Origin of the sequence: Bacillus sp. NSP9.1, from assembly GCF_000465465.2 — a bacterium.
In the GTDB taxonomy this organism is placed as follows: Bacteria; Bacillota; Bacilli; order Bacillales; family Bacillaceae; genus Bacillus; species Bacillus sonorensis_A.
On record NZ_CP048273.1, the window covers coordinates 3,215,794 to 3,272,867 of the forward strand.

Consider the following 57,074-nt stretch of genomic DNA (forward strand, 5'->3'; position numbering starts at 1 on the left):
CTCCTTGTGATCACGACGTTCGTCACGCTTGCCGAAAAGAGAATACTTCGTTTCGGAGTGCGGATCATTTCTAAAAAGATGAATTTCCGCTGAAGCTATATCGCGGCCGATTTTTTGAACCTTGACCGAATATGTTTGATATTTTCCTTGTTCAGCTTTTGCCAGGTTCTTTCCTTCTTTCGCTTTGCCGATTTCAACCGTCCATTGGTCTGTCTTCTGCTTGACCGGCAATTGCTGAATATTGAGCGCGTTTGCTGCCGAAATTGGCGAAAGCGCGCTTGCAATACAAAATGCACCAATGGTAAACAACAGTTTTTTCATCATAAACCTCCTCATGACGTTTTTAATATGTTGGCCCTCTCCCGTATGGATGATGCATTTGTTCATGAAAAAAGGAAGCGGATTGATCCGCTCCCTTTACGATTTAGACAATAACATTCTCAGTTTTGAAATCGTGTTTTCTTTTTCCAACGGTCTATACACCGTGAGCTTTAAATCAGGCGCATCGTATAATTGCAGAGTGACATGCTCCATAAACATCGTGCCGGCCGAAGGGTGATTAATTTCTTTTTCACCGGCGGGCGTGCCGAGGATGTCATGATGATTCCACCAGCTGCGAAATTCAGCGCTTTTTTGCGACAACTCATCGATCAACTCGTTGATCCATTCTTCTCCAATGAAGCGGGAAGCTGTGAATCGAAATTGCGCCAGCAGTCTTTTCGCATGGCTTTCCCAATCAGCCAGAAGTTTTTGATAGTCCTTGGAACAAAAACAGCGCCAAATCGCATTTTTTTCTTTATGACTCATCCGTTTAAAATCGCCGAACACCAAACACGCCGCTTCATTCCAGGCAATCACGTCCCACTTTTCATCTGTGACGTAGACGGGACAATCTTTTAAATGCTCAATCAGATGCTGAACGGCCGGGTTCAAGTGTTGTTTGGTGCTTTGCAGTTCATAGAGCGGGATTTGCTGTCCAGCCAACAGAAAGACATGCTTTTTTTCCTCATAGTTTAATTTGAGAACTCTCGAAATGCTTTCCAGCACCTGTGTCGATACTTGGATATCCCTCCCCTGCTCAAGCCACGTATACCAGGTCACCCCAATGCCGGCAAGCTGGGCCAGTTCTTCTCTTCTCAGACCTTTCGTTCTTCTTCTCTGTCCGAGCGGCATCCCGTATTCTTCGGGGGATACTGTTGACCTTTTTAATTTCAAAAAATCGCCCAACTCTTTTCTTTTCTCTTTCATTCCATCCAAAATACTCACTCCTCCTGCGTGGCGAACATCTTCTATTTAAGATTCTACATGAAAAAGGAGCGGAATGAAGATAAAACCTGCTATTTATTGTGATGAGTGGGATTCTTCTGGATCCCCGTTTCGCTCGGCAAACACTTCTGAGGCGACCGTTAATATTGTGTTAAGGCCGTTTGGAAAACCTGAATAAATGATCATCTGCATCATCACTTCGATGATCTCTTCCTTTGTCCATCCGGCATTTAGCGCACCATTGATATAAAACGGCAGCTGCTCTGTGTTTCCAAGCGCGGTTAGACCCGCTACTGACGCCAGCAGCCTGGACTTCAATTCAAGGCCCGGTCTTGAAAAGATCTGGCCGTAGTTAAACTCCACGGCCAACTTTCCAAGATCAGGGGCAATCGATTCTTTGAAACTGTTTACAATTTCTTCGTAATGGTCTTGATCAATTTGTTCTAATACTTTAAGTCCTTTTTTATAATTGTCGCACATTTGCATGATCTATTCTCTCCTCGCATTGAATTTTTTGGGCAGGCTTGTCGGAAATCAACAGTGATGTGAAGGCGATACCGGTCATCAGTATTCCGAGCGCACAAACACCTGGCCAATTGAAGCTGCTCCAGGTCAAAACGCCCAGGAATGAACCCAAGGCGCCGCCGAGGAAAACCATAACCATCAACATACCGTTGAGACGGCTTCTCATCTCACCGGACAATTGAAAGATCATAGCCTGGCTTACAACCTGATTGGCTTGCGTGCCCATGGTGACAAAGAGCGCTCCTATAATGACGGCTATTAAAGATATTTTCCCTAAAAAAAGGAGGATAAAAGCAAATAATGATAATGACATGCACAGCACATTTGCAAAAACGTGCCCCCTCTTGTCAATAATTCGCCCGATCACAGGAGCAGCAAAGGCGCCTCCGATTCCGACAAGCCCAATCATTCCTGCGCCCTGGCTTCCATAGGTATAAGGTGGATCATTCAGCAGAAAAACAAGCGTCGTCCAAAACAAACTAAAAGCGCCAAACATAAGACCTTGGCTCAAACAGGCTTTTCTCAGAGTTTTTTCCTGCAGGAGCAAAGGCCCCAGAGATGCCAAAAGTTTTCTATAGTGAACGGTGTTTGCAACCTTGCTTTTCGGCAAAAACAAACGAATCAGCACCATGATCATGACTGATGCCGCACACGTGATCCAATACACCGACCTCCAGCCGTACTGCGAATCAATGATGCCGCTAAAAAGCCTTGCTCCCAAAATTCCGCACACCAGGCCGATTGCAACATTGCCGATCACTTTTCCTCTCTCCGTCTCACGGGCAAGGTCTGCTGCAAAAGGAACGATCAATTGCGGGATGATCGTAAAAAACCCCAGCAGAAGCTGTGCTGTCACAAGCCAGAAAAAATTCACGGCAATCGCTGAACTGGCAGAACAGAGACAGACAAGTAACAACAGATTTAAAATCAGCCGGCGCCTTTCAAACATATCGCCAAGAGGAACCAGCATTAAATTTCCCAATGCGTAGCCTGCCTGGGTGATTGTCGCGATCATGCCCGTCTCGGCGGCTGTTGTGTGAAACGTATGCGCCATGCTGACCAGAAGCGTTTGATTTAAATAGATATTTGCCACAGTAAATCCTGAAATCACCGCCATTAGGAGAATCAACCCTTTCGAGACCCCAGAATTCAGCTTTTCCATTTTGTCACCCCCTTACGCTATGCATTATAAGTGACTTCGAACATATGAAAATAGCAGTGTATTGATCATAGTATCAGGAGTACCATGACTAAGAGCACCTGCTCTTCACGTTTTACTTTTACTTCCTCAAGGGTAAGAAAAAAGAGATGGGGGGAATGGAACAATGTCAAAAGAAGCAAACGAGATGCAGCAGCATATGGACCGATATGAATTGTTTTTCAAAAAAAGATATAAGGTGCTCCATACAGTAAACGACTTTCTCATCGGTCTTTTATTTTTTGTCGGGAGCTTCTTCTTTTTTTCGGCCACGTTGAAGCCCGCGGGAATCTGGCTGTTTGTCATCGGAAGTTTTCAGCTGATGACAAGACCTGCGATTCGCTTCATACACGATGTTCATTACAGAAGATATCTTGAACGCCGGTTGATGCGGACGAATTCAGATTAGGCGAACCTTTATATGAATCTTTTATTTGTGCTAAAATAAAGTCATCTTTTGACAGAAAGGAGTGCTACGATGAAAAAATATCTACTTATGACAACCAGAACCGAGAACTTTAACGATCAATATGTGCCGGCCCATTATGAATTTTTGGACAGGCTGAAAGCCGAGAACCGCCTGGACATGTTCGGCCCTTTCAGCGATGCATCCGGAGGTGCGTATCTCATCAGGGCAAAGTCTCTCAAAGAAGCAACAGAAATCGGACATTCCGATCCGATTGTTGAAAGCGGCTCTTCCACACTGGTGATCAAAGAATGGCAGATCAAATAAAAGCTTCATATGCAATATAAACCTTCCCTGCGCGGGAGGTTTTTTTATGAACATACTCCGTCCGAAAAAATATAAAGAAACGGCCTTTTCGACCGATACTTATTTTGACTCCAAAAAAACCTATTGAAAAATTGGGTATTTTAACCTATGATAATAGGAGTGTTCGTACTGAGAACAGGAGGTGGATATTCGAACAGATCAAAAGCCCGCTTATTTCAGCTGTATGGAGCGATTGAAAGAGGATCATTCCAAAAAGAACGTTGCCGGCAGGATGTAGGCCTAAAAAACAAGGTTCATTTTGGGGTGCAGAAAATCTTCATGGGCAACAATCTTAAACTTTTATTCTTTCACAGCAATTGGAATATGCAATGATTAAAACATTTATTTTTATTGCCGCTGTTCATAGAAGAAGTTTACGGTTGCTTGAAGCTTCGTTGCTGGAAGGGCAGATCATAAACAATGATGCAAGCATTTGACGGGTGACGGCAGCGATTTTGGACAAAGAAGCCTGTGCCAGTAACGGTACCGGCAAAAAAAAGGAGTTTTTACATATGAAAAGAACGACAGAATTTGTACTAGGTCTAATTGGCGGTATTTTCGGTTTTATCGGCGCTTTTATTGCATTGATGATCGGCGGCATCGACGCTGCATTCAGCTCATCCGGCACAAGTCAAATCGTTGGACTTGGATGGGGAGCGGTCTTCTTTTCCATTCTCGGTATTGTTGGATCAGTCATAGTGAGGAATAAAGCAAAACTTGGCGGAATCATGCTTTTAATTTCTGCAATCGGCGGATTTATTTGTATTTTCATGTTCTACATTTTATCGGGCGTTCTGCTTTTCATCGCCGGTATCATGGGATTGGTCAGAAAAGAGAAAACAATAGCTGCATAACGTATCAAAAAGAGGCCGGGTGTGTATCCGGCCTCTTTTCATTCCATTCACTTTTTCAGCCATTCCTCGCCGGAGTCAGCCAACCTCTGTAATTCATTCATAAAAACACCCGCATGCCAGCCGTCACACACCGCATGGTGAACCTGCAGGGAAACCGGCAGCAGCGTCTCTGTTCCATTCGAAAAGAATTTCCCGTTTGTGATGATCGGCAGCAAATGTCCGCTGTTTGCAAGGTTCAAATTGAAGCTTGTAAAGCTTACCCATGGAATAGAGGAGATCGAAAACGCGTTGGCCGGGATATTTTCCTTAGCCCACAGTCCTTTGTTGTTTCCAAAGCGAAGCATGTCTTTCAGATGGTTATGATAAAACCGCGAAAAATCAATATCATACTCCGTCCATACGGCGGAAAAGGTTTGTTCTTTATGATGAAAAACCGTATAGCAGGGATTCATCTGCTCCCATACCCCGAGCTCACCCTTCTCATTGTAGCCCGTTCTGAATTCTGGATAGGCTTGAACAACCCTTGAAACCATGTAAATAAACGCGGGATAAAGCTTGATGTTCTGTTCTTTCAGCACCTCCAGCATTGCACTGATATTCAGGTTTGCCGTCAGGCTGAAAGAGCATTTCCCTTCTGACATGAAGTGTTCAAAATAAGGTTTTCGATGCCAATGCTCCAGGTCTATTCTTTTAAAATTCATGCTTGATCCTCCTAAAATAATAGAATATTTATTTTAGGAGGCGAACTTCTCTGATTTCTTCATCAGTCTCACCCCATGGGTCTTTTATCCAAGTGTAGTCCTTTAAAGATTCAGAATCAAGTGCGGTCAGCCGCTTTCTGAGCACATGATTTTTTTCTTTGTCATCTTGCGATCCCATTCTTTACACGAACACATACACCCTTTTTCAGGTTATACTGACATACAGCGGGGTGATCATATGAACAGTAAATCGGAATTGACGCCTGAACGGTGGCGGGCGATTGTCGAAAACGACCGGTCTTATGACGGCGCTTTTCTTTATGCGGTAAAAACAACGGGAATCTTTTGCCGTCCCTCCTGTAAATCAAGGGCTCCCCAAATTGAAAATGTCCGTATATTCCAAAATGCAGAGCAAGCTCTAGCAGCGGGCTTTCGTCCGTGCAAGCGCTGCCGGCCGGACGGTGCGCTGCTTCCCGATGAAGAGCTTGCAGAACAAGTCGCACACATCATCGCCACACATTACCGTGAACCCTTGACGCTCAAAGCACTAGCCGACATAAGCCATGTCAGCCCTTTTCACCTGCAGCGGATATTCAAACGGATCAAGGGTGTTTCTCCGGTAGACTATATCCGGCAAAAAAGAATCTCTGAAGCGGGCAAGCTGCTCGCCTCTTCAAATCAACCGATGGCGGAAATTGCCGCGGCGATCGGCATCGCAAATGCGGATTATTTTGCCGTCCTCTTTAAAAAAATCAAAGGACAAACGCCGACAGAGTACCGGCAGATGAAGCGGAGGAAGTAGCCAATGATTGAAAAAATCTTGCAGTGGAGTCAGTTTGAATGGGGCAGCTGGACTCTCACAATCGCGGCATCAGCAAAAGGGCTTTGCTATACAGACTTCGATCAGAAGGGCTCACGGAAGCTGGCCGACTGGGCCAGTAAAAGGTTTCCGGACCTTGCTGTCGTCCGCGATGATGAAAAGCTTCAGCCATACACGGATGAATTGACGGCTTATTTTAGCGGGCGGTGCAGGCATTTCAGCCTGCCCGTTGCTCTCACCGGCACGCCTTTTCAGCTCTCGGTCTGGCACGCTTTGCGCATGATTCCTTATGGAGAAACACGCACATATTCGGAAATCGGCGTTGTGATCCAAAGGCCGGACGCTGTTCGGGCCGTTGGCGCCGCGATCGGCGCCAATCCGCTTTTAATCGTCATCCCCTGCCATCGTGTCATCGGAAAAAACGGCAAGTTGACAGGCTACCGGGGCGGTCTGGAGATGAAACAGCACTTGCTCAGGCTTGAAGGCCGACAGAGCGGAGATTTGGGAGACTAAGGCGCTGTTTGCTGTCAAATCTAAACTTTTTCATCTGAGACGATATGAATGTCGATACCGTCCGTATGCCGCATGATGCTGTTGACAATGGAACCTTTCGTGATTTCCTCCCATCTTGAGCGAGCGGACTGCCCCAGCACAATCTGGGTGATGCTTTTTTTCTTCGCGATCTCGGTAATCGTTTCTGACACATAGCGTTTGCCGGAAGGTTTAAATATAAAAATAAACTCGGCGCCAAATTGGGCACAGAGGCATTCCCATTGACTGATTTTGTCGCGTTCGTGTTTTCCCAGCCGCTCTTTTGACTGGGGGGAAACCGTCAGCACAAACAGATTGGCTTTCAGCCTGCTCGCAATTCTCCAGCCGCGGCGAATCAGTTTTTCGGCATTTTTTCCGTGCTGCACGCAGACGAGTATTTTTTCATTTGTTCCCCTTGGCCGCCGGCTCCCATTGAAACCGGTCCGCTCCATCCGGTCATCCACATCATCTGCCACTTCGCGCAAAGCGAGTTCTCTGAGCGCCGCTAAATTATTTTTGGTGAAAAAGTGGGATAAAGCCTGTTTTATTTTATGTTTTTCATAAATTTTTCCTTCCCGCAGCCGTTTTTGCAATGTTTCAGGGGTGACATCGATCAGGATAATTTCATGAGCCCTATCCAAGACGCGGTCAGGAATCCGTTCCCTTACTTTTACACCCGTCACATGCTGAACAATATCATGAACGCTCTCTACATGCTGAATATTGACCGCAGAGAGAACGTTGATCCCTTCTTTCAAAATATCTTCTGCGTCCATATAGCGTTTTTCATTCTTCGATCCGGGAATGTTTGTATGCGCTAGTTCATCTATGATCACAAGATCGGGCTTACGCTCAATGATCGCGTCGACATCCATTTCTTCGAGCATTTTTCCTTTGTATTCGATTTTCCTCTTTGGAATGATCTCCAAATCATTCATTAAAGCGGCCGTCTCTTTCCTGCCGTGCGTTTCGATTAGACCGATGACCACATCTATGCCCTCACGTTTTAAACCATCGGCCTCCTGCAGCATTCGGTACGTTTTCCCGACGCCGGGAGCCGAACCGATAAAAATCGTCCAATGCCCACTTTTCAGCATTTCAATTTCAGCCAATAGTTCCTCCGGTGTTTTTCTTCTAAAGTCCCGGGGGTTTTTTTGCAATAGTCAGCCCTCCTCGGAATGTCTTCCCCAATGTCTGCAGTATCTAGACATTGAGGAGACATCACTAATTCAGCCTTTCCTTCAAATCAATGTTTAGGAGCAGTACATTCACACGCGGTTCACTGAAGATGGAAGCATTTTTTGTATGTCTATGAACCAATTGTTCAAGATCTCTCTGTGAAACTCCTGTCAGTCTGCTGATTCTTGGAATTTGAACTCGTGCGCCGTCCGGGCTGATATCGGGGTCTAACCCCGATGCAGAATTCGTGATGACATCAACCGGAATCCCTTTGACAGGAACATCGGGATTTTCCTTTTTCCATGATTCAATTGAAGTTTTGATCCGCTTCAACAAAGCTGGATTTGACGATGCCTCATTCGGTGATCCCGACCCTGCCGCATCATAGCCGATGCTTGATTCCCTGCCGTGAAAAAAACGCGGATCTGTAAATGACTGCCCGATTAGCGCCGAGCCGATGATTTCTCCTTTTGGATTATAAACAAGACTTCCGTTTGATTTTTCAGGCATAACCGTCTGGGAAATTCCTGTCATCGCCAAGGGATACGCCAGCCCGCACATGATCATAAGTAGCAAGCTGACCCTGACAACCGCTCCTAATTCTTTCATTATCATCATCTGTCCTCCTTACATGATCTGAATCAACATATCAATCAGCTTAATCCCGATAAACGGAACAATCACACCTCCAAGTCCATAGATCAATAAGTTGCGGGCCAATAAAGCATTTGAGCTCATCGGTTTGTATGCTACTCCCTTTATCGCCAACGGGATGAGAAGCGGAATGATCACCGCGTTAAAAATCAGTGCCGATAAAATGGCCGACAACGGTGAAGCAAGCCCCATAATGTTCAGTGCTTTGATGTCGGGAATGGCCAGCATAAACATCGCCGGAATAATGGCAAAGTATTTGGCAATATCATTTGCAATGCTAAACGTCGTTAAAGCGCCGCGGGTCATGAGCAGCTGCTTTCCAATCGACACCACTTCAATAATCTTCGTCGGATTCGAGTCAAGATCCACCATGTTCGCCGCTTCTTTTGCCGCAGTCGTCCCGCTGTTCATGGCAATCCCTACGTCAGCTTGGGCCAGCGCCGGCGCATCATTTGTCCCATCTCCCGTCATGGCGACTAATTTTCCCTTCAATTGTTCCTCTTTGATGACGTTGATTTTATCTTCCGGTTTGCATTCCGCGATAAAATCATCGACCCCGGCCTCTTTGGCGATGGTTGCAGCGGTAAGCAGATTATCACCCGTACACATCACCGTTTTTATTCCCATTTTGCGAAGCTCTTCAAAACGTTCTCTCATCCCCGGTTTGACGGTGTCCTTCAAATAAATCAAACCGAACATTCGATCATCGGCCGCCACGGCCAGCGGAGTACCGCCTTCTTTTGAAATCTGTTCGCTTTTTTGATCAAGATCCTGCGGAATCGTTCCGCCGTTTTCTTCGACCCACTGTTTCACGGCATCGACGGCACCTTTGCGTATTTTTCTTCCATCCGGAAGATCAGCTCCGCTCATTCTTGTTTCCGCTTTGAAGTCGACGAAATCTCCGCCTTCAACAACAGATGAGTCGTATTGGATTGTCCGTTTTTTGGCGAGTTCGATGACAGAGCGCCCTTCCGGTGTTTCATCATGAACCGAACTGAGAGCTGCATATTCGCCGACAGACTGCAGTGTTTCTTCTCCGACCGGCACAAACTCACTAGCCATCCGGTTCCCAAACGTGATCGTTCCCGTTTTATCGAGAATGATCGTGTTAATATCACCGGCGGCCTCGACAGCTTTCCCCGACATCGCCAGCACGTTAAACCGGGTGACACGATCCATCCCCGCAATCCCGATCGCCGACAAAAGCCCTCCAATCGTCGTCGGGATCAGACAGACAAGCAGTGCAATCAGGATCGCGGGATCAAGTTGAAAACCGAGGTAAGCCGTAAACAACGGAAGTGTCACAACAACAATCAGAAAAATGATGGTCAAGCTCATTAACACGGTGTTCAAGGCAATTTCATTCGGGGTTTTCTGCCTTTCCGCTCCTTCGACCAAGGCAATCATCTGATCCAAAAAGGTTTCACCGGGATCGCTTGTGATTTCGATTGTAATCGAATCGCTGATGACGCGGGTCCCACCCGTGACAGAACTAAAATCGCCACCCGCTTCTTTGATAACCGGGGCGGACTCACCTGTAATGGCCGATTCATCAACGGAGGCGAGACCATCGATCACTTCGCCGTCTCCGGGAATCATTTCACCTTGGGATACAATGACAATATCCCCTTTTCGCAGATCGTCTGATGACACTTTTTCGCTTCTGCCATCCATTACTTTATTGGCCCAGATCCTTTTTTTCGTCTGTTTTAAAGAATCCGCCTGCGCTTTTCCCCTTCCTTCAGCCAATGCTTCAGCGAAGTTGGCGAACAAAACCGTAAAAAGCAAGATCACGGAAACTGCCGGGTTGAACCAAGGAGCCGCCGCGCTTCCGAAATACTGCGGAAAAATGGAAAGCAGAACGGCAATCAAAAAACCAACTTCCACCATAAATATAATCGGATTTTTAACCATACGTCTCGGATCTAATTTTAAAAAAGCATCTTTGATCGCAGCTTTTATGATTGTTTTGTCCATCATACGCTTTGGCTTGCGAACCGAATCTGAAACGATCGGCAAATCGTTCATTGATAAAGCCCCCCTATCATCATGTTAAAAACTCTGCAACCGGCCCCAACACCAACACAGGAAAGAAGGTGAGTGCTCCGACAATCAAAATCGAGGCAACAAAAATGCCGCCAAACAGACTTGTATCCGTCCGGAATGTGCCGGTCGTTTCCGGGACGGCTTGTTTTTTCAACAAAGATCCCGTGACAGCCAGCAATGTGACGATTGAGAAATAACGGCCGATGAACATCACAATCCCGGTTGTTATATTCCAGAATGGTGTGGCATCTCCCAGTCCTTCAAAGCCGGAACCGTTATTCGCGGCTGAGGATGTATACTCATATAAAACCTGGCTGATCCCGTGAAAACCGGGATTTGAGATCGCATCTTGCCCGGCCTGTGTATACATTGCAAGCGCTGACGCCCCTAGAATCAACAGGGGATGAATCAGCAGCGTGACAGCAATGAGCTTCATTTCTTTTCCTTCAATTTTTTTGCCTAAAAACTCAGGTGTTCTCCCCACCATTAAACCGGAGAGAAAAACGGAGACCATCGCATACAAAAGCATGTTCATAAATCCGGCACCAATTCCGCCAAAAACCGTGTTCAGCATCATGTTGAGCAATGCCATAAGCCCTGTGAGAGGCGCCAGCGTATCGTGCATCGTATTGACCGCACCCGTTTCAGTTGCGGTGGTGACCATCGCATAAAAGGCTGAATTCAATGTTCCAAAACGGACTTCTTTTCCCTCCATACTGCCTTCATCATGGCTGATCCCCAGCTCGCTGACAGCGGTGTTTCCTCCCGATTCCGTCATAAAGGCTGCACCGGCGGCGATTAAAAACAAAAGACCGGCCGATACAAAAAGGATCCGTCCCTGTTTTTTGTTCCCTACCATTTTCCCGTAGGTAAACGGCAGTGAAATGGTGATGAGAAGCATCAACAAGATTTGAACCGCATTGCTCCATCCATTTGGATTTTCATATGGATGGGAAGAGTTGACCCCGAAATACCCTCCTCCGTTGTTTCCCAGTTCTTTGATGGATAAAAAAGAAGCGACCGGCCCGCGCAAAATCGTCTGCTCCCCTCCGGTTAGCGTATGGGCTGTGGCGGTCGGGCTGAGCGTCTGAGGTACCCCTAAACCGACAAAAACAAGGGCCGCAACAACGGAGATCGGCAGTAAAATCCGGGTGATAGAGCGAATCAGATCGACAAAGAAATTGCCGAGCGGCTTTCCGGCAAGCCCCCGAATCATCGCCATCGCTGCAGAGAGGGCGGTGGCAGGCGCCGCAAACATTAAAAAGGTAATGGCGATCATTTGCGACAACAGAGAAAGACCGCTTTCACCGCTGTAATGCTGTAAATTCGTATTGGTCATAAAACTGACGGCTGTATTAAAGGCAAGCGTCGGCTCCATACCCGCAACGTTTGTCGGATTGAAAGGCAATACCCCTTGCAGGCGGAAAACGAGATAGACCGTGCAAATCACCACCGTGTTGGTCAAAACAAGGGAGACAGCGTATTTCCTCCATGATTGATTTTCCGTTTTCACACCGCCAATTCGATAAAACAGACGTTCAGCCGGCAGAAAAATACGGTCGATTTGAGACGGAGCGTAATCAAACACTTTAGCTATGTAAAGCCCCATCGGTTTAGCCGCCGACAATGCGATCAGCAGAATGAAACAGATCGACAAAAGCGATGTCATTTTCTTTTACCCCCAGTTAAAATTTTTCCGGATTCAACAAAGCATAGGTTAAATAAACAAACATGGCGATCACTATGGCAAAGAGACATATCATTTGGATTCACCCTCTCTATGAATGATCAGTCGTTTTTCCCGCCCACTTCACCAATAAAAGCAGCATCGCCGTTAAAGATGCGGTCACAGCCAGCATCACGATATCACGCACGTTTACTCACCTCCTCTCATTTCTGTTTTGAAGGCATGAAAAAAAGCCGCAAGAGAACAAACCTCTTACGGCTTTTTTTAGGCACAGTTAAGAAACCGTGCTTTCCGCACGTATTTGGGTTCTCTTTAAACGCTTACGAGGTTAGCTGTCGGATTCAGGTGCAAAGAGTCACCTTACCTTGAAAAAGGATTCACCCCAAGTGGCATGCCACAAAAAATTGGTTCCCCCGCTTCCGGTTGGAATTCAGCGGTTACGTAAATTGGAAATTTTATTCAGTTTTTTGATGAGATTTATATTACGCCCGTAAAACAGAAGTGTAAAGTTTCATAAGTGGTCAAATATGACGATATTCACCTTTTATCCCTCTATTATCATACTTTATTTCATACTTTCGTCTCTTTTCTTTAAAAATCTCACTTTTTCTAAAACGCAATTGTGAAAAAGCTGGACAACAAACACCGTTCGACCATCGAACGGTGTCATGACTTAAAAGTCAAAATTGTCAGGATCAGGGCCGACGCGGGTGTTCTCATTCAACCCGTCAATTTGCCTCATCTCCTCTTGTGTCAGCTCAAAATCGAATATATCCGCGTTTTCCGCAATCCGCTGCGGTTTGGTTGATTTCGGAATCGTGATGACGCCGTTTTGCAAATCCCAGCGCAATATAACTTGGGCAGCGGTTTTGCCGTGTTTTTTGGCGATGTCTTGTAAAAGCGGATGGTCGAGCAGCTGCCCCTGCATTAACGGAGACCAAGCTTCAAGCTGAATCCCGTGAACGCTGCAAAATGAATGAAGTTCTTTCTGTGTCAGGCGCGGATGGTACTCGACTTGATTGATCATCGGTTTGATTTTGGCATCCTTCAACAAATCTTCGAGATGGTGGATTTGAAAATTGCTGACTCCGATCGCTTTCACGCGCCCTGCTTCATAAAGGGTTTCCAGCGCCCTCCAGGCCTCTTTATACCGCCCTTCGACAGGCCAATGGATCAGATATAAATCCAGCGCATCAAGCCCCAATTTTTCAAGGCTCGCTTCATAGGCGGAGATGGTAGACTCATAGCCTAAATCATCATTCCATACTTTTGACGTGACAAATATATCATCTCTTGAAATACCGGCCGCCTTGATCCCTTCACGGATTCCCTGTCCGACTCCTGCTTCATTTCCGTAGATTGCCGCCGTATCAATGCTGCGATAGCCGTGGGCAATCGCCGTTTTGACCGCCTGAACCAGCTCAGGCCCTTCTTCCACCTTAAATACACCGAGCCCAAACCAGGGCATGTCCTTGCCGTTATGCAAAGTGATTCGATCTTGTAAATGTTTTGCAGTCATGATTGACCTCCTGATTAGTGTTGTTTTGATCAAGCGCAGTCTCCATCATCGGCAAAGAAGACTTTGTCAGCTTGATCATGTTTTTCATCTTTTCGTTCAAAGCTCCTGCATAAGCCTGTCAAAAGGACAGCGCCGAGCACCATAAACCCGCCGGCCCATGGCGTGTGGATCAGCCCGATCGAGTCTGTGATGATTCCTCCCACGTAAGAGCCGATGGCAATGCCTGCGTTAAACGCGGCGATATTAACGGCTGATGCGACATCCACCGCTCCCGGAACAAACCGCTCAGCCAGCATGACGACATAGACCTGAAGTCCGGGAACATTCATAAAAGCTAAAAACCCCATCAAAATGATCGTGATCAGCCCGGCTGTTTTAAACGGGGCTGTCGCTGTGAGAATGAAAAGCACTGCCGCCTGGGCTATAAACATATAAAATAATGCATCAAGCGGCTTTTGGTTTGCCGCCTTTCCGCCAATGATGTTGCCGAGGGCAATCGCAGCCCCGTATACGAGCAAAATAACCGCAACGGCTTCTGCCTTAAAGCCTGTTACATGCTGAAGCAGCGGAGATAAATACGTGAAGACGACAAATGTTCCTCCGTATCCAAGGGCCGTAATGATAAATAACAGGAGCAAGCGGCCGTTCGCCACAAGTTTAAACTGGCTCCGGAACGTCGTTCGCGCACCTTTCGGCAAATCAGCCGGGACAAGGATGCTGTTGGCGATCAACGCGAGCGCTCCAACGGCAACGATGGCCATAAAGGCCAATCTCCAGCCGAATTGCTGGCCGATGAAGGTGCCGATTGGAACACCTGTGATCGTCGCTACGGTCAGTCCGGTAAACATAATCGAAATCGCGCCGGCCCGTTTGTTTTCCGGCACCAGGCTCGCAGCAATCGTTGAACCGATTGACATAAACACACCGTGCGAAAACGCGGAAAGCACACGGGCGGCGAGCAAAACACCGATCGTTCCGGCACAAGCGGCGATCCCGTTTCCGATCATAAAAACGACCATAATCAAAAGCAGCAGCGTTTTCCGCGGGATCCGCGATGTCAATGATGTTAAAACAGGCGCTCCAAACGTCACGCCCAGCGCATATAAAGAAACCGTCAGCCCGGCCGTCGTCACGGGGATGTGCATGTCCCCGGCGATCAAAGGCAAGAGCCCGACGCTGATAAATTCCGTCGTTCCGATGGCAAATGCGCTGACAGCCAAAGCTAACAGCGCCAATATACTGCGCTTTTTATGCTGAATAGAAGACATTTTTCTCCTCCCTTTTGTTATCGTGTATAGCAAACAACAGCCGGCACATGATATTATCATCCATATAGAGATCAAAGAAAAGTACGCACTTTTAAGTATGATAGGAACCTAAAAGTGATATAGGCACTTTTTTGTACCCAAAAGGAGGATAAACATGAAGCAGAAAAAGTACAATATATCAGTTGAAGCGACCCTTGAAGTGATCGGGGGAAAATGGAAATGCGTCATCCTGTGCCACTTGACGCACGGAAAAAAACGGACAAGTGAATTGAAACGCCTCATGCCGAACATCACCCAAAAAATGCTGACCCAGCAGCTGCGCGAGCTGGAAGAAGACGGCGTCATCAATCGAATTGTCTACCAGCAGGTTCCCCCAAAAGTCGAATATGAATTGAGCGAATACGGACGGACGCTTGAGGGCATCTTAGACTCCCTGTGCGCCTGGGGCGAAAAACATATTACGAAAGTATACGGTGATAAATTCGCTGTTTTGGAGGACAGTGTGTTGAATGATAAATTGAAACAGGATCATGAATAAAAATGAAAAAGGAATGGGGATTGATGGGGAAATTGTTTCTTTCCGGCGGCGGAGACAAAGAGCAGACGCAAGCGCTGGATCGGCGGTTTGCAGAGGAAGCGGGGCCAAGAAAGCCGCTATTGTATATTCCGATTGCAATGGATGCCTCCATGTTTGATGATGGCTTTCAGTGGATCCAAAGGGTTTTTAAGCCGCTCGGCATAAAAGACATCACCATGTGGACAAATCTGAAAAACAAAACGATTCAAGATTTAGATCATTTTTCCGCCGTTTATATCGGCGGCGGAAATACCTTTCAATTATTAAAGCATATTCGCGATGCCCAGTTCAGCGATGTATTCAAAAACTATTTCGCAAACGGCGGCATCATCTATGGGGGAAGTGCGGGAGCCGTCATTTTAGGGCAAAATATCATGACTTGTTCCCATCTTGATAAAAACACTTTCGGGGTGCGCCGTTTTCAAGGTTTACAGCTTGCAGGAGAGTACTCGATTTGGTGCCACTACAGTCATGAAAATGACCCATTAATCAAACAGTATATCAAGAAATTCCATAACCCTGTCATCGCACTTACTGAGGAAACAGGAGCCCTCGTCAGCAGCAAGGGCATTCTGGCGGTCGGATCGAAGCCCGCCTGTGTTTTCAGGGGGGAACGCAAATTTGTCGTTTACCCGGATGATTTTATCCATCTGTGACGAAAAAAACGCTTAGGCAGCCAGCCCAAGCGTTTTTTCGTTTTAAGCCTCCACGGTAATCAACTTCCATCAAACTCAGGGTTTCTGTCCGTCTCATAGAACCTGGACAGTTCAACGATCATCGCCCCCATCCGTTCGAGCTCAGGCGCAAGCAGCCGCACCACACCTTCTTCGCTCAATGCCTCTGCCGTCACCTTTCCGACGGCTGCTGCAAGGACGTGGTCCTGAAACGCTTGGACGATTTTCTCCCGCACTCCGTTTTCCTTTGCGAATTTGAAAAGCGAACGGACTTGGACGGCCGTTGTAAAGCAAACGGCATCCACTTCATGATCAAGCAGCTCTTGGCACAGTAAAGCAACGGTTTCCTCATCAGGCGCGACATGCTGATATGGAAGAAGCGGGAAGACAGCGGCGCCTTTTTCCTCCAAAAACGCAAGCAGTGATGGCGCGTTTTCGCCGTGGAGCTGAACCATAACCCGCTTACCGGTAAAATCATAAGGTTTAAGCGATTCAATCAACCCCTTCGTCGTTCCGTCATCATCAGAGGCTGTCGGCGTGATGCCGAGCTTTTTCAAGGCGGCGGCCGTTTTGTAGCCCCTTGATGCCGCTTTTGCCTGACGGATGACCTGCAAAAAGCGTTCGCCGATTCCAAGTTTCTCAGCCAGACTGACAAGTGTTTCCGTACCGATTCCGGTCGTGAAAATCACCCAATCGGCTCCTGTTTCAACAAATGTCTGCAAATCAGGCCCGACCTCTTTTTCCGCCAAAAACACGGTACCTTGCAGGGAGCGGACGACGGGAATTCCGCCCTGCTTTTTGATGAGTGTGCTCATTTCCTCAGTTTTACGCGATGCGCCGATGGCGATTCTACTGCCGTTCAATCCTTTCCCCAATACAAATCCCTCTTTCTTTATCGTTTTCTATTCAGATCGCTGTTTACTAGCATCTTCCAAATGAGATATGATTGAATTATCAAAAAATAAGGAGGTTTTTTTCATGTCCACTCATTCTCAATTTGAAACGCGAATAGAGCATTTGACGAAACATGCCCGTTTTTTTGAGTATACCACTGCCTCGGACCCGATTGGAAGCGGAATAATCAGCCCGGTGCCTGTGAAAGAGTTCGGCCCTGAATTGTATGAGACAGGTGAAACGCGGATCATCCCGCTGGACATCTCCGAACAACTGAAGACGGATTATGCTGCTTCAAGCCCTTCCCTTCTCGCGCATTTCATCAAGATTTGTTCAGGCGACACGATCGAGACAGCGCCTCGTGCGACAAGCGAACTTTATTACGTCATTGAAGGCTCAGGCACTACAGATGTGAACGGTGAAACGATCAGCTGGAAAAAAGGAGACTTTTTTACACTGCCCGCAGAATCAAACAGCTGCCACCGCGCAGCCGCAGATACGGCCATCTATTATATTACAGATTCGCCACTCCTTGATTATTTAGGAGTCAAACCCGCTAAAGCACGCTTCAAACCAACCCTTTACACTGCTGAACAAGCAAAGGCCAAATTAGAGGAAGCAGCCGCATCCCCTGACGCCCATTTACGAAACCGCATCTCCGTTCTGCTCAACAACGAAATCTTTGACCAAACGCTGACGATCACACATGTCCTGTGGGCTATGTTCGGCATCGTCCCGCCCGGCTCCCGTCAAGCGCCGCACAGCCATAAATCGGTCGCTCTTGACTTTGTCGCCTATGCGGCACCGGGCACGTATACATTGGTCGGAAAGCAAATCGATCCTTCCACAAAAGAGATCATCGATCCGATTCGAGTGGACTGGGAAACCGGAAAAGCCTTTATCACACCACCCGGTCTGTGGCACTCCCATCACAATGAATCGAATGAGCCGGCCTACATTATTCCGATTCAGGATGCAGGTCTGCAAACTTATCTTCGCACATTGGATATTCAATTTCAGCATTACGAGTGAAAAAATGCTGCAGCGGGAAGCAGTCCTTCTGAGATACTGACTTCCCGCCGTTTTCCAAACTACTTTTCAGCCTGTTCGTTTTGCTTTACAAGCATATCGGCAATTTCTTCTGCCTGTGCTTGAACGGCGTTTGGATCATACGGCCAGAATCTGTCAGGGTCAAGGAAAAATACCCGGCCATTTTTCACCGCGTCAAGCGACTTCCAAACTGAATTGTCCTGATCAAGCTTTCCGCTGTAGGATTCATCGACGAATATGTAGTCTCCGGCATATTGAGGAAGAACTTCTAAGGAGATAACCTTGTATCCCTCTGATGCATCAATGGCATCTTTTTTGACAGAATCAGGCGGTGTCAGCCCCAGCTGCTGATAGATGGCTTCTCCTCCCCTATACCCGTAAGCGCCATAGACATACAACGATTTTGCATAGGCCCCGATCAAAGAAAACGTCTGATCTTGAACAGATGCAGTTTTTAGTTTCGCGCGGGCTGCTTCCATTTTTTGATTAAACGTTTTCGTCCATTCCTCAGCTTCTTTTTCCTTGCCGAGCAGCTCGCCGAATGTTTTCATTTCCTCGCGGGCATCCTTAAATGTGCCGAACGGATAGACAACAGTCGGAGCGATTTTTGACAGTTTTTCATAGACTTTTGGATCGTTATTCATCGAGACGATCAAATCGGGCTTCAGCTTAAAGATCTTTTCAACTGACACTGAAACGCCGTCTTTCGCCCCGATATCTTTCATTCCGGACACTTGCTCCTTAATATAAGGGTTTTCCAGATACTTCCCCGTTTCACCGACCGGCTTGATTCCGAATGCGAGCATTGTTGCCGCATAGCCGATCGTCACGACCCGCTTCGGATTGGCCGGGATCTTGACATTTCCATTGATGGTTTTCACCACTCTTGTTTTCTCTTCATTCTTCACTGATGCTGCTTGTTTCTGGCCGCTTTGACAGCCGGAAAGAAATAGAGCGAAAGCGAGTAAAACGATAAATATATAAGAATCATGCTTTTTCCTCATGTCCAATCCTCCAATTGATAATAATTATCATTATCAACATACAGGATATTCGTTATCTTGAGAAGTCCTTAATTGATTTATGGCTGGTCAGACCGCTCGTTCCGCCGATAGTATTCGCTGACAAATTCTTTAAAGTTGCGACGTGCTTACGGCGAGACCGATCTTCCCCTCAGAACGGTCGTCTGAAACCCGGCAAAATGCCACTGGAGAAAATGGACATGCTCTGCCGTTTTCGGCAGGATTGCCGCACCAAGCCCTTGCTGATACTAGACCCAAAATCGAAGACACTTCTTCCCCTTCAAAAGCAAGCTTCGGGCTGATGGAGAGTTCCCGGCACATTTGTTGAACACATATCGAAGACCATACCCCGGCTTAAAACGGTGCAATTGACCGGCAAATGGCGGCCCTGTGGCCGCCAGACTTCGTTACGCTGATGCTCGCCTTTAATCTACTGCCGATACTTTCGTTACGGCTTTGATAGGATTCCACTATCCTGACGGGCAAGAGATCATACTAACAGATCATGAGAGCTGCTCCTTAACAGCAGTCACAAGTAACTTATCCATCTCACAAAGTGCTTATTAAACTTTGCAAACGCGCTGCCGTATCTGTTGAAGCTGTATAAATCATCATCTTCAAGTCGGGATTTTTTGACGGTTGGAGAATCACATGTTCAAACTCCATCTCTCCGATATGAGGATCGTAACTTCTTTTGTAGCGATCTGTAACGACCTGAACGTCATGTAACGGCCATAACTCACAAAACAGCTGACTGGTTTTCATTAATTCCTCAATGAGCTCATGAAACCTCGGATCATCGCGTAAATGTGCATAATCTGCACGAAACTGTGCGATCGCAATTTGTGCTTTGTATTTGTCCGACCCTAGCAAGCCGCTCGTTAAAAGGTGTTTCAACCAATTGGTTCTCTGCTGCATATGATTGGAAAATGGCGGTAATAGGAAAACGAATGCAGCCGCTCTGTTCCATATCAACAAATCCCAATATCTATTGAGAATAAAAGCTGGATGAGGTTCAAGAGCACTTATTGTCCGTTCCAAACCCATATTCATTTGCTCATTAACTGCCCTTTCCTGTTGTGCCGGTTTTGCAAGAAGGTGGAGGTGTTCACGTTCATCCTCCGTCAATCGCAACGCGTTTGCGATGCTATTGAGTACATCCTCTGATGGATTGACACTTCGACCTTGTTCCAATGAGGTATACCATGAAGTTCCAATATGGGCAAGCTGGGCTACTTCTTCCCTTCGAAGTCCCGACACCCGTCGTCGTCCATAAGATACCAACCCAACATCTTCTGGAGAAAGGCGTTCGCGACGAGAACGTAAAAAATCACCTAGTAACTTTTTGGAGGGAATCTCCTTCATCATACTCCTCCTTATCCTGATATTCCTAATCATACGATAAACACAGGAAGGCGGCTAATCGAGCCTTCTATTAAGCTAAACCTGAGACATTCAAAAGCTGAGGAGGATTAAAAATGAACATTTTTGTAACAGGAGCTACAGGTAAAATAGGAAGCCGTTTTGTCCCCCGGATGCTGGAGCGCGGACACCAAGTTAAATTGTTAGTCAGGAACACCGCAAAAGCGGATTGGCTTTATCAGCAAGGGGCCGAGCTTGTAGAAGGCGATCTTTTGCAGCCGGAAAGCTATATCGGCGATCTCCAGGGCAATGATGTTGTGATTCATTTGGCTGCACAGTTCCGGGGGGTAGACGAGAATACGACTAGAACAGCAAACCTCGATGGCAGTATAGCCTTAGCTCATGCAACGTTGCAGGCGGATGTGCCAAGATTTGTTTTTACCAGTACCAATAACGTCTATGGTTCGGTTAATCGTTTGAGACCAAACCGCGAAGACGACGAGCTTAGACCCGTTCATCCTTATCCTCAAAGTAAAGTTGAGGCCGAAGAGGCGCTGCTGCAGCTTCATCGCGAACAGGGATTGGGAGTGCGCATCGTTCGGCTGCCCTTTGTTTATGGTGAGCGCGATCCCCACATCACGGAAAGTCTGCCGTACTTCCGTAGTTGGAATCCAGCCAAAAGAATCCATATGGTACACCATGCGGACGTAAGTCAAGCCCTGATGCTCGCCGCCATTATACCGGGTTTTGATGGCCGAATCTATAATGTTGGCGACGATGCGCCCATCTCGATTGCGGAGCTTTTTCAACTTGATAACAGCGAGATACCGTCAGAAGCACTGCAAAAGGATTATGATCCGTGGGAGATGGTCGTCGATACAACGCGAATCAGAGACGAACTAAACTATCGACCGATTTATCCTTCGTTCTACTCGGCAAGAGATGCAGGTGCATTGTAATAAATTTATGGTAACCGTAATGAGAACAAAAGCGACATTCCAAGAATGTCGCTATTTATTTATCCTCATAAACAGCTTGCATGGAAGGACGGTTTGTGAATATGCAATGCCATCGTTCTAATATGTTTATTTGGTTCTGACAACCACAACACCATTTTCTACGGGAGAACCTAACATAAGCTACTCCCATCTTAGCACAATTGATCGGGGACAACTGGAAGCGCTGTATCGATTGGGCTGGCCATGCCGCAAGATCGGGCATGAGCTAGGTCGTCATCCCTCTACCATCGCACGGGAACTGAAACGCGGCGGCAGCCGGCTGGGAAATCCTTTGTTCCTGGGCTGCTTTTGTAATTTTATGCCTGCTCACGGCCATGAAATGGTCAATTTGATAGTGTTCCAATGCTCATCCGCTCCTTCATAACTAAAACGCATGATGATGATAGTTATTATAAATTAGACACATCGCAAATGAAAGCGTACCATGAAACATAGATTCTCATTCTAGAAAAGAGGAGCTGCCATGACTTACATACAGCCGCATACGAAGGATTATCAAAAAGCAAGCATCGCCTTATTCATCAGCGGTTTTGTGACATTTGCCACGCTTTACACGACACAGCCGCTCATGCCTCTGTTTGCGGAGGAATTCGCCATATCGGCGGCAGCTGCAAGCTTAACATTATCCATTTCAACTGGAATATTGGCGTTTGCCCTACTGACTGCAGCCGCATTGGCGGACGGATTCGGCCGGAAAACGATTATGACGCTCTCGCTTTTTTCCACCTCTATCCTCGGCCTTTTGACAGCCTTCAGTCCGAACTTTGCATCTCTCATTGTGATGAGAGGCCTGCTTGGCTTTTTTCTGGCGGGTGTTCCGGCCATTGCGATGACATATGTCGGGGAAGAATTCGATCCGAAGGGCCTTGGCAAAATGATGGGGCTCTATATTAGCGGCACCAGCCTGGGAGGCATGAGCGGAAGGCTCTTGACCGGTCTATTAACAGACCTTTTCGGCTGGAGGGAAGCGCTCGGCATCATCGGCGCCATTTCCGTCATCCTAAGCTATCTGTTTTGGGTACTGCTGCCGAAGCCCCGGCACTCTGTGAAAAGAAGGGCCGATGTGAAAACAATTTGCGGCGCCTATAAGGCTGTCCTTGTCAACAGACGGCTGATGCTGTTAATTTCGCTTGGTTTCATCCTCATGGGAAGCTTTGTCACGATGTTTAACTATATCGGCTTTCAGTTGACCGCCCCGCCTTACCGCCTGTCACAAACCATCATCGGACTGATCTTCATCGTCTATTTGGCGGGAACGCTCAGCTCGGTTTATATGGGGAAGAAAGCCGACAGCTTCGGCAGTCCGTTCATGATCAAAATCGCCGTCGCTATCATGGCTGCGGGGGCATTGCTTACACTTTCCCCCCAGCTTCTTTTGAAAATAGCCGGCATTGCCGTCTTTACGTTCGGATTTTTCGGCGCCCATTCGATCGCCAGCTCCTGGGTTGGGCAGACGGCAAATGAAAAACGCGTTCAAGCCTCATCTCTTTATTTGCTCAGCTATTATCTCGGTTCAAGCTTAGCCGGTTCTTTCGGCGGTTTTTTCTGGAACCATTTTCACTGGACGGGAATCATCGCTTTCATTACAGGGCTCATTTTGCTCGCTTACCCGGTTATTTTCTTGGCCGAAAAGAAAAAATCAGAATATGGTGCATGCCGGGAAAAAGGCAATCACTTTAGCTAAACTTTTTTCAGGCTGTGCCGATATAAAGCTCAGGAGCCGGCATGGCAATTCCTTCTGAAGATCAGCCGTTTTTAAAAGATTGCACATAGTCCGTCATGTTGGCTTTTCCTTATACCGTTTTCTAAACGGATTCCTGACTTTTGTTTTTTTGAACATTTGCCACGGGTGGATATTGATCCAAGCGGCGCACCGCCAAATATCCTCTCCGCGGCAGCTTTATTTTGTATCACTTTGCCCCTTGGTCAATAATAAATAAAGAGACATTCTGATGACAGAATGTCTCTTTTTACCGTTCGCTCACCTTGTCTTAACAGCCTCAACTTCCGGCGTCATGTCTGAAACGCCGCCCCCGTCCCAGACATCTTTTGTATATTGTCCTTTCGCCTGGAGGGCGTTCAGCCAGTTTTCGGCTTCTTCTCGGCTGGCATGATTGACATTTTGATATGCCGCACACAGGGCATGCTCAACATCTGGAGCCATTCTGCTGCCGTCTCCGCAGACGTACAGGCGGGCGCCGTTATCGAGAAGGTGTATCAGCCTTTCCAAGTCCTCTTTGATCAGATCTTGCACATATGTTTTCGGCCGGTTTTCAAGACGGGAAAATGCAGTATGCAAATGAACGAGCCCGTCTTGCACCGCTTTCTCCAGCTCCTCCTGATACAGGTAATCCTGCTCAGGGTGGCGGCAGCCGAAATACAGGTGCGCTTCACCGAGGTTCGCGCCGGCGTTTTGTTGGCTGCGGCGCGCCTGAAGAAAGCCGCGGTAAGGCGCAATTCCCGTTCCCGGCCCGATCATGATGATCGGCGTTTCCGGATCCTCAGGCAGACAGAAGCCCGACTGCGGCCGGTGAATAAAGCATGCGATCGTCTCTCCTGGGGAGAGGCCCGCCAGGTAGTTTGAGGCGACTCCGCGGTATTGCCCGCGTCCGCTTAGAGCAGGACCGTTTACAACAGCAACCGTTATGCTTGCTTGCCGCTGTTTATGCCGGGGCGAGCTTGAAATCGAATAATATCTCGGTTTGAGTGAAGGCAACAGCGCCAAAAAGCGGGCAAACGGCAGTTCACAAGCCGGATATTGTTCAAGCAGATCGAGCATCGTCAGACGTTTCCTTAAGACTTGTTCTTTATACAATTCGTCCTCCAGCAGCTCGTTGAGCTCCTGCTTATGCGGCGGACACGCTGTATAAGCGGCCAATTCGCGAAGCTGGGCTCTTGTAGCCGGCTCCTGGAGCTCAACACTGTTTGTCAAAAGGTCTGTTATCAGAACCGGGCGGTCTTGCGGCAAATGGGAGGCGCGGCCTCCGCTGATCTGCACGTGCTCATCCCCGTTTAAGCCAAACCGTTCAATGACCCTCCTGATCAGCTCCCCGCCGTTTTGCGGCAGCACGCCGAGATGATCTCCTTCGACATATTCGACCCCGTCAGGCAGGACAAGCTCAAGATGTCTTGTGCTTCTCCCGCTGCCTTCATACTGCAGCTCGCGGTTGACTGCGATTTGTGCAGAAAATGCAGCATAAGCTTTGGCAAGCGGTGCGGCGGCAGACGCCTTGACAAATTCGACAGATAGTTCTTGGCCGGCCGTTTCCGGCTGAGCGGGTTCTTTTAAAGAAAATGCTTTTCGTAAAGCCGGCCAAAGATCGCTTTGCCACTCTTCGAACTGCCCTTCAAAATCATCATTGGCATCCCCTTCACCCAGCTTTAACAGCCGCTTTGCCCCTTTTCTTTCCAATCCGCTGTCAATCAGACGGGGAATCCGCTGATAGGTGCTTGCCCAGCTCCGGTTTCCGCAGCCGAATACGGCATACTTGACACCGGACAAATCGTCTTGATGATCGCGTTCAAGCCAATCGACAAATTCCTTCGCATTATCCGGGGGATTTCCGTTATAGGAAGCTGTGACAACAATGACCGCTCCCTCTTTTGGAAGGCTGCCTTTATATTGGTCAAGCTCTGCCGTCCGGCACATAAAGCCTTGCCGGCGCGCCCGATCAGCGAGCTCGTTTGCCGCCTCTTCGGCCGTTCCAAGATTTGAACCGTAGAGCAGATAGAGAGGAATGCCATGCGCGTTTTCCTGCGGGGCTTTGGCGAAGCGTGCTTCCCCCGGTTCGCTCTCTTTTGCTTTGCCGGCTGGGACCGTCATCATGAGCTGCTGCTTTCGCGGTTTCACCCGCATCGTGAACCCTTCGGGCTTTAAGGTCAGCGTTTCTTTTATTTTTAATTGATAATTCGTATGGTCTTCCAGTTCAAAATGCTGAAGAATCATTCCGAGCACCAATGTGGCTTCATGCAGCGCGAACTGCATGCCGATGCATGCCCGCTGTCCATTGCCGAACGGTTTGTAGGCGTGCTGGGGAATGCTTTTCATCTGTTCAAAACGCTCCGGCCGAAAGCTTTCGGCATCTTCTCCCCAGACGCTCTGATCCCTGTGCAGTTTTGGTAATAAAACCGATACAACCTGGCCTTTTGGAATCAAGTATTTTCCGCCGATGACCGTTTCCTCCTTTGCGTATAAAGAAAAGGAAGGAGCTGTCGGCCAAAGCCTGATGGATTCGTTTAAAATCATGCGGATATACTTGAGCTTCTGTACTTGTTGATACGAAGGGACAGGATCTGTCAGCACGCGATCCGCTTCTTCATATGCTTTTTTTAGCTTATCAGGAGATTTCAGAAGGAGATAAAGTGCAAATGACAATAAGCCGCTGGTCGTCTCGTGCCCCGCGATCAAAAATGTAATGATTTGATAACGGATATTTTCATCATCCAGCTTTTCACCCGTCTCGGGATCCTTCGCATGAAGCATGAGGGACAAGAGGTCATCGCCGCTTTCTCCGCCGGCTTCTTTCCGTTCGGCGATGATCCGGTCGACAAGTGCAAACATCGATTCTATGTCGCGGTTAAATTTGCGCCTTGTGTTGACCATCAGTTTATCCTGCCATTCAAAACGCTTCGTCTGCCTCATCGCTTCATGCAACCCGCGGACCATGCTTTCGATGAACGGATGCTGTCCGTCGCGGTAAAAGCTGTTGAAGCGGAAGTTGAAGCCGCACAATCCGATTGTATCAAGCGTGAGACGCGTCATATCATCCGGAACATCAATGCTTTCATTTCGATTGAGCCGGGACCATTTTTGAATGAGCTGAACGGCAATGTCCTGCATCATCGGATGGTATCCCTTCATCGCTTTCTGGCTGAAGCTCGGGAGAAGAATATTGTGGGCTTTCCGCCAGTTGGGCTCGTTCGTCCAGCTTGTAAACAGCCCGTCTCCGCTGAATTCGCGAACCTTTAAAAGCCCTTTTCCCATGTTTTTATCGAACCGTGATTCATCACATACCTCTCTTGTCAGTTCATGGTTGGAAACGAAAACGCCGACGGCATCCCCGAATCGAAATTGAAAGATCGGCCCCAATTCGTCTGCGATTTTCCAAAGAGACTGGGACACTTTGTTTTTGTCAAGCAATGGGAGGTTGCCGAGCGGCCCGTATGTTTTCGGAATTGGAATTGAGCTTAATGCGTTCATGAACATCATCCTTTCTATTTTGAAAAAAGCAGGTTACCCATGATGTTTGATGGCATTCCAAGAACATGCCTGAATCTCTTCGATCAGTTCGGAAGGATCTTCAATTTCCCCAGCTTTGACGAGTTTTTGAATGTGGACAAATGCGCCGAACACCATCGCAGATAAAATATGGGAAGGCAGCGGACAAATGATGCGCGCTTCCTTTCCTTTTTCAAAAAATGCGTAGACAAAATCCAGCAGGTCATTCAGTACGTCCCGGCTTTCTTCAGTGAGATAATGGGAGGTTTTATCAATCTCCAGAAAATAGAGAGCATGGACATTTTCCTGGGAGAATCTGAACAGGCAGCGGAAAATATGCTGAAACTGCTCGCGTATGCCCGCAGAATGTCCGGGATGGCCCTCTTCCAGCTTTTTTTTGAAGCGTTTCACACTATCTTGAAAGAGAACATTTACAAGGCCTTCCTTGCTGTCAAAGTATCGGTAGATTGTTCCCGCTCCGACGTTTGCCCTCTCAGCGATCATCGGGATGGTTGCGGCATCAAAGCCCCGGTCTGCAAAAAGGACGAGCGCAGCCTCAATGATCCTCTGATATTTGCTTTTTTGTTCCACATGAATTTCCCCCAAGCAAAACGGAATGAACATTCATTCCGCAGATTCCTTTATATTCCCTTTTGACAGATCATCACAAAATTCCTTTTTCAATATAAAAATTTTTAATCAAAAAGCAAAATGAGGATGAACGGCCTATTTTTTGTTGTATGATAAATTACACAACAAAAAAAGAGCAGGATATTCCTTCCTGTCTTTTGATAGTATTCTTATATATTAATTTTTATGTCTAATTTCGTTTGTGATATAACGGCTGCACAAAAAAAGAGCTGATGATGAACAGCTGGGTTTGTCTTTTGACGCGAGCCGACTTAAATTCTATGAAAAACGCAAAAACCCTCTCATGTTGAGAGGGTGGCTGCCTTTATTTTACCGCTGTTATGCAGCAATCTTTGTCACGCATATGTACGGTGATGTCCCTGAAATGGCTCTCTTCGAGCAGGCGCTTGATTTGCTGTTCGGTATATAGAGTATCTCCTTTTGCCTGTCTTGAATGTTTCGTTTGCCCGTTAAGGTGAACGGTGAAAAACACGGTGCCGTCGACCTGCAGCACTCGGTAAAACTCCTTTAATGCCTGCTGAATATCCGTCCCGCCATCCATCGCATGGATCGAGAATACTTTATGAAAAGAGCGGTCGGCAAAAGGAATGTGTTCGGCATGGCCGACTTTCACTTCCGCTCTCCCTTCTTTTCTTAAATGGCGGGTGCGGCGCAGACTTTGTTTTACCATCCTTTTGGCGGGATCAACCCCGCAGGCTGTTCCGCTTTCAAGCTTTTCCGCTACCCGGCATAGCACCGCTCCGCTTCCCGTTCCGATTTGCAGAATGCGTTCATGCGGGCGGACATCCAATAACTGAATGACCCATTCGTTTATATCATGATTCATATAAGAAGCGGTCCATTTCGAAAACATCCCCCACGGACTCCGCAATCGTTTTCCAAGCCATTGTTCAAACACGTTAAAACACCTGCTTTAATCTTTTTAGCCCGAATTTTGTTTTTAGCATCGGACAAATGAGAAAACAAAACGGGCCTTACTACATCATATCGGTCAGCAAGACAGAATATTAAAAGCATTGGCCAACATATCTTGACCCGCACTTCTCAAGACTAGACGGATTCATATCGGCAAATGTTTCGCGCACGCTGAAAAAGCCTGCAATGAAATGGACTATCCGCCCTTTCAATCATTGATATAAATGCATAGGATGTAAGGAACTTTCACTAAAAGGTGGTGCTATTTATGGGCTTTGGTTATGGCGGTTTCGGCCGCTGCGGCGGCTATGGCGGCGGCTATGGCGGCGGCTATGGCTACGGCGGTGTCGGTTATGGCGGCGGCTTTGCGCTTATCGTCGTTCTCTTCATTCTTTTGATTATTGTTGGCGCTTGCTACGTCTGCTAAATGAAACGGAGGGGGTGTTGTTCACCTCCTTCATTTTGTTTTCCGCGCTTCCCAGACAAGCTGAAAAGTAAAAAGAGCAGAAAATAATTTTCTGCTCCTTCCTAATAATAGTACCAATAATAAGGCGTCCAATAACCGGATTGGCGCGCCCATTCCATTCTTTGGCGGCGATACGGATTTCCGTAGCCATGCTTAAAAGAATGGGGCATTGATGTATATCCATGGCCGATAAATGGCATTCTGCCGTCTTTCTGCATATTCATCACCTGCATTCATCTATTGCATTTCTAATCTATATTATGCAGACAAATGAAATGCGGAACCGATGCCGCCCCGGCTAAACCTGATCCTTCTCCTGTGTATAATGTGCCAGCAATTCCCTTCTGAATGTCATTTTTATCTCCTCCTTTATTGATTGTATGACTTCCGTGATCAGCGCTGGCTGTTCAAATAAAGGTACTTCAGCTGCTGATCTTTCATTTCACTGTACATTTGTTCGATCTCGTATTCTCGCTCGTACTCTTCCGGACTTTTAAATCGCTTTTGAATGGTTAATGTTAAAAAGAATAGATTAATCGTCATGTCGCTCACCTCCTTTCAAGTTTGCTGTTCAAAATAAAATAAGCCCGCAGATCATCTGACAAACCTGCGGGCGCAAACCAAAACCGCCAGATAAAAACAACAAAGTCTTTATCTTGCGAGGAGCAGCGTATTGTTTTTCCTTCCTAACGTTTCACTGTGCGGCATAAGCAGCGGTTAAGGAAGGGCACAATGTCTCCCACAGGTTGAATGAAGCATGGTATTCACAAAGTCTAGTGTATGTAGTCAATGTCTGTTTCATGTTCATCAACCTCCTCTGCTTTTTGTTTACTTTGTAAGTATATCCATCAAATTCCTGTTTGTAAACCTTTTTTTCAAAAAATGGACGCATTTTAGGGCGCTCAAAAAAGGCAGAGAACTCAATATGAGTTGCTCTGCCTATGATTCTTCCATTTCATCCAATTGTCTTTTGTATTTGAGCGAGCGTTTCACACAAAAGAAAGCGCCGGCCAAAAAGCCGCATGTCGCAAGCATCATCACCGTTTTTTGCCCTGCACCCAACCCTTGGCCGGGAATGATGGAGCCGATATATAAAAACGCGCTTACACTGAGAAGTGTAAAAGCAAATTGTTTGTAATCTTCCATTAACGATTTAACCTTTTTCTGATGCATGTATGATCACCTGCCTGGTTCATAGTCGATATGAATCAGAATAACATAGATTAACAGATGATCAGACATGTAATTTCAGCCAATTTATGAAAGCGGAGCGAGCGCCTGGCTCAAGTCTTCCAACAGATCATCCATGTCCTCAATTCCGACAGAAATGCGGATCAGTCCGTCTGTGATGCCAAGCTCGAGCCTCCGTTCGCGCGGGATCGATGCATGGGTCATCCGCGCCGGAACAGAGATCAGGGATTCCACCGCACCCAGACTTTCGGCGATGGTAAACAGCTTCAGTCGTCCTAAAACGATATCGACATTTTCCTCCTCGCCGATATCAAAGGAGATCATCCCGCCGAATCCCTTGCTTTGCCGTTTAGCCAGCTCATGCCCGGGGTGGGACGGCACCCCTGGGTAATACACCTTTTTGACGGCTTGATGCTCTTCTAAAAATCGGGCGACTTTCCGGGCATTTTGTTCATGGGCTTCCATTCTCAAACCGAGCGTCTTCATGCCCCTCATCAAAAGCCATGAGTCTTGCGGGCCAAGAATGCCGCCGGTGGAATTTTGGATGAAGTGAAGCTCTTCTCCGAGTTCTTGAGAAGCAGTCACCACAAGCCCCCCGACAACATCGCTGTGCCCTCCTAAATATTTTGTCGCGCTGTGAAGCACGATATCGGCGCCAAATGAAAGCGGGTTTTGGAAATACGGTGTATAGAATGTGTTATCCACGATCAGCAAGAGATCATGTTTTTTCGCTGTTTCAGCGACCTTTTGCAGGTCGGTGATTTTTAAAAGCGGGTTTGTCGGGGTTTCGACGTAAATCGCTTTCGTATTCGGTTTGATCGCTTTCTCAATGTCGCCAGTGTTGCTCGTGTCGCTGAAGGTCGATTCGATGCCGATGCGGTTCATCACCTTTGTCATGACACGGTAGGTGCCGCCGTAGACATCATCTGTCAAAACGACATGATCGCCGCTTTTAAACAGCATCATGACCGCTGTTATGGCCGCCATTCCAGATCCGAACGCATAGCCTGCTGCCCCTCCTTCAAGATCTGTGATTAAAGCTTCCAGCGCGCTTCGCGTCGGATTTGCTGTTCTTGAATATTCATACCCCGTATGCTGTCCGGCCCGCGGCTGTTTGTACGTGCTGACTTGATATATCGGAACCGAGACGGCGCCTGTTTTTTCATCTCCCGTTATACCGCCGTGGATCATTTTCGTTTTTTGCTTCATCTTACATTCCTCCTTCATAGATGTTTTTGCTTAAATAACGGTCGCTGCCGTCAGGAAAAATCGTCACAATGTTTGTGCCCGGCTCCGCTTTTTCTGCTTCTTTCAATGCCGCAAATAAAGCAGCGCCAGACGAGCTTCCGATCAGGAGGCCTTCTTTTTCAGCGGCTTCCTTGACGAGCCGGAACGCATCTTCATCGAGGACGGTGTAGATCTCATCAAAGTACTTTTCGTCCATGTAATCGGGAATGAACTCCATTCCGATTCCCTCTGTTTTGTGTCCGTGCGGTTCTCCTCCGTTTAATATCGAGCCTTCCGGTTCAACAATGACCGTTTTAACGGCCGGATTTTGTTCTTTCAAAAAGCGGGCAGTCCCGGCAAAAGTCCCGCCTGATCCGGCTCCGGCGACAAACACGTCAACCTTCCCGTCAAGATCCTGCCATATTTCCGGCGCAAGTGTTTTGTAGTAAACCAATGGATTTACTCGGTTTTTAAACTGTAAAACGCAATAAGAATTTGGAATTTCCCTCTCCAATTCAAGAGCCCTGTCAATCGCGCCTTTCATCCCTTTCTTTCTCGGCGTGTGAACAATCTTTGCTCCGAGCGCTTTCATGATCGACCGTTTTTCCATGCTGAAATGCTCGGGCACGCAAAAAATGGCGGTGATTCCGTGTTTTCTGGCGGCCATGGCCAATCCGATCCCCGTATTGCCGGCCGTCGCTTCAATGATCGTGCCGCCCGGTTTCAGCTTTCCTTGCTGGAGTGCGTCATCAATCAGCACTTCTCCAAGGCGGTCCTTAATGCTCCCGCCGGGATTCATCATTTCCAGTTTTGCATAGATGTTGACCCCCTTAGGTATGGGAAAATTCAACAGCTGCAATAAAGGGGTTTTGCCGATTAATTGTGTGATATCTGTGATCACATTCATATTCTTTCCTCCTTCAGGAAGGTGCAAAACAGAGGGGAAAGCCCCCCTGTTTTAATTGATTCTTTTGATCATGCGGAGTACGAGGTCTGTCGAATGCTTTGCAGCCTGATCCAAGAATTTGTCAAATGATACTTCAGATTCCTTTCCGGCAATATCTGAGAGCGCCCTGATCACAACAAACGGGGTGTTAAATTGATGACAGACTTGTGCGACAGCCGCCGCTTCCATTTCCACCGCATAAAGATCTTCAAATTTGCCGCGGATGAAAGCCACCCGTTCGGGGTCGCTCATAAAGGAGTCGCCTGTTGCGATCGTTCCTTTGACCACCTGGATGTGCCCCAGTTGTGCCGCTTCTTCTTCGGCTGTTTTGACCAATGCGCCGTCAGCCTGAAATGCGGCCGGAAGATTTGGAACCTGTCCATATTCATAATCAAAAGCCGTGACATCGACGTCATGATGGCGGACTTCCGTAGATATGACGATGTCCCCGACATTGAGGGAGTGATGGAAGCCCCCGGCTGAACCGGTGTTGATCACAACATCCGGTTTAAAACGGTCCAGCAGGATCGTCGTACTCATGGCCGCATTCACCTTGCCGATGCCTGATTTTAAAAGGACGACGTCTTTTCCTTCATAGCTCCCGCTTGTGAATTCACAGTTTGCAATCACTTCCCGGTTTGTCTCTTCCAATTTGCTCCGCAAAATCGTGACTTCTTCTTCCATTGCTCCGATAACTGCTATTTTCATATCATAACATCCCTTCAAATTTACAATTTTGCCGCTTCCATTACCCAGACAAAATCATTATGCTTTTGAAAGGCGATCCTGAATTGTTCTGAGGTAAAGATCGTTTCCATCTCGGAAAGCGTCGGATAATGTTCTGTTTCAAGGTCTTCCGCCAATTGGTGAAATTCTTTTTCCTTCGCCTGTTTGACGGCGGAAACAAAGGCTTCGCTATCCTTGAAGACGGTATCAGCAAACACTATTTTACCATGCTTTTTAAGCATTTTTCCATACCGCCTTACCGCTTCCTGTTTTTCTTCGTTTGTCAGATGATGAAAAGCATAAGAACTCACGATGGTATCAGGTGTAAACGGAACTGACGGAAAGTCGAGAAAATCTCCGTCCAAAATGGCTGTGTCTTTCGGCAGCTTGCCTCTGGCAATGGCTCTCATCGCTTTTGACGGTTCAACAGCGCAGACTTTTTTTCCGGCATCGAGCAACTTTGCAGTCAGATTGCCTGTGCCTGGCCCGAACTCGAGCACTCGCTCGCCGGAACGCCTGACGACATCGTCCAAAATACCGTCATAGTTTCGAAAAACTTCTTGATACTGTATGTCATGCCCCACGACTGTGTCATCATAGGAATCTGCCCAATGATCAAATAAAGAAATAAATTCTCTTCCCATTGTATCGCCACTCTCCACTTATTTTTATAATTCCTATAAGTATAGTATGATTTAACGATTGATTAGTTCTTATCCTAACATCATTTATTCATTTTGCATACAAAAATGGTTTGGCTTTGTTTCTTCTTGCCACAAGACCCGCTTCTTTGATTTAATAAGAATGACTTGAAGCAAACGGAGGATTGGTTTATGAAATTCGAACTGGATCTGATCAAGGAAAAAGTTGAATTTTTTGAAGCCCCGACACTGGAGGAGCTGGAAAAGAAAGTGAATCAGCAGATCGAAAACAATCAGGCGATTTTGTTAAAGGTCCATTCGGTTTCCCACCAGACGGCGGTCATCGACGGACGGATCCTATACAGTGCTGTGGTTCATTTTAAAGCGGAATAAAAAAAAGCGGCCGGGTTCATTTTAACCCGCCGCTTTTTCCTTTATTTCAGCTTTTCGACCTTTGTCGGTTTCCAGCCTTTTCCGTCAACCCATGTGATGGCCACTTGATATTTCACTCCGCTGTCATTGGTTTGAATCGTTCCTTTCGCGTCTTGAGGACTACCGTTGTTTCCAAGCCAAATCACGGTCATGTTGTCTTTGGAAACGCCTGTTGCATAAGAGATGGCTTCAAGCATCTCGGCCCAGTCTTGTGAAGAAGAATCGTATGTAGCCGTATGCTCTCCGCTTTGTTTTGTGCCGACAGGCTTCCAGTTCGGGTTGATGATCGTCTTTTCGACGTTGGCGCTGGAGCCTCCTTCTTTTACTTCGGCCCCTTCAAACGGATCGTCGGATTTTTCTTTGTTTTCGTCTGAAGCGGTCTCTTTTTCCTGATCTTTATCAGCATCGGAATCTGATGCGCTGTCTTCTTTGTCAGCTGAGTCGTCTTTCGTTTTACTGTCATCTTTGTCTTTCACATCTTCATCAGAGGTTTGTTTTTTATTGTCTGATGCAGGCGCTTCTTTCGTCTGTTCAGAGTCGTTTTTTGAGACGTCCTGTGTCGCCTGCTCTTTCGGGCTGTTCATCATCAGGCTGCTGGCGACGACAACAATCAACACCAATACGATGCCTATTAAAATGTTAAGCACAAGATTTGCTTTCCTGCGCTTATCACGATTTTCAAATCGAGATTCCCTTGATTCGCTCAATTCTTTGCACTCCTTTACTCCCTCTTGCCTCGCTTCTTATTTTATCATCACCGGAGGCTTTCTTCTATGTCTGGTTCTTTTCAATTTCATATACTTTTTTAACAATATCATAAAATACTGCATTTGTCGCAGCCTTACCTTCCGGCGTATCCATATGCACGACAGCGAGCGCGTATTTTGGCTTGTCCGCCGGAAAATAACCGGCAAACCACTTATGGTAAAGCGTTTGTTCATCTTTTGACTTCCGCCCGGTTTGCGCAGTGCCCGATTTCCCCGCCACTTCAAAGGGAAGGTCGCGGAAGCGCCGGCCTGTCCCCTCGTCTGATGTGACAACTTTTCTGAGCAGCTTTTGCAGCTTCTGCGCAGTATACGGATCAATTGTTTCTCCCGGCAGATCCTGGTCTTTAAAAGCCGTCATCAATGTGCCGTTTTTGTATTCGATCTCATCAGCGATTTTGACTTGCTTTTTCTCGCCGCCTCTCGCGATCGTAGACATCATATTGGCGATCTCCAGAGGCGTCAGCTTCACATTCTTTTGGCCGATGGCGGTCTGCGCCACCGCTTTTTTGACTTGTTTATCCCGGTCATCCCCCCAGATCGACCCGGCTGTTTCACGGTAAAACTGCCTGAAATGGTCTTGATGGTAAAGCTTCCCTTCCCAGCCGACGCGTTCGGTCAGGCCGAGCTTTTGCGCTGTCTTTTCAATGATGGAGCTGTTTTTTTCCACAAGCTGCCCGGCGAGGGTTGTAAACGTGTAGTTGCAGCTCTGTGCAAAGCTGTCTTCGATATTCAGTTTCCCTTTGTCTTCCCCTGGTTCACCGTAAAGGTTCAAATTGCAGTTGAATGTTTTCGACGGATGATCCAAACCGTTTTCAACGGCTGCTGCTGCGATCACCGTCTTAAAAACGGAACCCGGGTACATCGGTGTGAGCATGTAGTTTTGCCGCGTTTTTTGCGAAGCCATGTTTAAGTCGGGCTTGCTGGCGATCGCCAGTACACTGCTGTTTTCGATATCGATTAGAACAGCGCCGCCTTTTTCTAATTTTTGCTCACTTAACACGTCTTCCACCGATTCCTGAATCTTTTTATCAATCGTCGTTTTGACTTGCAACGGATAAAACGGATTTGCGTCAGCTGTATATTTGACGTCCATACCGAACAAAGGGTTTCCCATACCGTCAACATGATATAAAAGCTTCGTTTCTTGTTCGGGAAGCAGGAATTCATCAAATGTCCGTTCCATGCCGAATGTGCCGATTTTTGTGCTGATGGACAAGTCGTCTTTATGCGGGTATTTGCTGCGGAGAAGGTCCGGATCTTGGTTTGTCATGCCAAGCGTATGGGCTGCGAGTCTGTTTTTTTCTGTTTCTTCTATGTATACGCCGTAAAGTCCCGGATATTTCAACTTGTTGATTTTTTCGAGCGCCGTCTTTGAAATGGGCTTCCCCTCATGTTTCGTGAGAATGACCGGTTTTTTCGCGCTTTCCAGCTTTTGCTTGATCTCTTTTTTCGATATGTTTAAAATTCCGGCCGCTTCCTCAATCGGCCATTGCTGTTTATTTAAAAAAGGAAAGAAGATGATGGCCGGCTTTTGACTGACGGACAAGTGTTCGCCGTTTCGGTCTAAAAAAGATCCTCTTCCATCTGAAATCTGAACCGCTTCGGTACGCTGTTTGACACTTTCCTCAATAAGGTTCACATTCCGTTTTGAAAAGGATTCCGTAAAAAACAGTTGGATTTCCGCCAATCTGAACAGCAGAAATAAAAGGGCGGCTGAAATCAGTATAGAGACCCATTTCATACGCTTTCGCAATTTCATCATAAAAACACCTCATCCACATTGTGGACGAGGCTATGATCTGCTAAACAAATTTTAAGAAATTTTCACAATTTTTACAAGCATTTCTCCGCCCGGGGTCTGTACAGTGACCTCGTCTCCGACCTGTTTGCCGATCAGGCTTTTGGCAATCGGGGAATCGTTGGAGATTTTTCCTTCAAACGGATCGGCCTCCGCGCTGCCCACAATCGTATAAGCTTCTTCTTCACCATCGGGAAGCTCCTTAAATGTGACGGTTTTTCCGAGGGTGACAATGTTTGAATTTGCACCATCGTCTTCAATAATCTTCGCATTCCGAATCATATTGTCAAGGGTCGTAATACGCCCTTCTACAAAGGCTTGTTCTTCTTTTGCAGAATCGTACTCGGAGTTTTCAGAGAGGTCTCCAAAGCTTCTCGCGACCTTGATGCGCTCGACAACCTCTTTGCGTTTAACCGTTTTCAAATACTCGAGTTCTTCTTCAAGTTTTTTCTTCCCTGATTCAGTCATAGGAAATACTTTCTCTTGTGCCATTGTTCCTTCACTCCTTCTAGTTGGTCCCTCATCACTTGTATGTGAGAGTATAGACTTGAATATACAAGAATGAGGACAACCCATGTCCCCTTCTTCTCTCCCATATTTGTAAAGTATAATGAAAACCGGATGGAAGGCTCCGGTCAATCGTGCTTATACAGTTAAAGAAGGGCTCAAAGCGAGATCCCTTCAATTTCTATACATAATATGGTCAGAGTAGTCTTTGTCTATGCTATGTTATTATAAAATCGCGTTTTGTTCAAGAATTGTTTGTATTTTGGTCACCATCAGGTCGATTGCGACGCGGTTCTGGCCGCCCTCAGGAATAATGATATCAGCATAACGTTTTGTCGGTTCGACAAATTGATTATGCATCGGTCTGACGACGGAAATGTACTGCTCAATGACAGAATCAATCGAGCGTCCGCGCTCTTTAATATCCCGAAGCATTCTTCTGATAATCCGCAGGTCGGCGTCCGTATCGACATACAGCTTGATGTCCATTAAATCGCGGAGCCTTTCATCCTCAAGAACAAGGATTCCTTCCAAAATAATAACATCTTTCGGATCGACATGCACGACTTCTTCTGAGCGCGTATGCAGCTTATAGTCGTAAATCGGCTTTTTAATCGGCCTGTATGCCAGCAATTCGTTCAAATGCTCGATTAAAAAGTCATTATCAAATGCAAGCGGATGGTCGTAGTTTGTATTCAGCCGTTCTTCAAATGGCAGATGGCTTTGATCTTTGTAATACAAATCCTGCTCAAGCATTAAAATGGAGTGGCCCTTGAACTGTTCATAGATGGATCTGGTGACGCTCGTCTTGCCCGATCCTGAGCCTCCAGCTATTCCAATGACTACCGGTTTCTTCCCCATGCCATTACTGCCCCTTTCTCATCATGTTGCTCGGATAAATCTTCTTGTTGACTTTAAATTTGACGATTTGCAGGGGATGGCGGGCTGCATCAAGCACATTGCCTTTTTCGTGCCAAATCGTTTCAATCTTGGTTGTGAAATTGTCTATTTCCGGGCCGAAAAATTCGACTTCATCTCCGGTTTTAAAGAAGTTGCGCTGCTGGAGCGTGACCATTTTTGTTTCCTCATCATAATCAAGGACAAGGCCGACAAAGTCGTATGTTGTTTTCTTGCCGTGGACGCCGAACATCTGCTCCTCATAGCCCGGCGTTCCTTCAAAGAAGGCGGGAGCGGTGTCTCTGTTTGCACATTTGTCGAGTTCCTTCAGCCACTCTTCTTGAATGACGAAGTTTTCGGGATCTGCGCAATAAGCATCGATCACCTTTCGATAGACGCTGACGACGGTTGCAATATAGTGGATCGATTTCATCCGTCCTTCGATTTTGAGGCTGTCAATGCCGATTTCGATCATTTGCGGGATCGATTCAATCAGCTTCAAGTCTTTTGGACTCATCGCAAACGGCGCATCTTCTTCTTCGTAAAGCGGAAGCGCGTTTGCACCGTTTGTCTGGTACAGGTCATAATCCCAGCGGCAGGACTGGCAGCAGCCTCCGCGGTTTGAATCCCTTGCCGTCATATGGTTGCTGAGCACGCAGCGTCCTGAATAAGCGATGCACATTGCACCGTGAATGAACGTTTCGATTTCGATATCGACTTTTTCTTTCATTTCCTTGATTTCCAGAGCACTTGTTTCACGCGCAAGCACGACCCGCTCAAGGCCTTCTTCCTTCCAGAACTGAACAGCTTTCCAGTTTGAAAGGGACTGCTGGGTGCTCAAATGCACTTCAAGCTTTGGTGCAACCCTGCGGCACGTTTCAATGATCAGCGGGTCGGCGACGATAATACCTGAAACACCTGCGCCTTCAAGATCGCGCAAATAGCCTTCAAGGCCGTCGATATTTTCTTCATGGGCAAAAATATTGGTCGTCACATAAATCTTTGCACCATATTTTTTTGCAAACTCAACGCCTTCAGCCATTTCCTCAATCGAAAAATTATCTGCGTTTGAGCGGAGTCCATATTCACGTCCGCCGATAAATACCGCGTCTGCTCCGTAGTGGACGGCGATTTTCAGCTTTTCCAGATTTCCCGCCGGAGCCAATAGTTCAGGCTTTTTCGTAATGACGCGTTTCCCATTGACGATTTTGGAAATTTTATCTTTTACTGCAGACATGGTGATCCCTCCCTTAATATACTGTCTCTTTGAAAAAGAACCCGGTGTCGATGCTGCGGTTGACAGGCTGAATCTCTTCAATCCGCTCGATCCACTGTTCTTTTTTATCTTCGTACGCTTGTCTGTCTGTGATGCAAAGATCGATGGCCTCGCGGTACATGGCCGTCACCTCTTGGATGTAGTCAGGCGTTTTTAAAATGCCGTCGATTTTAAAGGAGTCGATTCCGGCATCGATTAAATCTTCAAGCTCGTCGATGATGCAAACATCATTCGGGCTCATAATATGCGTGCCGTTTTCATCTTCAAAAATCGGATATTTGTTGCCGCGTTCTTTGTCATGAAGATACATGCCTTTTTCTTTTTTCTTGCCTTCGATGTCCATGACTTTGCCTTGGTATTCAAAATAATTTCCGATCAATGAACGCTTGGACTGAAACATGCACGTCATCCCGTGAACTTGGATTTCGATTTCAACTTCAGCCTTGTCTTTAATGTCGATCATGCTGTCCATATTCAGCTCTCTTGCCAACACCGCGCGCTTGGCTCCCTTGCGCCCCCAATAATTGCAGGAATAATGGTTGGTTGCGGTCGTCTCCGTATTCCAATGGAGCTTCATGTCCGGCGCCGATTCGCGCGCAGCCATCAGAACTGCGGGGTCGCCGAAGACGACTGCATCGGCGCCTGCCGAGGCCAAAAACGAAAGATAGTCATTGAGCTCAGGCACTTTATCATTATGAAAGATCGCGTTCATGGCGACATACACTTTTGCGCCGGCTTCATGGGCCTCCCGGATCGCTTCCTCGATATCCTTCCGGGAAAATTCCCCGGCCAGGCGCAATCCGTATCTTTGTTCGCCGATGATAAATGCGTCGGCGCCCGCTTTAGCCAAAGGCTTAATATCTTGAACAGCTGTCGGTGTTACAAGCAGTTCAGGTTTTTTCATATCCGTTCACCTCTTTTTGCTGACGGCCAATCCGTCTCCGATCGGCAATATCGCCGTTTGATAATCGGGATGGTCCATCAGCCAATGATTATAATGATCTATTTTAGAGACAAGTTTTTTGATCCGCTTGCTTTCGATTTGATCGCAGCCGCCGGCGACAAGCCCTTTAAACAGGACATTGTCGGTGAAGATGATTCCATCATCCGCCAGCATCTTTTCATACATCGTAAAAAACTTTTGATATTGTCCTTTTGCTGCATCAATAAAAAGCGCGTCGTAAGGAGCCATCGACTGAACGGCGTCTGACTCGCTGAGCGCATCTCCGAAAATCACGCGGATTCTGTTTTCCATCTGAAAGGATTTGATATTTTTCAGCGCTTCATGATACCTTTTTTCATCGCGCTCAATTGTTAAAATGTCAGCTTCAGGGAGATGAAGCGCCATCCGAATGGCCGAGTATCCGATGGCGGTGCCGATTTCAAGAATCTTTTTCGGATTTTTGAGCGAAAGAAGCTGCAGCAGCGCTTCAATACCGGTCGGTTCCATAATGGGCACACCATGCTCTTCGGCATAATATTCCAATTCCATAATTTCCGGCGGCCGCGGCTTGATAAGCCGTTCCAGATAGCCGGTTAGTTCCTCATGTCCGATCTTCACGGCGGATGAGCCTCCCTTTCATAAAAAGAGCTTTAGGTCAGATGTTGAACTCTCCTAAAGCGGTACATGTCTTTTCTCGAATAAACAACCCGATATATTTTACCATAAAACCTTTCTGTTTGCGAATAAAAGGAGAGTATTTTTTTACTCTCCCTCTCCTTCGTCCGAATTCACTCGCTTTGATTGTTGGTGATGTACTTTGATTTGGCTTTATTGTGCTCCTGAAGTGTTTTTGTAAAAACGACTTCTCCATTTTTCTTGGCGAGAAAGTAGACGTATTCTGTTTGATCAGGGTTAAGTGCCGCTTCCCATGACGATTCCCCCGCGTTGGCAATCGGTCCCGGCGGGAGTCCGGTATTTTTATACGTATTATATGGGGACTTCGCCTCAAGATCTTTATAGACGACGCGGCTTTTATGTTTTCCAAGCGCATACAAAACCGTCGGATCCGTTTGCAGCGGCATTTTTTTGGCCAAACGGTTATAGAACACGCTCGAAATTTTGTGGCGGTCCGCTTTTTCCGTCGCTTCCTCTTCGATCAGTGAAGCCATTGTCAGCGTTTTGTGGACGGACATTTTTTTATCGTTCATCTGTGACTCGTATTTTTCGGCCCGTTTATCGGTTTGCTTGATCATCGCTTCGATGATGTTCTCAAGCTTTGTCTCCGGATCATAGAAGGGATATGTCGCAGGGTAAAGATAACCCTCAAGCGGATGCTTAATATTCTTGTTGAAAACCTCATCCGTGATCAATTTCGGATACTTCTTTTTTAATGTGTTGATAAAATCACGGTCATCCAGCTTGTTCATGACTTCTTGTTTGGAGTAGTTCGTTTCTCCGGCGATGATGTCGGCGATTTCACTCAGCTGTCTGCCTTCGGGAACGACGATTTTAAAGGCCGGAACATGTGACGCGCTTGTCAGCTTTTTGATCATATCGGCAGGTTCCATGGACTGGCTGAGCTGAAAATTTCCCGCTTGAAAACCGGATGCGCTTTTAAATTTCACATAAGCGATGAACACTTTTTCGTTTTTAATTAAGTGCTGTTCTTTTAGTTTTGCAGCAATGGAAGAAACTGACGATCCTTTCGGAATATAGACGTTGACCATTTTTTTGCTGTTTTTATCGACCGGTTCAAGTGCGGATTTTACATATAGAGAAAAACCGCCCGCGCCAATGATGAGCAGCACGGCTGCCACGGCGAGACAAAACTTTATTTTATGATTAAGGAGTTTTTGAAAAAATGTGTTTTTAGTCTGATCTGCAAACATTAAAGTCCTCCTCTCCTCCCATGCTATATACTACATGATTCGTATTCATTCGGCAATTTATTACAAAATGTTTTCATAAAAAAAAAAGCCGCCCTGCGGCAGCTTTTTTATTCTTGCTCTTCTTCATCAGCCAAAAACGTGTTCAGCGTCTCTTCGATCATATCCCATTCTTCTTCTGTTTCAATCGGCATCAATTCGCCGTTCTCACCGTTTTCATTCGGAGTGAAGCTTGAAGCGTGAATTTCGATTTCTTCTTCATCCTGTGCTTCAACTGGATAATACAGCACATATGATTTATTAAATTGATCGCTGTCAAATGTGAAGAGCACCTCACAAAGCTGTTCATTTCCTTTATCGTCTACAATCGTAATGTTTTTTTCTCCATGTTCCACCATGATCACCTCATTAGTTTAGGCTGTCGAGATATCCTTGCAGGATCATCACAGCTGCCATTTTATCGATTACTTTTTTTCGTTTTTGCCTGCTGACGTCTGCTGATATCAGCATCTTTTCGGCCGCCATCGTCGAGAGCCGCTCGTCCCAAAGCACGACGGGTACATGAAACGCGTCTTCAAGCACCTGCGCAAACTTCTGGCTGGCTTCTCCCCTCGGGCCGACGGAACCGTTCATGTTTTTGGGAAACCCGAGTACAATTTTATCTATTGTATAGTCTTTCGTTAACTCAGCGAGGCGGCTCAGGCCGTAATCACCATTCGCTTCGTCAATTTTAATCGTTTCAATGCCTTGAGCCGTCCAGCCCATTTCATCGCTGAGGGCGACGCCGAGCGTTTTTGAACCTAAATCCAGACCTAATATTCGCATTTGTATTTACGCCTCTTTATGCTGTTCTAAGTACGATTTAACCAGCTCTTCGATTATCTCGTCTCTCTCTATTTTCCGAATCAGATTGCGTGCATCTCGATGCCTTGGAATGTAAGCGGGATCACCTGATAGCAAATATCCGACAATTTGGTTGATCGGGTTATAGCCTTTTTCCTGAAGCGCGTCGTGGACGGTTATCAGCACCTCATTTACATTTGTCTCCATTGAATCGTCGGAAAAGTTAAATTTCATCGTCTTATCAAATGAGCTCACCGTTTTGCACCTCTTTCCCAAATTCGCAGGCAAAGTTCCAGCCTGATTGCCTTCTCATCATCATTCTACACCACATCGGTCATTTATAAAACGGATTTCACCCATTCTTCTGCAGAAGATAAAGCTTCATCCAATTTTTCAGGCTGTTTTCCTCCCGCCTGAGCCATGTCAGGACGGCCGCCGCCACCGCCTCCGCACGCCTCGGCGACTTGTTTAACAAGTTTGCCGGCATGGAATCCTCTCTCTATTAAATCTTTTGTAACTCCGGCAGAAATATTCACTTTTTCATGTTGAACCGTCGCAAGCACGATGACGGCAGAACCCAACTTCGCTTTCAGGTCATCGACCATTGTGCGCAGATGGTTCATGTCTTTTGCATTGACTTTTTCCGCGAGCAGTTTCACCCCGCCGATTTCTTTCACTTTTTCCAGGATCTCTCCCGCTTCTTTGTTGCCGAGCTTCGCGAGCAGGGATTCGTTTTCCCTTTGGGCTTCTTTTAAATCGGACTGCAGGGATTCGATCCGCTTTGGTACTTCTTTTACATTGGTTTTCAGCACTTCTGCCGAAGCCTCGAGAACTTGGAGCTTGGCGTTCATCTCCTCGTAAGCGCCTTTGCCTGTGACGGCTTCGATCCGGCGGGTCCCGGCTCCGATGCCCGATTCTGACACGATCTTAAAGAGGCCGATTTCAGCCGTGTTTTTCACGTGGCAGCCGCCGCACAGTTCGATGCTGTAATCGCCGACTTGGACGACGCGGACGATATCCCCGTATTTTTCTCCGAACAATGCCATGGCTCCCATTGCTTTCGCTTCATCGATCGGTTTCAAATCGATTTGCACAGGAATTGAAGCCCAGATTTTTTCATTTACTTTTGCTTCAATTAGCTCAAGCTCTTCTTTCGTCACTTGGCCGAAATGGGAGAAGTCAAAGCGCAGACGGCTGTCTGACACAAGCGATCCGGCCTGGTTGACGTGCGTTCCGAGCACATCTTTCAATGCTTGATGGAGCAGGTGTGTCGCCGTATGGTTTTTGACGATATCCTTTCTGAGCCGGTTTGTTACTTCAGCGGTCACCATCATCCCTTTTTCAACTGTTCCGCTTTCAACCGTACCTTCATGCAAATGCTGTCCGTTCGGTGCTTTTTTGACATCCGTGACGCGGACAGCAGCATCGCCGCTTCTGACCCAGCCTTTGTCGCCGATTTGTCCGCCGCTTTCGGCGTAAAACGGTGTTTTCTCCAAGATGAATTGGACGGATTGACCTGCATGAACTTGATCAGCAACCTCTCCGTCTTGAAGAAGCTCGGCGATTTTCGTTTCCGTTTTCAGATCCGTATAGCCGATGAACTCGCTTTCGGTCATGATATCGCGGAGAACGCCGCCTTGAACCTGCATGCTGCCGACATCCTGGCGGGCCTGGCGCGCGCGTTCGCGCTGCTTGTCCATTTCGCGTTCGAAGCCTTCATGGTCAACATTCATGCCTTCGTCTTCGGTGTACTCTTCCGTCAGTTCGACAGGGAATCCGTACGTATCGTACAGCTTGAAGACATCTTCTCCGGAAATAACGCTGTTTCCTTTCGCTTTCTCCTTTTGAATGACTTCAGACAGGATGGCAAGCCCTTCGTTCAATGTTTCATGGAAACGCTCTTCTTCCGTTTTGATGACTTTCGCGATGAAATCGGCTTTCTCTTTTACTTCCGGGTAGTAAGCGGCCATAATGTCAGCCACAACGGGAACGAGTTCATACATAAACGGACGATTGATATTGATTGATTTGGCATAGCGAACAGCGCGGCGGAGCAGCCTTCTGATGACATAGCCGCGCCCTTCGTTGGACGGAAGCGCTCCGTCACCGATGGCAAACGCAGCCGTCCGGATATGATCGGCGACAACTTTAAATGCCGTATCTTTTTCAGCAGATGTTCCGTACTTTTCTCCTGAAATGGCTTCTGTCGCCTTGATGATCGGCATAAACAGATCTGTATCATAGTTTGTCTTGGCATCTTGAATGACGGAAACCATCCGTTCCAGACCCATCCCTGTATCAATGTTTTTCTTCGGCAGCGGTGTGTATGTTCCGTCAGGATTGTGGTTGAACTCGGAGAACACAAGGTTCCATACTTCTAGGTAACGCTCGTTCTCCCCGCCCGGGTAAAGTTCCGGATCAGACGGATCATGTCCATAATCTTCACCGCGGTCATAGAAGATTTCGGTATTCGGTCCGCTCGGGCCTTCCCCGATATCCCAGAAGTTCCCTTCAAGCCTGATGATACGCTCTTCGGGAACACCGATTTTTTTCGCCCATAAATCGTAGGCTTCATCGTCTTCCGGATGAACCGTCACCGACAGGCGCTCAGGATCGAAGCCGATCCATTTCGGATCAGTCAAAAATTCCCATGCCCATTCGATCGCTTCTTTTTTAAAATAATCACCGATCGAAAAGTTTCCGAGCATTTCAAAGAACGTATGGTGGCGGGCCGTTTTTCCGACATTCTCGATGTCATTTGTCCTGATCGATTTCTGCGCATTACAGATGCGCGGATTTTCCGGGACAACCCGTCCGTCAAAGTACTTTTTCAGCGTCGCTACACCGCTGTTGATCCAAAGCAGTGAAGGATCTTCATGCGGAATAAGGGAAGCGCTCGGCTCAACGGCATGTCCTTTTTCCTTAAAAAAGTCTAAAAACATTTGCCGCACTTGTGCGGATGTTAACACCTTCATATTCAAACTCCTCCTTTAGTTGCTCACATGCAATATAAAAAGCTCCCGCCCCATGCAAACAAGCGTTTACACAGGGACGAGAGCTCCATCTCGCGGTACCACCCTGATTATGGGCAAAAAGAACGCCCATCACCTCATATCCGAATAACGCCGGATGAAACGGCAGGTTTTAAGCCTGCACTCAGGATTAGCTTCTACTGCTCTTCTGCTTAAAGCTCTTTCACCGCACGGAGCTTCTCTCTTTTAAACAGGGCTTCAGTATACTCGGATCCGTCAAACGAGATACGTATGTATGTCTATTTCGACATTATAGACAACGAAAAGGGGAATGTCAATCTTCTTCATTCAAGCCTTTCTCGCCGCCAGAAAATGGGCGAACATGACCTTTAAAACAGCCATTACGGGCACGGCTAAAATCATGCCGATAATTCCGGCCAATTCGCCGCCGGCAAGCAGCCCGAGCATAATCACGACAGGGTGCATATGAAGGCTTTTCCCGACAACAAGCGGCCCGAGAATGTTGCCTTCAATAAACTGCAAAACCAAAATGGTGATCATGACGACGATAACCAGTCTCGCGGACAGCGCGGCGGCAATCATCACAGCTGGAATCGCGCCGATGACCGGACCGAAATAAGGAATGATGTTCGTCGCGCCAATAATCAGGCCGAGGATCAGCGGATAGGGCAGATCGAAAAACCAAAACGAGAGGCTTGCGCCCAAGCCGATCACAAGGCAGACAAAAAGCTGGCCTCTGATATAGTCTCCAAGCGAATCATCGACATCTTTGATAAACGCGCCGCCTCTCTTCCTCCACGAACGAGGGGTTAAATACCAGACGGCTTTTTTCATCACATCAATATCTTTGACCATATAAAACACCAAAAAAGGAATGACAGCCGCAACAAGCATATAGTCAAAAACAAAACGGATGCTTGTAATCGTCCGTTCCGCCCAGCTTCCCACGAATTCTTCGGTCTGATCGACATACTTGTCGATTCTGTCATGCATCCCGTCAGGCCAGCCATCTGTATGGTGATGCAGTTTTTCGAGCATGTTTTCATAAGATGCAGCAAGGACGGGAATCCCTTCAGACAGCTCGGTCAGCTGTTTGATGAAAATGGGGACGCCTTTGTAAAAGGCATAGCCGAGCCCCCCGAAAAACAAGAAGTAAATCAGCAAGATGCTCAGCGTCCGCGGCACACCCGCGCGGTGGATTTTTTCCACGATGGGCAGAAGCAGATAAGTGATAAAAACCGCAATCGCCAGAGGGATCAAAATCGATTTGAGTAAAATGCACACCGGCTCCCAGATCATTCTGAGCTGCAAAAAGATATAGACGGTCAACAATAAGAGCATGAAAATTGTGATCCACATTAAAAGGTGCAGCGGTTTTTTCAGCATTTTTTTCACCCCTTGTTAGCTTTTGAAATCTGTTTGTATTTATTCCCCAAGAAAAAAAGGATGCCCTGTCATAAGGGCACCCTTAGGGTGTTAAAACATTTTCATGACGCGTCTTCTGAGCTTTCTCATGTTCCGTCTGTTCAACATGTCGTTTTGCGACATCATGCGGTACATCAAAGCTCCGGCTCCTAAAGAAATGAGAGAAGTCATTGTCCGATTCAAATTACGAACCCCCATTCAAAGGTTAATCGTACGTTCGTCATCTGTAAACAGATCGTCAAGGCTGCTCAATGTTCCGTCTTCTTCGACTTGATGGGTTGAAATTTTTCCTTTTGAAAGGGTCAGCTCAATGAAACATCCCCAGCAATAATATTGATTCACACCGATTTTGCCGATGTTTTTACTTTTACAGTTCGGGCAAATAAGCATTTGAACACACACCTCTTATTCATTCAAGACGATTGTGTTTCTGCCTATTTCAAGCGGTTCTCCTGATGACTGAACTTGCTTTTTATCGCCTGACAAATCGGCAAAAAAACCGTCTGATAGTTCATATGCTACGATTATGCCCGAGTCTGAAGAAAAGTATACATCTTCCAGCATCCCCAGTGTTTCACCAGAGCCGTTTTTGACCATTTTTTGCTTCAGCTGGTCGTAGGATAGAGCCTGCTTCGGGATGTGCATCGGCTTAAATTCGGTGAAATCGACATATACGCCGTCTGTTGTAATGTCCGTGACAGCGGGAAGCGGAAGAAGGGAACGATGATGATAAAACCGCCGTTTTTCTTCCATAATAAATCCGAGACATGTCCCTTCCTGCGAAAAACAGATATCCGTCACCATCCCAAGCAAAAGAGAAGACTGTTTATCATAAACATTGAGCCCTTCCAGCTCATTGCATGTTCTCAAAGTGTGATCAACCACCTTTTGTCGAACAGTCTTAGCTTCTGCCGCAAGAAAGGGACTCATACGATGTAATGGATTCCATGAAAAGATCCTTATTCCGCCTCTTCTTCCATAAAATCAAACGGTGTGACACCCTCCATTCCGATATTGGCGTCAAATACGCTGAAAGGCAGTTCCTTTTGGAGCGCCATCAGCTCTTCATCTTCTTCATGGGCGGCCTGTTGCAGCCTTCTTTTAAGAGACGTCTGCCGTTCCGAGGATTCTTTATTTCTGACGCCCCATTCAAGAGCCTCCTCTTCTCCGCACAAAATCAGGAATTTTTTGCTTCTTGTGATGGCTGTATACAGCAGGTTTCTTCTCAGCATCCTGTAATAGCTTTTGACAATGGGAAGAATCACGATCGGGAATTCGCTGCCCTGCGATTTGTGAATCGAGCAGCAATACGCATGTGTAAATTGGTTAAAATCTTTTTTGGTAAATGTGATTTCGTTGCCGTCAAAAGAGATGACCGCCATATCTTCTTTTTCCGTGTTTTCTTTTGCATAAAAGATGGAGACGATCTCGCCCATGTCGCCGTTGAATACATTGTGTTCAGGCTGGTTGACAAGCTGAAGAATTTTATCGCCCGTCCGGTATACGACTTCCCCGAATTTGATTTCTCTGCCCTTCGGTTTCGGCGGATTCAGGATGTTTTGCAGAGTCAAGTTCAATTCATTGATACCGGCCGGTCCTTTGTACATCGGGGCAAGCACTTGAATGTCCCGTGCTGAATACCCTTTTTGCAGCGCATTTTTGACGACTTTTTCTACAACCTCCTTGATCTGCTGTTGGCGGCAGCGGATAAAAGAGCGGTCTTTCGTCGGCGCCGTCAAATTTTTCGGGAGGTAGCCTTTTTTCATTTCATGCGCCATTTCCACAATGGACGACCCTTCGGCCTGCCTGTAAATATCGGTTAGTCTGACAGCCGGGATCACGTTTGATGCGAGCAGGTCTCTCAGCACCTGTCCAGGACCGACAGACGGGAGCTGGTCTTCATCCCCGACCATAATCACCTGTACATGATCGGGAATCGCTTTAAACAATTGGTTGGCCAGCCATATATCAAGCATGCTCGTTTCATCGATGATGACCAGCTTCCCTTCGATCGGGTTGTCTTCATCATGTGTAAAACCTTCGGCGCCGTTCCAGCCGAGAAGTCTGTGGATCGTGACAGCCGGGAGACCTGTCGACTCGCTCATCCGTTTTGCCGCTCTTCCTGTGGGCGCAGCCAATACAAACGGAAAGGTTTCGTCTTTCTTATAATCGGCGGGATTCAGACTCAAGCCGTGAAGCTCGCTGTACAATTCAACGATTCCTCTGATGACGGTCGTTTTACCCGTGCCGGGGCCGCCTGTTAAAAGCAGCATCGGCGACATCAGCGCCTTTTGTATCGCTTCCTTTTGGCTTGGTGCATATTGAACCTGCATCCGCTCTTCAAGCTCGCCTAAAGCAAGCAGAAATTCAGATTCGGGAAACTGCTCATCGTATTCGGTCTGTTCGGCGATCTTCCGGACTCTTTTGGCAAAGTTTTGTTCAGCGTAGTAAAGCGATGGATAGTAGCATCTGTCGTCTTCTACGAAAAGTTCTTTTTGCTCGCCAAGCGCAATGATTTGATCCGCCACATCCATTTCCGTCACTTTCTCATCGCCTGTCGACTGGTTCAACAGCTTTTGCGTCTCGATGATCAGCTGCTTGGTTTCTATGTACGTATGTCCTTCCTGAAGGCATGCCGCTTCAATCGTATATAAAAGCGCCGCCTTGATCCGTTCGGCATGTTTGCCTGAAATCCCCATTCTTCCGCCTAGTTCATCTGCCTTGATAAAGCCGATGCCTTCCACATCCTTGACAAGCTGGTACGGATTTTCCCGGATTTTATCAAGGGTTTCCGATTCGTATGCCTGGTAAATTTTCATGGAAAGCTGCGGCCCGAAGCCGAATTCACTCAAGGAGATCATAATCTGCTCAAGCCCCTGATGCTGCTGAAGGCTTGAGGCAAGCTTATCCGCCTTTTTTTTGGAGAGCTTTGGCACATCATACAGGACGGCAGCGTCCTCTAAAATTTTATTGATCGCACCCTCTCCAAGCTTTTTGACGATCTCTTCGGCCGTTTTTTTGCCGATGCCTTCAAACAAATCGCTTGCTAAATACTGAATGACGCCTTCTTTTGTCGTGGGAACTTCTTTTTTAAAATGATCCGCTTGAAATTGCAGGCCAAACTTCGGATGGGAGGCGGTTTTTCCGTAAAATGTATAGGTTTCATCTTCAAAGACCGCAGGGAAGTATCCCGTTACTGAAACGCTTTTTTCTTCAAAAGACTCCGATGTTTCCTGCACTTTTACTTTTAGGACGGTGTAGAGGTTTGTTTCATTATGATAAATGACACCCGTTACCGTCCCTTTCAGAAAAGAGGCTTCTTCCATTTGCATTTGCCCGGGATTTTGAGGCTGTTTCACGTTTTTCCCCCCTCCTTTTTAGCTTTGGCCTGACAAGACGGATTCAATCCTCTTCAAGCAGCTGTTTCGCACGTATGCTCAGCATATGGTCAGGCTGGATTTGAATCGCCTTGTTCAGCATGTCAAGCGCTTTTTGGCGATTTTCTTTAAATGCGTAAGCGACCCCTAAATTGTAGAAAGCATCCGCATGGGATGGATCAAGGGCTGTAACCTTAGAAAAAGCCTCAATCGCTTCGTCAAGCATCCCTTCATTAGCAAGGCACATCCCGTATTGAAAGCGCGCTTCATGGTCCGATTCATTCAGCTCGGCCGCCCGTTGCAAATACGGCATCGCAAGCTTCGGCTGCTCAAGTTTCATCAGCGAGGTGCCGAGCATATAAAAGAGATCGCCGTTTTCCATGCCCGTCCGATGTGCTTTTTCAAACATGTCCTTTGCTTCTTGATAACGCTCTTTCATCATATATACATTTCCGGCACCATAATAAGCCGCACCGGCTTTTTCATCAAGGCTGACCGCTCTTTCATAAAATTTGAGCGCCCGATCCAATTCGCCGACCGCTGATAGCAGGTTCGCGAAATTGATGTACGGGACGGGGTCGCCGCTGTTTTCATCAATCGCTTTTGTAAAGGCTTCCGCCGCTTTTTCAAAATCGCCTTTTTGCATGGCTTCAATTCCTGTTTGGTTGTAGTCCAACGCCCTCTCCCTTTCGTCCTCTATTTTAAAAAGGCCGTCGACAGTGTCGACAGCCGTTAAGAGCCCCGGGGCCCTTTATTTTCCCGGAATGCCCTCTTTATACATACCACAGTTGTTGTCCGTCTTTATACACATCGTCAATCGTTCCGCCGCCAAGGCATTCGTCGCCCTTGTAAAAAACGACGGCTTGCCCGGGTGTGACGGCGCGGACAGGCTCTTTAAAGACGATTTCCGCTTCACCTTCTCCGGTCATTCTGACAGTGACTTCGGTATCGGGTTGACGGTAGCGGAATTTAGCTGTGCAGGCGAGTTCAGATTCGCCGCCAAATGCGCCCTCATGTACAAAGCTGACATTTGTCGCCGTAATTTGATCAGAATATAGGAGCGGATTGCTGAAGCCTTGATCAACATATAAAATGTTTTTTTCCAGGTCTTTTCCGACGACGAACCAAGGCTCTCCGCTTCCGCCGATACCAAGCCCGTGCCTTTGCCCGATCGTATAGTACATCAAACCGTCATGGCGGCCTTTAACTTCGCCATCCATCGTCCGCATTTCTCCCGGCTGTGCAGGGAGGTATTGGCTGAGAAACGTTTTGAAATTCCGTTCGCCGATAAAGCAGATCCCAGTGCTGTCTTTTTTCGACGCCGTCGCGAGTCCCGCTTCTTTGGCCATTCCCCTGACGCGGCTTTTTTGCAGCTCTCCGATCGGAAACAGCACTTTGCTAAGCTGCTCCTCTGTCAGCTGGTTCAAGAAATAGGTTTGATCTTTATTTTCATCAAGACCTCTCAGCATTTTGACACGGTCCCCGCTGCGGTCGACTCTCGCGTAGTGGCCTGTGGCGAGGAAATCGGCGCCAAGGGATAAAGCGTGCTCCAAAAAAGCTTTAAATTTAATTTCTTTATTGCACATGACATCGGGATTCGGGGTTCTTCCCGCTTTATATTCATCAAGAAAATATTGGAAGACCTTTTCCCAATATTGTTTTTCAAAGTTTACCGCATAATATGGAATGCCTATTTGATTGCACACTTTAATGACGTCTTCATAATCTTCCGTCGCTGTGCAAAAACCGTTTTCATCTGTGTCATCCCAGTTTTTCATAAAAATTCCGATGACATCATAGCCCTGCTCTTTCAGCAGAAGAGCTGCCACAGATGAGTCTACGCCTCCTGACATCCCCACGACTACGCGTGTATCCTCAGGCCGCTTCGCCATTTCCATCAACTCCAATAAATCAATTCAAAAACTTGTCATTCCAGATCATATCATCATTGCCGCACCTGATGCGAATCTTTAGCTTATGACAAACGCTTGACGATGTCCGCAAGCTCTTTTGCGGCCCGCTTTACCTCAGCTTCCGTATTGCCGAAGCCGAAGCTGATCCGAATCGATGATGTCAGCTGGTCCGCATCCTCGCCAAACATGGCGGAGAGCACATGGGAAGGCAGCACTGATCCGGCGGTGCAGGCCGACCCGCTCGACACCGCAATCCCCGCCATATCCAAGTTGACAAGCAGCGCTTCAACCGATACCCCGGGAAAATATAAATTCAAAATGTGCGGCAGGCTGTGCCGGACACTTCCATTTACAGCAAATGAGACCCCTTCCGTCTCAAGCGTATCGGTGATGATGTCTTTCAATCGACGGTAGAGCGCGCGTTTTTCGTCTCTCTCCTGTTTTGCAAGCGAGACGGCTTCCCTCAGCCCGATAATGCCCGGGACATTTTCCGTTCCGGCACGGCGTTTTCGTTCCTGTTCGCCTCCGAACAGGAGCTGGGTGAGCTTCACATGCTCATTGACGTATAAAAAGCCTGTCCCCTTGGGACCATTCAATTTATGCCCGGAGACAGACATCATATCGATATGGCTCTTTTTTACATCAATCGGCAAAAAGCCGAACGCCTGGACAGCGTCTGTGTGAAACAAGGCTTGATGATCTTTTAAAAGCGCTCCGATTTCTTCAATCGGCTGAATCGTTCCCACTTCATTGTTTCCGTACATCACAGTGACAAGGATGGTGTCGTCGCGCAGCGCCTCTTTGACCTGCTCCGCCGAGATCCGTCCGCTTTTATCCACATCAAGATATGTGACATGAAACCCCATGTCCTCCAGCCTGTTGCATGTATGGAGAACGGCGTGGTGCTCGATCTTGGTTGTAATGATGTGGCGGCCTTCTTTTTCTCTCGCCAGCGCGCTGCCTAAAATCGCCATATTATCGGCTTCTGTCCCGCCGCTCGTAAAAACGATTTCATTGTGATGCGCTCCGATTTCTTCAGCGATCATCGCCCTTGCATCATCAAGCCATTTCCGGCTTTCCCTTCCAAAAGAATGTATGCTTGAAGGGTTTCCGAAGTTTTCCGTTAAGTAAGGCAGCATTTTTTCGACGACGCGCGGGTCAGTCGGAGACGTTGCTGCATGATCTAAATATATCCGTTCCATCCTAGATTACACCTCGATCTTAAATGTAAAACATATAGGCTTCCTGATCGCCTTCCGTGTAGCTTGCCAAATCCTCGAGCGTCGTCGAGTCAAGCACTTCTTTAACGGCGTCGCGGATCTTAATCCACAGCTCGCGCTTGGCCGGCTCCTCATCTTCAAGCACTTCAACGGGGCTGATCGGGCCTTCCAAGACGCGAATGATATCCCCCGCCGTAATCGCCGAAGGATCGTCACCGAGAATATAGCCGCCGTATGCGCCGCGGATGCTTTTCACGAGGCCGGCATTCCGCAATGGTGAAACAAGCTGTTCTAAATAATGTTCTGATAAATCGTTCGTCTGGGCAATGCTTTTCAATGAAGTCGGACCTTCCCCATGCTTTTTGGCAAGCTCAATCATAATCGTCAGCCCGTATCTGCCTTTAGTTGATATTTTCAAAATGAACACCTCTACCCTATAAAAAGTCAAGCTTTCAGCCGGGCTTCATACCGGTGCTTAAAGGGATGCTGCCCCTTTTAGCCGCTATCCGGTCATCAACACGCCCGGCGCTTATATAAGCCCGGGTGTCACACCGGGCATCTGATATGTAAAAAATGCGCTTTGGGACAGGTCTTCCGCCTTGTCCATCTGATAGATTACAGGTTATTATAGCACACTTTATTTAAACTTTCATTTTCAGCCCATATGTTCAGCTTGCCATATTCATTTCTTTTCTAATCGTCTTTTTTCCGTTACTCTATAAAAAGAATACATTCAGGAGAGATTATTCATGAAACCATTGGCATTTCGTATGCGACCGACCAAAATAGAAGACATTCTCGGCCAGGATCATCTCGTAGGAGAAGGAAAAATCATTCACCGGATGGTACAGGCAAAACACCTTTCATCGATGATTTTATACGGCCCTCCGGGAATCGGAAAAACATCGATCGCGACCGCGATTGCCGGAAGCACAAGCATCGCCTTCCGGAAGCTGAACGCCGTGATCAATAACAAAAAAGACATGGAAGCCGTTGCTGCCGAAGCAAAAATGTCCGGGCAGGTGATTTTAATACTGGATGAGGTCCACCGGCTCGACAAAGGCAAGCAGGATTTCCTCCTGCCGTATTTGGAAAACGGCATGATCATCATGATCGGTGCGACAACAGCGAACCCATATCATGCGATCAATCCCGCGATCAGAAGCAGAACGCAGATTTTCGAGCTTCATCCACTGAGTTCCGAACAGATAAAAGCGGCCATCAAACGTGCATTAAGAGACGAACACCGGGGCTTAGGCACATATGACGTCAAAATCGATGAAGAAGCGCTTGACCATTTCGCCGCAGGCTGCGGCGGAGATGTCCGTTCCGCGCTGAACGCTTTGGAGCTTGCCGTCCTGTCCACAAAGGAAAACGGTGAGGGAACGATTCACATCACACTGGACATTGCGGAGGAGTGTCTGCAGAAAAAAAGCTTTACACATGATAAAGATGGCGATGCCCATTATGACGTAATCTCCGCTTTTCAAAAATCGATCAGAGGGTCTGACGTCAACGCCGCTCTCCATTACTTGGCGCGGCTGATTGAGGCGGGGGATTTAGAAAGCCTCGCCCGGCGGCTGCTCGTCATCGCCTATGAAGACATCGGCCTTGCCAGCCCTCAAGCCGGGGGAAGAACGCTCCAGGCGATTCAAACGGCAGAGCGGCTCGGCTTCCCGGAAGCACGCATTCCACTGGCAAACGCCGTGATCGAACTATGTCTGTCGCCCAAGTCAAACTCGGCGATTCTCGCTGTTGACGAGGCTCTTAGCGACATCCGCGCGGGAAAAATCGGCGATGTGCCAAAGCATTTAAAAGACGCGCACTACAAAGGAGCGGCAGAGCTTGGCAGAGGTGTTGATTACAAATACCCGCATGACTACGAAAACGGCTGGGTCGAACAGCAGTACCTGCCCGATCCTCTCAAAAACAAAGTGTATTATCAGCCGAAACAGACAGGGAAGTTTGAACTGGCGTTAAAGCAGATCTACGATAATTTGATGAAAAAGAAATAACAAAAGGCCTGCTGAGTCAGGCCTTTAAATATAGCGGACGGTGTTGCGGGACGCCTATCTCTCCATTTCTTTTATCGATGAACGAAATACTCGTCAAACGCCTCAAAAGATTGGCACTTGGCAAGTACCGTCCAAGTGTGCGCTACGCATTCTGAAGCTTTTCCTCTTAAAATGACAAAAAGAACAGCACCTCTGCTGTCCTTTTTGCTTTATTTATCTTTCACCCTTTTGATCGGAATATCTTTCAAAAGCTCCATGACCACATGGCCGCCCATGATCAAGCCGGCGACGGGCGGGACGAAAGCGTTGGAAGACGGCGGCATTTGCGCTTTGCGGATTTTCGCTTCGTCATTGCCCACTTCTTTGCGGACGTCTTCGCGGATGACGATCGGGCTTTCGTCAGAAAACACGACTTTGACACCCTTTGTAATCCCTTCTTTTCTCAGCCTTGTCCGCACCACTTTCGCAATCGGGTCCGTATGCGTTTTTGAAATATCGGCCACCTGAAATCTTGTCGGATCCGTCTTATTGGCCGCACCCATGCTCGAAATGATGCTGATGTTCCGCTTGAGGCACTCTTTCATCAAATGGATCTTATAATGAATCGTATCTGAAGCGTCGATCACATAATCCGGTTCATAAGCAAAAAACTGCTCATACGTCTCTTCGGTATAGAACATTTTTAAAGCGACGACATCGCATTCCGGGTTAATATCGGCGATTCTCGCTTTCATTAAGTCCACTTTCGGCTGCCCGACCGTTGAAAGCAAAGCGGGGAGCTGACGGTTGACATTCGTGATGTCAACGTCATCTTTATCGACCATGACGATCCGGCCGACTCCAGAACGGGCGAGCGCTTCGGCCGCGAATGAGCCGACCCCGCCGATGCCTAAAACGGCAACCGTGCTGTTTTTTAAAATATTCAATCCTTCTTTGCCAATCGCTAATTCATTGCGTGAAAACTGATGTAACAAGAACCTCACTCCATCTTTATATACAATTACCGATAGTATCTTAACACAATCGGGTGATTAAACAAGCAGTCTTTTTCATATTTTTTCGTTCCGTCTCATACATTATCCTATGTATGGCTTAAAAACCGCCTTTTTTCCGCACAAAAAAAGTCCCGATTGTGCCGTTGTCGCATTCCTTCGTTTTGATCCCGCTCTCGGCAGGTGGGTGT

At 47.2% G+C, this 57,074-nt stretch carries 61 protein-coding genes, 1 other RNA gene, 2 pseudogenes and 1 riboswitch (2 of these 65 only partly in view); of the genes and pseudogenes, 14 read left to right on the plus strand and 50 right to left on the minus strand.

Annotation, left to right across the window (positions count from 1 at the left end; all coding sequences use genetic code 11):
- From M654_RS16785 to M654_RS16800, 4 genes are all read right to left on the minus strand, one after another.
- On the minus strand, nt 1-321 hold the 5' portion of the coding sequence (locus M654_RS16785; RefSeq protein ID WP_026588023.1) for a hypothetical protein. Its footprint begins 171 nt before the window's first position; only the first 321 of its 492 coding nucleotides appear in the window; the start codon lies at nt 319-321; the stop codon falls past the left edge of the window.
- Nucleotides 322-417: 96 nt separating this feature from the next.
- Nucleotides 418-1,257 (minus strand): helix-turn-helix transcriptional regulator, encoded by an 840-nt coding sequence (locus tag M654_RS16790; RefSeq protein WP_026588024.1) that lies wholly within the window; start codon nt 1,255-1,257, stop codon nt 418-420.
- Between the two features lie 84 nt (nt 1,258-1,341).
- Complete coding sequence (locus M654_RS16795) at nt 1,342-1,752, minus strand: carboxymuconolactone decarboxylase family protein (protein WP_035428218.1); 411 nt, start codon at nt 1,750-1,752, stop codon at nt 1,342-1,344.
- Nucleotides 1,730-2,953 carry an MFS transporter gene (locus tag M654_RS16800; RefSeq protein ID WP_081692855.1) on the minus strand — a complete coding sequence of 408 codons (1,224 nt, stop codon included), beginning with the start codon at nt 2,951-2,953 and terminating at the stop codon, nt 1,730-1,732. Before M654_RS16800 ends, M654_RS16795 begins: the two co-directional genes overlap by 23 nt.
- A gap of 163 nt (nt 2,954-3,116) precedes the next feature.
- Between M654_RS16800 and M654_RS16805 the strand changes: the two genes are divergently transcribed.
- The 3 genes from M654_RS16805 (at nt 3,117) to M654_RS16815 (ending at nt 4,615) form a co-directional block, all read left to right on the plus strand.
- Nucleotides 3,117-3,398, plus strand: a complete 282-nt coding sequence (locus M654_RS16805; RefSeq protein ID WP_026588026.1) for a YrhK family protein — start codon at nt 3,117-3,119, stop codon at nt 3,396-3,398.
- A gap of 69 nt (nt 3,399-3,467) precedes the next feature.
- Nucleotides 3,468-3,722: a YciI family protein gene (locus tag M654_RS16810; RefSeq protein WP_026588027.1), complete on the plus strand. Its 255-nt coding sequence runs from the start codon at nt 3,468-3,470 to the stop codon at nt 3,720-3,722.
- A 551-nt stretch (nt 3,723-4,273) separates the two neighbouring features.
- Nucleotides 4,274-4,615, plus strand: coding sequence for a DUF4064 domain-containing protein (locus tag M654_RS16815; protein ID WP_026588029.1), 342 nt, complete (start codon nt 4,274-4,276; stop codon nt 4,613-4,615).
- Between the two features lie 47 nt (nt 4,616-4,662).
- On the opposite strand, the gene catA is transcribed toward M654_RS16815, so the two are convergent.
- The gene (catA, locus tag M654_RS16820; protein ID WP_026588030.1) at nt 4,663-5,316 is read right to left on the minus strand and encodes a type A chloramphenicol O-acetyltransferase; all 654 of its coding nucleotides are present in this window, start codon (nt 5,314-5,316) and stop codon (nt 4,663-4,665) included.
- Nucleotides 5,317-5,554: 238 nt separating this feature from the next.
- Between catA and M654_RS16825 the strand changes: the two genes are divergently transcribed.
- On the plus strand, nt 5,555-6,118 hold the full coding sequence (locus M654_RS16825) for a bifunctional transcriptional activator/DNA repair enzyme AdaA (protein WP_026588031.1): 564 nt from the start codon (nt 5,555-5,557) through the stop codon (nt 6,116-6,118).
- A 3-nt stretch (nt 6,119-6,121) separates the two neighbouring features.
- Nucleotides 6,122-6,649, plus strand: a complete 528-nt coding sequence (locus M654_RS16830) for a methylated-DNA--[protein]-cysteine S-methyltransferase (protein ID WP_026588032.1) — start codon at nt 6,122-6,124, stop codon at nt 6,647-6,649.
- Between the two features lie 20 nt (nt 6,650-6,669).
- Here M654_RS16830 and kdpDN read toward each other — a convergent pair whose 3' ends face one another.
- The 7 genes from kdpDN to M654_RS16865 form a co-directional block, all read right to left on the minus strand.
- On the minus strand, nt 6,670-7,827 hold the full coding sequence (gene kdpDN, locus M654_RS16835) for a KdpD-like non-kinase potassium sensor (RefSeq protein ID WP_026588033.1): 1,158 nt from the start codon (nt 7,825-7,827) through the stop codon (nt 6,670-6,672).
- 64 nt (nt 7,828-7,891) lie between these two features.
- A complete protein-coding gene (kdpC, locus tag M654_RS16840) occupies nt 7,892-8,461 on the minus strand; it encodes a potassium-transporting ATPase subunit KdpC (protein ID WP_236251145.1) in 570 nt (189 codons plus the stop codon).
- A gap of 12 nt (nt 8,462-8,473) precedes the next feature.
- Entirely contained in the window at nt 8,474-10,528 is a 2,055-nt protein-coding gene (kdpB, locus tag M654_RS16845) for a potassium-transporting ATPase subunit KdpB (RefSeq protein WP_026588035.1), read from the minus strand.
- 19 nt (nt 10,529-10,547) lie between these two features.
- Nucleotides 10,548-12,215 carry a potassium-transporting ATPase subunit KdpA gene (kdpA, locus tag M654_RS16850; RefSeq protein WP_026588036.1) on the minus strand — a complete coding sequence of 556 codons (1,668 nt, stop codon included), beginning with the start codon at nt 12,213-12,215 and terminating at the stop codon, nt 10,548-10,550.
- Nucleotides 12,216-12,231: 16 nt separating this feature from the next.
- Nucleotides 12,232-12,309 (minus strand): K(+)-transporting ATPase subunit F, encoded by a 78-nt coding sequence (kdpF, locus tag M654_RS24430; protein WP_077737193.1) that lies wholly within the window; start codon nt 12,307-12,309, stop codon nt 12,232-12,234.
- Nucleotides 12,310-12,534: 225 nt separating this feature from the next.
- A riboswitch (cyclic di-AMP (ydaO/yuaA leader) is annotated at nt 12,535-12,679 on the minus strand.
- A gap of 227 nt (nt 12,680-12,906) precedes the next feature.
- Nucleotides 12,907-13,752, minus strand: a complete 846-nt coding sequence (locus M654_RS16860; protein WP_142246099.1) for an aldo/keto reductase — start codon at nt 13,750-13,752, stop codon at nt 12,907-12,909.
- Nucleotides 13,753-13,781: 29 nt separating this feature from the next.
- On the minus strand, nt 13,782-15,020 hold the full coding sequence (locus M654_RS16865; protein WP_026588038.1) for an MFS transporter: 1,239 nt from the start codon (nt 15,018-15,020) through the stop codon (nt 13,782-13,784).
- A 154-nt stretch (nt 15,021-15,174) separates the two neighbouring features.
- On the opposite strand from M654_RS16865, the gene M654_RS16870 reads away from it, so the two are divergent.
- Both M654_RS16870 and M654_RS16875 read left to right on the plus strand, forming a co-directional pair.
- A complete protein-coding gene (locus M654_RS16870; protein ID WP_026588039.1) occupies nt 15,175-15,558 on the plus strand; it encodes a winged helix-turn-helix transcriptional regulator in 384 nt (127 codons plus the stop codon).
- A gap of 2 nt (nt 15,559-15,560) precedes the next feature.
- Nucleotides 15,561-16,253, plus strand: a complete 693-nt coding sequence (locus M654_RS16875; RefSeq protein WP_236251146.1) for a Type 1 glutamine amidotransferase-like domain-containing protein — start codon at nt 15,561-15,563, stop codon at nt 16,251-16,253.
- A 59-nt stretch (nt 16,254-16,312) separates the two neighbouring features.
- On the opposite strand, the gene M654_RS16880 is transcribed toward M654_RS16875, so the two are convergent.
- Entirely contained in the window at nt 16,313-17,146 is an 834-nt protein-coding gene (locus M654_RS16880; RefSeq protein WP_026588041.1) for a uroporphyrinogen-III synthase, read from the minus strand.
- Between the two features lie 103 nt (nt 17,147-17,249).
- On the opposite strand from M654_RS16880, the gene M654_RS16885 reads away from it, so the two are divergent.
- Nucleotides 17,250-18,197, plus strand: coding sequence for a cupin domain-containing protein (locus M654_RS16885; protein WP_026588042.1), 948 nt, complete (start codon nt 17,250-17,252; stop codon nt 18,195-18,197).
- Nucleotides 18,198-18,256: 59 nt separating this feature from the next.
- Here M654_RS16885 and M654_RS16890 read toward each other — a convergent pair whose 3' ends face one another.
- The 3 genes and pseudogenes from M654_RS16890 to M654_RS16900 all read right to left on the minus strand — a co-directional run bounded on the left by M654_RS16890 (nt 18,257) and on the right by M654_RS16900 (nt 20,602).
- Complete coding sequence (locus M654_RS16890; RefSeq protein ID WP_026588043.1) at nt 18,257-19,219, minus strand: iron-hydroxamate ABC transporter substrate-binding protein; 963 nt, start codon at nt 19,217-19,219, stop codon at nt 18,257-18,259.
- Between the two features lie 77 nt (nt 19,220-19,296).
- Nucleotides 19,297-19,596: pseudogene (locus M654_RS16895) on the minus strand (LysR substrate-binding domain-containing protein); the annotation flags it as partial.
- Nucleotides 19,597-19,786: 190 nt separating this feature from the next.
- Nucleotides 19,787-20,602 (minus strand): helix-turn-helix transcriptional regulator, encoded by an 816-nt coding sequence (locus M654_RS16900; protein ID WP_026588044.1) that lies wholly within the window; start codon nt 20,600-20,602, stop codon nt 19,787-19,789.
- 113 nt (nt 20,603-20,715) lie between these two features.
- Between M654_RS16900 and M654_RS16905 the strand changes: the two genes are divergently transcribed.
- Complete coding sequence (locus tag M654_RS16905; protein ID WP_026588045.1) at nt 20,716-21,558, plus strand: NAD-dependent epimerase/dehydratase family protein; 843 nt, start codon at nt 20,716-20,718, stop codon at nt 21,556-21,558.
- 175 nt (nt 21,559-21,733) lie between these two features.
- Nucleotides 21,734-21,877 (plus strand): annotated as a pseudogene (locus tag M654_RS16910) (helix-turn-helix domain-containing protein); the annotation flags it as partial.
- On the opposite strand, the gene M654_RS16915 reads toward M654_RS16910, so the two are convergent.
- Nucleotides 21,824-21,961 (minus strand): hypothetical protein, encoded by a 138-nt coding sequence (locus M654_RS16915; RefSeq protein WP_236251299.1) that lies wholly within the window; start codon nt 21,959-21,961, stop codon nt 21,824-21,826. The pseudogene M654_RS16910 and the gene M654_RS16915 overlap by 54 nt on opposite strands.
- Before the next feature lie 120 nt (nt 21,962-22,081).
- Here M654_RS16915 and M654_RS16920 point away from each other — a divergent pair, with 120 nt between their 5' ends.
- A complete protein-coding gene (locus tag M654_RS16920) occupies nt 22,082-23,302 on the plus strand; it encodes an MFS transporter (RefSeq protein WP_026588046.1) in 1,221 nt (406 codons plus the stop codon).
- Between the two features lie 297 nt (nt 23,303-23,599).
- On the opposite strand, the gene M654_RS16925 is transcribed toward M654_RS16920, so the two are convergent.
- The 3 genes from M654_RS16925 to M654_RS16935 all read right to left on the minus strand — a co-directional run bounded on the left by M654_RS16925 (nt 23,600) and on the right by M654_RS16935 (nt 28,385).
- Complete coding sequence (locus M654_RS16925; RefSeq protein ID WP_051290393.1) at nt 23,600-26,818, minus strand: bifunctional cytochrome P450/NADPH--P450 reductase; 3,219 nt, start codon at nt 26,816-26,818, stop codon at nt 23,600-23,602.
- 33 nt (nt 26,819-26,851) lie between these two features.
- Nucleotides 26,852-27,427, minus strand: coding sequence for a TetR/AcrR family transcriptional regulator (locus M654_RS16930; RefSeq protein WP_026588047.1), 576 nt, complete (start codon nt 27,425-27,427; stop codon nt 26,852-26,854).
- 364 nt (nt 27,428-27,791) lie between these two features.
- Nucleotides 27,792-28,385, minus strand: coding sequence for a class I SAM-dependent methyltransferase (locus M654_RS16935; protein WP_026588048.1), 594 nt, complete (start codon nt 28,383-28,385; stop codon nt 27,792-27,794).
- A 285-nt stretch (nt 28,386-28,670) separates the two neighbouring features.
- Between M654_RS16935 and M654_RS16940 the strand changes: the two genes are divergently transcribed.
- Nucleotides 28,671-28,829, plus strand: a complete 159-nt coding sequence (locus M654_RS16940; protein WP_081692856.1) for a YjcZ family sporulation protein — start codon at nt 28,671-28,673, stop codon at nt 28,827-28,829.
- Nucleotides 28,830-28,930: 101 nt separating this feature from the next.
- Here M654_RS16940 and M654_RS16945 read toward each other — a convergent pair whose 3' ends face one another.
- The 7 genes from M654_RS16945 to M654_RS16975 all read right to left on the minus strand — a co-directional run bounded on the left by M654_RS16945 (nt 28,931) and on the right by M654_RS16975 (nt 33,602).
- On the minus strand, nt 28,931-29,086 hold the full coding sequence (locus M654_RS16945; protein WP_236251281.1) for a hypothetical protein: 156 nt from the start codon (nt 29,084-29,086) through the stop codon (nt 28,931-28,933).
- Between the two features lie 175 nt (nt 29,087-29,261).
- Nucleotides 29,262-29,411: a YrzI family small protein gene (locus M654_RS16950; RefSeq protein ID WP_077736343.1), complete on the minus strand. Its 150-nt coding sequence runs from the start codon at nt 29,409-29,411 to the stop codon at nt 29,262-29,264.
- A 396-nt stretch (nt 29,412-29,807) separates the two neighbouring features.
- Nucleotides 29,808-30,041 carry a YrhC family protein gene (locus tag M654_RS16955; RefSeq protein WP_026588049.1) on the minus strand — a complete coding sequence of 78 codons (234 nt, stop codon included), beginning with the start codon at nt 30,039-30,041 and terminating at the stop codon, nt 29,808-29,810.
- An 84-nt stretch (nt 30,042-30,125) separates the two neighbouring features.
- Nucleotides 30,126-31,268 (minus strand): bifunctional cystathionine gamma-lyase/homocysteine desulfhydrase, encoded by a 1,143-nt coding sequence (locus M654_RS16960; RefSeq protein ID WP_026588050.1) that lies wholly within the window; start codon nt 31,266-31,268, stop codon nt 30,126-30,128.
- Between the two features lies 1 nt (nt 31,269).
- Nucleotides 31,270-32,193, minus strand: a complete 924-nt coding sequence (locus tag M654_RS16965; protein WP_026588051.1) for a PLP-dependent cysteine synthase family protein — start codon at nt 32,191-32,193, stop codon at nt 31,270-31,272.
- Between the two features lie 51 nt (nt 32,194-32,244).
- The gene (mtnN, locus tag M654_RS16970) at nt 32,245-32,940 is read right to left on the minus strand and encodes a 5'-methylthioadenosine/S-adenosylhomocysteine nucleosidase (RefSeq protein ID WP_026588052.1); all 696 of its coding nucleotides are present in this window, start codon (nt 32,938-32,940) and stop codon (nt 32,245-32,247) included.
- Between the two features lie 20 nt (nt 32,941-32,960).
- Nucleotides 32,961-33,602: a class I SAM-dependent DNA methyltransferase gene (locus M654_RS16975; RefSeq protein WP_026588053.1), complete on the minus strand. Its 642-nt coding sequence runs from the start codon at nt 33,600-33,602 to the stop codon at nt 32,961-32,963.
- 189 nt (nt 33,603-33,791) lie between these two features.
- Between M654_RS16975 and M654_RS16980 the strand changes: the two genes are divergently transcribed.
- Nucleotides 33,792-33,992 (plus strand): DUF2536 family protein, encoded by a 201-nt coding sequence (locus tag M654_RS16980; protein ID WP_026588054.1) that lies wholly within the window; start codon nt 33,792-33,794, stop codon nt 33,990-33,992.
- 41 nt (nt 33,993-34,033) lie between these two features.
- Here the strand turns inward: M654_RS16980 and M654_RS16985 are convergent, their stop codons facing one another.
- The 21 genes from M654_RS16985 to cymR form a co-directional block, all read right to left on the minus strand.
- Complete coding sequence (locus tag M654_RS16985; protein WP_026588055.1) at nt 34,034-34,738, minus strand: YrrS family protein; 705 nt, start codon at nt 34,736-34,738, stop codon at nt 34,034-34,036.
- A gap of 64 nt (nt 34,739-34,802) precedes the next feature.
- Nucleotides 34,803-36,557, minus strand: a complete 1,755-nt coding sequence (locus M654_RS16990) for a peptidoglycan D,D-transpeptidase FtsI family protein (protein ID WP_026588056.1) — start codon at nt 36,555-36,557, stop codon at nt 34,803-34,805.
- A gap of 54 nt (nt 36,558-36,611) precedes the next feature.
- Nucleotides 36,612-37,088: a transcription elongation factor GreA gene (greA, locus tag M654_RS16995; RefSeq protein WP_026588057.1), complete on the minus strand. Its 477-nt coding sequence runs from the start codon at nt 37,086-37,088 to the stop codon at nt 36,612-36,614.
- Nucleotides 37,089-37,328: 240 nt separating this feature from the next.
- Nucleotides 37,329-37,964, minus strand: a complete 636-nt coding sequence (gene udk / locus M654_RS17000) for a uridine kinase (protein WP_026588058.1) — start codon at nt 37,962-37,964, stop codon at nt 37,329-37,331.
- A gap of 4 nt (nt 37,965-37,968) precedes the next feature.
- Entirely contained in the window at nt 37,969-39,237 is a 1,269-nt protein-coding gene (locus M654_RS17005; RefSeq protein ID WP_026588059.1) for a peptidase U32 family protein, read from the minus strand.
- A 13-nt stretch (nt 39,238-39,250) separates the two neighbouring features.
- Nucleotides 39,251-40,180 (minus strand): peptidase U32 family protein, encoded by a 930-nt coding sequence (locus M654_RS17010; protein ID WP_026588060.1) that lies wholly within the window; start codon nt 40,178-40,180, stop codon nt 39,251-39,253.
- A gap of 6 nt (nt 40,181-40,186) precedes the next feature.
- Nucleotides 40,187-40,837 (minus strand): O-methyltransferase, encoded by a 651-nt coding sequence (locus tag M654_RS17015; protein ID WP_026588061.1) that lies wholly within the window; start codon nt 40,835-40,837, stop codon nt 40,187-40,189.
- A 170-nt stretch (nt 40,838-41,007) separates the two neighbouring features.
- The gene (mltG, locus tag M654_RS17020; RefSeq protein WP_026588062.1) at nt 41,008-42,108 is read right to left on the minus strand and encodes an endolytic transglycosylase MltG; all 1,101 of its coding nucleotides are present in this window, start codon (nt 42,106-42,108) and stop codon (nt 41,008-41,010) included.
- 107 nt (nt 42,109-42,215) lie between these two features.
- On the minus strand, nt 42,216-42,500 hold the full coding sequence (locus M654_RS17025) for a DUF1292 domain-containing protein (protein WP_026588063.1): 285 nt from the start codon (nt 42,498-42,500) through the stop codon (nt 42,216-42,218).
- 13 nt (nt 42,501-42,513) lie between these two features.
- Nucleotides 42,514-42,930, minus strand: coding sequence for a Holliday junction resolvase RuvX (gene ruvX, locus M654_RS17030; protein WP_026588064.1), 417 nt, complete (start codon nt 42,928-42,930; stop codon nt 42,514-42,516).
- Between the two features lie 6 nt (nt 42,931-42,936).
- The gene (locus M654_RS17035; RefSeq protein WP_003183920.1) at nt 42,937-43,203 is read right to left on the minus strand and encodes an IreB family regulatory phosphoprotein; all 267 of its coding nucleotides are present in this window, start codon (nt 43,201-43,203) and stop codon (nt 42,937-42,939) included.
- Nucleotides 43,204-43,286: 83 nt separating this feature from the next.
- The gene (alaS, locus tag M654_RS17040; protein WP_026588065.1) at nt 43,287-45,923 is read right to left on the minus strand and encodes an alanine--tRNA ligase; all 2,637 of its coding nucleotides are present in this window, start codon (nt 45,921-45,923) and stop codon (nt 43,287-43,289) included.
- Nucleotides 45,924-46,268: 345 nt separating this feature from the next.
- Nucleotides 46,269-47,327: an AI-2E family transporter gene (locus M654_RS17045; protein ID WP_026588066.1), complete on the minus strand. Its 1,059-nt coding sequence runs from the start codon at nt 47,325-47,327 to the stop codon at nt 46,269-46,271.
- 90 nt (nt 47,328-47,417) lie between these two features.
- Nucleotides 47,418-47,549, minus strand: a complete 132-nt coding sequence (locus tag M654_RS17050; protein ID WP_077736334.1) for a YrzQ family protein — start codon at nt 47,547-47,549, stop codon at nt 47,418-47,420.
- A gap of 15 nt (nt 47,550-47,564) precedes the next feature.
- Nucleotides 47,565-47,756 (minus strand): hypothetical protein, encoded by a 192-nt coding sequence (locus M654_RS17055; protein ID WP_006637793.1) that lies wholly within the window; start codon nt 47,754-47,756, stop codon nt 47,565-47,567.
- 15 nt (nt 47,757-47,771) lie between these two features.
- A complete protein-coding gene (locus M654_RS17060) occupies nt 47,772-48,236 on the minus strand; it encodes a PRC-barrel domain-containing protein (protein WP_026588067.1) in 465 nt (154 codons plus the stop codon).
- An 89-nt stretch (nt 48,237-48,325) separates the two neighbouring features.
- Nucleotides 48,326-50,698: an SF1B family DNA helicase RecD2 gene (gene recD2 / locus M654_RS17065; RefSeq protein ID WP_035428386.1), complete on the minus strand. Its 2,373-nt coding sequence runs from the start codon at nt 50,696-50,698 to the stop codon at nt 48,326-48,328.
- A 70-nt stretch (nt 50,699-50,768) separates the two neighbouring features.
- Nucleotides 50,769-51,419 carry a tetratricopeptide repeat protein gene (locus M654_RS17070; protein WP_026588069.1) on the minus strand — a complete coding sequence of 217 codons (651 nt, stop codon included), beginning with the start codon at nt 51,417-51,419 and terminating at the stop codon, nt 50,769-50,771.
- A 97-nt stretch (nt 51,420-51,516) separates the two neighbouring features.
- Complete coding sequence (mnmA, locus tag M654_RS17075) at nt 51,517-52,635, minus strand: tRNA 2-thiouridine(34) synthase MnmA (RefSeq protein ID WP_026588070.1); 1,119 nt, start codon at nt 52,633-52,635, stop codon at nt 51,517-51,519.
- 83 nt (nt 52,636-52,718) lie between these two features.
- On the minus strand, nt 52,719-53,858 hold the full coding sequence (locus tag M654_RS17080) for a cysteine desulfurase family protein (protein WP_026588071.1): 1,140 nt from the start codon (nt 53,856-53,858) through the stop codon (nt 52,719-52,721).
- A 19-nt stretch (nt 53,859-53,877) separates the two neighbouring features.
- Nucleotides 53,878-54,294, minus strand: a complete 417-nt coding sequence (cymR, locus tag M654_RS17085; RefSeq protein WP_026588072.1) for a cysteine metabolism transcriptional regulator CymR — start codon at nt 54,292-54,294, stop codon at nt 53,878-53,880.
- Between the two features lie 331 nt (nt 54,295-54,625).
- Here cymR and M654_RS17090 point away from each other — a divergent pair, with 331 nt between their 5' ends.
- A complete protein-coding gene (locus tag M654_RS17090; protein WP_026588073.1) occupies nt 54,626-55,891 on the plus strand; it encodes a replication-associated recombination protein A in 1,266 nt (421 codons plus the stop codon).
- Nucleotides 55,892-56,100: 209 nt separating this feature from the next.
- On the opposite strand, the gene M654_RS17095 is transcribed toward M654_RS17090, so the two are convergent.
- The gene (locus tag M654_RS17095) at nt 56,101-56,865 is read right to left on the minus strand and encodes a tRNA threonylcarbamoyladenosine dehydratase (RefSeq protein ID WP_026588074.1); all 765 of its coding nucleotides are present in this window, start codon (nt 56,863-56,865) and stop codon (nt 56,101-56,103) included.
- Nucleotides 56,866-57,010: 145 nt separating this feature from the next.
- Nucleotides 57,011-57,074, minus strand: a non-coding RNA gene (gene ssrS / locus M654_RS17100) — 6S RNA (it continues 133 nt past the right edge of the window).

Bases quoted from the DNA above. Each gene is read 5' to 3' on its own strand.
- M654_RS16815 (WP_026588029.1), top strand. From the start codon at position 4,274: ATGAAAAGAACGACAGAATTTGTACTAGGTCTAATTGGCGGTATTTTC.
- M654_RS16955 (WP_026588049.1), bottom strand. From the start codon at position 30,041: ATGCATCAGAAAAAGGTTAAATCGTTAATGGAAGATTACAAACAATTT.
- M654_RS16945 (WP_236251281.1), bottom strand. From the start codon at position 29,086: ATGCAGAAAGACGGCAGAATGCCATTTATCGGCCATGGATATACATCA.
- M654_RS16800 (WP_081692855.1), bottom strand. From the start codon at position 2,953: ATGGAAAAGCTGAATTCTGGGGTCTCGAAAGGGTTGATTCTCCTAATG.
- M654_RS16975 (WP_026588053.1), bottom strand. From the start codon at position 33,602: ATGGGAAGAGAATTTATTTCTTTATTTGATCATTGGGCAGATTCCTAT.
- M654_RS16870 (WP_026588039.1), top strand. From the start codon at position 15,175: ATGAAGCAGAAAAAGTACAATATATCAGTTGAAGCGACCCTTGAAGTG.
- M654_RS16940 (WP_081692856.1), top strand. From the start codon at position 28,671: ATGGGCTTTGGTTATGGCGGTTTCGGCCGCTGCGGCGGCTATGGCGGC.
- kdpF (WP_077737193.1), bottom strand. From the start codon at position 12,309: ATGATATGTCTCTTTGCCATAGTGATCGCCATGTTTGTTTATTTAACC.
- M654_RS16920 (WP_026588046.1), top strand. From the start codon at position 22,082: ATGACTTACATACAGCCGCATACGAAGGATTATCAAAAAGCAAGCATC.
- kdpC (WP_236251145.1), bottom strand. From the start codon at position 8,461: ATGATAATGAAAGAATTAGGAGCGGTTGTCAGGGTCAGCTTGCTACTT.
- greA (WP_026588057.1), bottom strand. From the start codon at position 37,088: ATGGCACAAGAGAAAGTATTTCCTATGACTGAATCAGGGAAGAAAAAA.
- M654_RS17005 (WP_026588059.1), bottom strand. From the start codon at position 39,237: ATGTCTGCAGTAAAAGATAAAATTTCCAAAATCGTCAATGGGAAACGC.
- M654_RS16890 (WP_026588043.1), bottom strand. From the start codon at position 19,219: ATGAGGAAAAAGCATGATTCTTATATATTTATCGTTTTACTCGCTTTC.
- M654_RS16865 (WP_026588038.1), bottom strand. From the start codon at position 15,020: ATGTCTTCTATTCAGCATAAAAAGCGCAGTATATTGGCGCTGTTAGCT.
- kdpB (WP_026588035.1), bottom strand. From the start codon at position 10,528: ATGAACGATTTGCCGATCGTTTCAGATTCGGTTCGCAAGCCAAAGCGT.
- M654_RS16825 (WP_026588031.1), top strand. From the start codon at position 5,555: ATGAACAGTAAATCGGAATTGACGCCTGAACGGTGGCGGGCGATTGTC.
- M654_RS16960 (WP_026588050.1), bottom strand. From the start codon at position 31,268: ATGAAGCAAAAAACGAAAATGATCCACGGCGGTATAACGGGAGATGAA.
- M654_RS17090 (WP_026588073.1), top strand. From the start codon at position 54,626: ATGAAACCATTGGCATTTCGTATGCGACCGACCAAAATAGAAGACATT.
- udk (WP_026588058.1), bottom strand. From the start codon at position 37,964: ATGGGGAAGAAACCGGTAGTCATTGGAATAGCTGGAGGCTCAGGATCG.
- M654_RS16990 (WP_026588056.1), bottom strand. From the start codon at position 36,557: ATGAAATTGCGAAAGCGTATGAAATGGGTCTCTATACTGATTTCAGCC.
- M654_RS16965 (WP_026588051.1), bottom strand. From the start codon at position 32,193: ATGAATGTGATCACAGATATCACACAATTAATCGGCAAAACCCCTTTA.
- mtnN (WP_026588052.1), bottom strand. From the start codon at position 32,940: ATGAAAATAGCAGTTATCGGAGCAATGGAAGAAGAAGTCACGATTTTG.
- M654_RS16950 (WP_077736343.1), bottom strand. From the start codon at position 29,411: ATGACGATTAATCTATTCTTTTTAACATTAACCATTCAAAAGCGATTT.
- M654_RS16980 (WP_026588054.1), top strand. From the start codon at position 33,792: ATGAAATTCGAACTGGATCTGATCAAGGAAAAAGTTGAATTTTTTGAA.
- M654_RS16805 (WP_026588026.1), top strand. From the start codon at position 3,117: ATGTCAAAAGAAGCAAACGAGATGCAGCAGCATATGGACCGATATGAA.
- ruvX (WP_026588064.1), bottom strand. From the start codon at position 42,930: ATGCGAATATTAGGTCTGGATTTAGGTTCAAAAACGCTCGGCGTCGCC.
- M654_RS17045 (WP_026588066.1), bottom strand. From the start codon at position 47,327: ATGCTGAAAAAACCGCTGCACCTTTTAATGTGGATCACAATTTTCATG.
- M654_RS16810 (WP_026588027.1), top strand. From the start codon at position 3,468: ATGAAAAAATATCTACTTATGACAACCAGAACCGAGAACTTTAACGAT.
- alaS (WP_026588065.1), bottom strand. From the start codon at position 45,923: ATGAAGGTGTTAACATCCGCACAAGTGCGGCAAATGTTTTTAGACTTT.
- recD2 (WP_035428386.1), bottom strand. From the start codon at position 50,698: ATGCAAATGGAAGAAGCCTCTTTTCTGAAAGGGACGGTAACGGGTGTC.
- mltG (WP_026588062.1), bottom strand. From the start codon at position 42,108: ATGTTTGCAGATCAGACTAAAAACACATTTTTTCAAAAACTCCTTAAT.
- M654_RS16875 (WP_236251146.1), top strand. From the start codon at position 15,561: ATGAAAAAGGAATGGGGATTGATGGGGAAATTGTTTCTTTCCGGCGGC.
- M654_RS16885 (WP_026588042.1), top strand. From the start codon at position 17,250: ATGTCCACTCATTCTCAATTTGAAACGCGAATAGAGCATTTGACGAAA.
- catA (WP_026588030.1), bottom strand. From the start codon at position 5,316: ATGAATTTTAAAAGAATAGACCTGGAGCATTGGCATCGAAAACCTTAT.
- M654_RS16900 (WP_026588044.1), bottom strand. From the start codon at position 20,602: ATGAAGGAGATTCCCTCCAAAAAGTTACTAGGTGATTTTTTACGTTCT.
- M654_RS16925 (WP_051290393.1), bottom strand. From the start codon at position 26,818: ATGAACGCATTAAGCTCAATTCCAATTCCGAAAACATACGGGCCGCTC.
- M654_RS16830 (WP_026588032.1), top strand. From the start codon at position 6,122: ATGATTGAAAAAATCTTGCAGTGGAGTCAGTTTGAATGGGGCAGCTGG.
- M654_RS17055 (WP_006637793.1), bottom strand. From the start codon at position 47,756: ATGCTTATTTGCCCGAACTGTAAAAGTAAAAACATCGGCAAAATCGGT.
- M654_RS16860 (WP_142246099.1), bottom strand. From the start codon at position 13,752: ATGACTGCAAAACATTTACAAGATCGAATCACTTTGCATAACGGCAAG.
- M654_RS16905 (WP_026588045.1), top strand. From the start codon at position 20,716: ATGAACATTTTTGTAACAGGAGCTACAGGTAAAATAGGAAGCCGTTTT.
- kdpA (WP_026588036.1), bottom strand. From the start codon at position 12,215: ATGACATCGCTTTTGTCGATCTGTTTCATTCTGCTGATCGCATTGTCG.
- mnmA (WP_026588070.1), bottom strand. From the start codon at position 52,635: ATGGCGAAGCGGCCTGAGGATACACGCGTAGTCGTGGGGATGTCAGGA.
- M654_RS17010 (WP_026588060.1), bottom strand. From the start codon at position 40,180: ATGAAAAAACCTGAACTGCTTGTAACACCGACAGCTGTTCAAGATATT.
- M654_RS16795 (WP_035428218.1), bottom strand. From the start codon at position 1,752: ATGCAAATGTGCGACAATTATAAAAAAGGACTTAAAGTATTAGAACAA.
- M654_RS17080 (WP_026588071.1), bottom strand. From the start codon at position 53,858: ATGGAACGGATATATTTAGATCATGCAGCAACGTCTCCGACTGACCCG.